Source organism: Vibrio paracholerae (assembly GCF_037672085.1).
Lineage (GTDB): Bacteria > Pseudomonadota > Gammaproteobacteria > Enterobacterales > Vibrionaceae > Vibrio > Vibrio cholerae.
Genome location: NZ_JBBHLM010000001.1, coordinates 458,485 through 516,155 on the forward strand (window position 1 = coordinate 458,485; position 57,671 = coordinate 516,155).

The window sequence follows — 57,671 nt, forward strand, 5'->3', positions numbered from 1 at the left end:
TAAATAGGTGCAGCCGGGATCCAGCTCTACCTCTTCCGTTGATGATCCTCGAGCGGTTTTCATCGGATTGGATAAGCTTGGGAAAACCATGGAAGAGTGCACTTCATCAATCACCCAAACTTCAACTCGGTCCAGCAGTGGACGAAAACCAAAATAGCCATCAAACGCTTGCAAAACCAAACGTTTTTCATCGTTTAGAACCACTTTGTAGGGCCCCGTCCCCACTGGCATTAAATCAAAATCGGGATTGCGATCGGACTCCGCTGGGAGGATTTTGGCACAGGCTTCGGCAAGCAATAGCGGTAAGCGGGTATCGGGCTTTTGCAGATACACATCGACCGCCCAAGGGTAAGGTGAGTCAACTCGGTCAATATGGGCAAAAAGATTAAGCAACCGTAGCTGCCAAAGATTTTGCACAATCAGTTCGGTGGAGAGGAGATTACCATTATGAAAGCGCACTCCGGGGCGTAAGTAAAACCGCCAGTGAGTATCTGATAGCGCCTGCCAAGCGTGTGCTAAATCAGGCTGTAATTGCTCTTCTTCATCAAGACGCGTAAGTCCGCTAAACACCTGTCGCGCAATATGCTGTTCAGAGCGGCGCATCGGCTTTTGTGGGTTCAACATCGATAGCTGACGATAGTACGGCAACCTGACAACTTGTAGACCTTCTTGATGCTGTACGCCAAGATAGCTTTCGATCACTTGAGTTAATTTTGCGGCGTCCTGATCAAGCACGGCAAACGCTTGGCCTATCTTTCCTTCATTGAGATAACGGCGCGCAAGGTTCTCACTGACATCCGCGCGACTGCGTTTAAAGATCAGTTGCGAGAGTTTGCCGCGCCCAGCCGCAGGATGCCACTCAATCCAACCTTCTTCTTCCATTTTATTGAGAACAATACGCGCATTACGTCGAGTGCAAAAAAGAATATCGGTGACATCTTCCAGTTGGGTTTCAACGTCTTGACCTTGAAAATGCTCAAAGAGTGTTTCGAACTGTACACGTAAACGCGGGCTGCTCATAAAGAGGAAATCTCATCTAACTTCTAATTCTAGACAGTTTCCTTATTTTGTCAGCTTTAGCAAGCCCACCGCAAAAACTTTTAAAGCAAGTCACAACCTAACGTTTGAGCAATGGCGCTCAGTTGCTCTTCATTATCGAGCTTCACTGACCATTTGCTTTCACTGCCATTGGCGATCATCACATTTGCCCCCTTTCCTATTAGCGTGATGGCCTCCGCTTGGGCTTGCAAGGTGACGCGATTTTCGTGTCCGAGCCGTACGACAACTTCATGGGGGGTTACAATGATTTTGCCACCGCTAAATTGAATCACCATTTAAACCTCGGCTACTGGCTTGAGTTGCTTTGGGCGTGAACGTTTCACCGCGACCGTCAAACGGCTAATGCAAACCAGTCGTCCTTGTTCATCTTTGATCTCAATTTGCCACACTTGAGTCGATACCCCGATGTGCAACGGTACTGCAGTACCTGTCACTGAACCTTCACGCATTGCACGGACATGGTTAGCATTGATATCTAAGCCCACACAGTAAGCGTCTTCACCCACACTGAAATTTGCCGCTACCGAGCCTAAGGTTTCCGCGAGCACCACCGAAGCGCCACCATGCAACATGCCAAGTGGCTGGTGTGTGAAATGGCACACCGGCATAGTGGCGGAAATGCTATTTTCTGTCACTTCGGTGTAAATGATATTTAAGTGTTCAATTAACGTATTTTTCGATGTGGCATTAAGTGTTTCTAAACTGATGGGTTTATTCCAAATCGACATCGCTTAAGTCCTGAACGAGTAAAAGTGGCTCATTGTAACGACTCCATTCTGTGAACACAAAGTTGTGAACCAACTCTGCGACAGTAAATACGAGGGGATAACATTATGAATATATGGTGCTAATATAAGCGCCATTCATCGATCGCCACAGAAATAAGGACTATAAGATGAAAAAGACGCAACTGGCGCTCACTTTATTAATGACTCTTGGCTTAGCGGCATGCAGCGCTTCACCGACAGGCCGAAATCAACTGCTACTGTTTTCTGACAACGACATGAGTCAGCTTGGCGCGAAGTCTTTCACGCAGATGAAACAGGAAATTCCCATCAGTAAAGATGCAAAAACCAACGCGTATGTGCAGTGTGTGACCAAAGCGATTACCGCTCAAGTACCCAAGCAAAGCAGTTTTGAGCAATGGGAAGTGGTCGTGTTTGAGAGTGACCAAGTGAACGCGTTTGCCCTGCCGGGTGGGAAAATTGGGGTATACACGGGCCTACTGAAGGTTGCGGTGAATCAGGACCAGTTAGCGACCGTTATTGGCCATGAAATCGCTCATGTGCTGTCAAACCACAGTAATGAACGTTTGTCGCAGTCGCAATTAGCGAACGCGGGCTTACAACTGACGGATATCGCAATTGGGGCATCTGAATATGCGCAATATCGTAATCTGACCATGTCCGCGCTCGGCGTTGGTGTGCAGTACGGGGTGATTTTGCCCTATGGTCGCAACCAAGAGTCAGAAGCCGATATATTAGGATTGGCCTTGATGGCAAGAGCAGGCTTTGACCCTTATCAGAGCATTGAGCTTTGGAAAAATATGGCCAAAGCGTCTGGAGGAAAACAGCCGCCTGAGCTGCTTTCGACTCACCCATCACACAGCACCCGTATCAGCGATTTGAGTGCAACGATCAGTACACTGCCACCACATCAAGGTTCTAAAGCTCAGTGTGCTCTCTAGTTTCTGGGTTTTAATAACGCCTTGGTTTTCAGGTGCTCTCGTCTGCTCAATACTGTTTTTATAAAAACGACGAGATTTCAAAAATATAGCGCCTTCATAAAACAAACATCACTAGACTGAGCTCTTCAGTCTAGTGAAATTCGTCACAACGTCACGTCAAAAGAATCGGATAGCACTGCGCCCTGATGGGGATTTGCTGTCGCTTTGTGGTGATTTTTTATCGTTCTTGGTTTTTTTTTGTCCAGATGCGGGTTTGTTGTTTTTTGATGGCTTGGATTTGGCCGAAGTGTTGGCTGAAGACTTCTTCTGCGTTTTTGTCGGCTTGTGCGATGATGCTAGCTCAGGTTGAATATCGAGTGACTCTGGCTCTGTCACTGGTGCATCACAAATCACCAAATAAAACTCTTGGTTAAATTCAATCAGATCGCCATCAAACACTTTGCAGCGTTTGCGAGTTTCTACATCGCCATTAACAAACACATAGCCTTCACTGATCACGTGTTTTGCTTCACCACCTCCACTTACGGCATTGGCAATTTTTAACACTTTGTACAGCTCAATCGGCTGGCAAGAGACCTCAACACCAATCGCTTCTATTTCGATTTCTTCATCTTGCGGGTTGAATTGCTCGTCGGTCATGACACTACTCTCAAAAAATTTTTACGCAGTTTAGCCTTTTCAAAGTTTTTTACCAACGTCAATCCCAATAGCCACTAAACTAAAGTTAATTACCACTCCTTCAAACAAGGCGACTATGCGCATTGGGTTACTTTTTGCTTCACTTTGCTTGATGTCGACAAACCTCCATGCCAAGCCGCAAAGGGTGACCATTTTTGCGGATGATGCTTATCCGCCATACAGTTATGCTGAAAATGGCCGTGCCGTTGGTATCTATCCTGAAATACTTCGTGCCGCCGATGTTTTGATGACAGAATTTGAGATTGATTTACAACCCATCCCTTGGCGACGTGGGCTCAAACTACTCGAAGCAGGAAGAATTTTTGCTTTGCTTCCACCCTATTATTATCCGCAGCACCGACCTTACATTCATCCTTACTCAGACCCTATCCTAGATGAAGAGGTGGTGATCTATTGTCAAAACGCATGGCTAAGCAAACGCAAGTCCACCGAATGGCCTCGGGACTTTTACGGTTTAACCATAGGAATGAACGATGGATTCAGCCTAGGCGGGCAAGCGTTTTGGAAAGCCGTCGAAGAAAAGCAGATTAAGGTGAAATACGCCAACGGCAATCGCGTCAATCTACTAAAGTTACGCGGTGACAGAATAGATTGCTATGTCAACGACCGTATCTCGATTTTATGGGAACTCACACGATTAAAGCGTGAAGGCATTGTCGATACCGTTAACTTCTCCATGGCCGCCAAAATCAGTTTAGAGCAAGGCTACATCGGATTTACCAACCAAAACCTTGAGCAATACCCTTACCAGAGCCAGTTTGTAGCTGCATTCAACAGTGCGCTTGCTGAGCTAAAAAGCAGCGGTCAACTCGATAAGATTGTTGGCCGCTATATTGAGTAATGCGGATCCCTTACGACTTCAAGCTACAGCGGTGTGAATGCGCTGTAACGCGAGCCGTTTGGGGAACCATCAAATGCCGTGATCTTTAGCGTGTTACCATATTACGGATCTGTTTAGCTCGCTCATCATCACTGACGTTACTCGGAGGTGGTACGGTTAACCCTTTCACTACGGCAGGACGCGCAGCGATCTCGTTCATCCAACGCTGTAAATGAGTCAGACCATCAATCGAGATCCCACTCCATTCATAGATTCGAACCCATGGAAAGGTCGCGATATCGGCAATCGTGTATTCATCACCAGCCAAATACGGGTTTTGGGCTAGCTGGCCATCCATCACTTCAAACAAACGGCGTCCCTCTTTTTGATAACGATCGATAGCTGGTTGGATTTTCTCTGGGAAATAGCGATAAAACACGTTGGCCTGCCCCATCATTGGCCCAACGCCGCCCATTTGAAACATCAACCACTGGATTACTTTGGAGCGCGCTTTGCTTTCTTGGGGTAAAAACTTTCCGGTTTTCTCTGCGAGATAGAGCAAAATCGCACCCGACTCAAACACCGCAAAATCTTCATTATCACGGTCAACAATCGCCGGAATACGCCCATTCGGGTTAATCGCGGTAAATGCGGGCTGTTTTTGGTCGTTGTTCGAAAGGTTGAGCGCGTGGGTGGTGTATTCCAAGCCCATCTCTTCCAATGCGATGGCAATTTTGTGGCCATTCGGTGTTGCTGCAGTATAAAAATCAATCATAGAAAAATCCTTTATTGAAAGGCTGGTCGTTGCGAGAGTTGCTCAAACCAGCGAGTGATGTGCGGATAGTGTTCAAACACAAGAATTTCTAGCGCTTTTTGGACGAAACCAATAAAAATGTAGGCGGTAATATCAACAATGGTGAAACGATCTGTGGCAATAAATCGCGACTGTGCCAATCGCTGCTCAAGTTGTGGCAAAAAGGCGGCCACGCGTGCTTTGCTCTCTTCCCCCCACGCGTAAACGCAGTGTTCACGATCTTTATAGATACCACTTAGATTTCGAAACGCCTGAAATCCAGCATACAACCCTTGAAACTCAACCACTCGATGCCACATCTCAACTTGAGCTTGTTCTAATGCTGAATCACCGAACAACTTGTGCGTATTGGGATAGGTAAGATCGAAATAACGACAAATCGCCACACTTTCACACAGTGTTGTACCTTCATCCAGTTCAAGCAGAGGCACTTTGCCGTTCAGACTTTTGCTTTTAAAGGTATCCGATAAGTTTTCACCACCACGAACGTCCACCTGAACACGCTCAACATCTATGCCTAATTCTTTAAGAAAAATCGAGACTCTGCGACAGCTTGGCGTCATCGCGGTTTCATATAATTTCATGTTGTTATCCTTAATTTCTTTTTCTGAACGATCGTTCTGGATATACTCTACGCAGTTTCTGAACGTTCAGTCAAGAATAGATTTAAGCAACCGAGTTTCCAATGGCAAGAAAATGCAACTTTGATCGCGAAGAGAAATTACACCAAGCAATGACGCTGTTTTGGCAAAAAGGGTATGCCAATACTGCGATATCCGATTTGGTCGATCACTTACAAATTAATCGCTTTAGCCTTTACAACGCGTTTGGTGATAAGCAAAAGCTCTATTACGAAGCGCTGGATCGTTATCTGAATTTGGTCAGTTCCCCTGCCCTCAAAGATCTCGAGCTCGAAAACGCGGCGTGGCCAGAATTGAAAGCGTTTTTGCAACATTTTGCCGCGCTCCAACGGGAGGGAAACCGTGGTTGTTTTATGCAAAATGCCTTGGTTGAGCATGCAGACACGGACAATGAAGTCTTAAGCAAAGGTCACGCATTATTTGATCATCTGCTGCGTCTGATCGCCCGTGCGCTCAACAATGCGATGCAACAAGGTCAAATTGCGGCTCATCTTTGTGCAGACTCTTTGGCGCCATTAGTTTTGACCCAGATGCAAGGTATGCGCGTGCTTGGCAAAGCGCAGCGCCATGCCAATCTTGAGCAGGGATTAGAAGCCTTGATCCGTTTGATAGAGGGCGATTTTATAGAGGCCAAAGCATGATCCATTTGATTGCCCTGCGCTTAACTCGAGGAATGGATTTAAAGCAGCAGATTGTACAGCTCGTTCAACAACATCGAATCCATGCAGGCTCTATTGCGTCATGCGTGGGATGCTTATCGACGTTGCATATTCGCCTTGCCGATAGTGTTTCGACCCTGCAAGTGAGTGCTCCGTTTGAAATTCTGTCACTCTCCGGTACTTTAACGTACCAACATTGCCATTTGCATATCGCGGTTGCTGATGCACAGGGGCGTGTTTGGGGTGGGCATTTGCTCGAGGGTAACCTTATCAATACCACGGCAGAATTGATGATCCATCACTATCCGCAGCACCACTTTACACGAGAGTTTGACCCCAACACTGGCTATAGCGAGCTTGTGGTCTCATAGTGAATCCTTCTTACTTGAAGCGGCAGCAGTGTTGGCTGCAACTCCAAGTAAGAAGAGAAGGCAATTACTCGCCCGATTACAGCAGCGAAAGACGCACTAGCTGCTGCGTATACGGGTGACTTGGATTCTCAAATAGGTTTTGAGTTTCGCCATGTTCGACAATCTCCCCCGCTTTCATCACTATGGTGTGGTGACATAAAGCGCGGATCACCGCGAGATCATGGCTAATGAACAGATAGGTTAATTGGTATTTCTGCTGCAAATCTTTCAGCAAATCGAGTACTTGCGCTTGCACGGTTCGGTCTAACGACGAGGTTGGTTCATCAAGCAATATGAATTCAGGCTTGAGCACCAACGCACGTGCAATCGCGATACGCTGCCGTTGACCACCAGAAAATTCATTGGGATAGCGATGCCGAGTGTCCACATCTAGGCCGACCTCCTGCATCACCGCGCAAATCGCGTGATCAATCTCGTCATCATTAAGCTGGCTATGCACACGTAAACCCTCGCCTATCACTTGCGCCACCGACATTCGAGGATTAAGCGCAGAATATGGGTCTTGAAACACCACCTGCATTTTACTGCGATACGGCAGCATTTCACGGCGTTTGAGAGCTTGCAGATCTTGCCCTGCAAAACGGATAGCTCCTTGTGAGGCGAGAAGCTTGAGAATCGCCATGCCCGTGGTCGATTTCCCTGAACCGCTTTCCCCCACCAAACCCAACGATTGCCCTTTGGCCAAGGTGAAACTCATATCTGTAACCGCTTTAATATAGGCTTGGGTGCGGCGAAAAAAACCGCCTTTGATTGGAAACCACACCCGTAACTTTTCCGCTTGCAGCAGCGTCGGAGCATCCATCGCCATAGGGACGGGCACACCACGCGGATCGGCATTGATCAACTGCTGGGTATAGGGATGTGCAGGCGCAGCAAACAAGGTGTGGCTCGCGTTAGTTTCGACCAATTGGCCACTTTGCATCACCGCCACTCGGTCAGCAATTCGGCGCACTATGCTCAGATCATGGGTAATGAACAACATCGCCATGCCCAATTCTTGTTGCAGAGATTTAAGTAAATCCAAAATCTGCGCTTGTACCGAAACATCTAATGCCGTGGTAGGTTCATCGGCAATCAGTAGCTCGGGTTCATTGATTAGTGCCATGGCAATCATCACACGTTGCCGCTCACCACCGGAGAGTTCATGCGGATAGGCATTGATCTTGATTTCAGGATGACGAATCCCCACCTTGCCAAGCCATTCAATCGCTTTTTGCTCTGCTGCCGTTGCACGTAACCCTCGATGGATCGCTAAGGTTTCCACCAACTGTTTTCCAATTTTGTGCAGAGGATTAAGCGAGACCATCGGCTCTTGAAAAATCATCCCTATGCGTCCCCCGCGGATGCCGCGCAGCGCGCGCTCTGAACAGCGCAGGGTATCAACATCGCCAAAATGAATGCTGCCACTTAAATAGTGCGCCGATCCTTTGGGCAACAAGCGCAAAATCGCGTTGGCTGTCACGGATTTTCCAGAGCCACTTTCTCCCACCAAAGCCAACGTTTCACCACGCGCAATGGTTAAGCTTACCCCTTCCGTCACAGGGCGTGCCTGCCCCGCGATACCAAAACCCACCGACAGGTTATCTATTTTCAAGACCCAATCGTTCATACACGGCTCCGTTGTAAATGAGGGTCAAAGGCATCACGTACCGCTTCACCGATAAAGACCAGTAAAGTCAGCATGACCGACAGCACCACAAACGCTGAAATACCAAGCCAAGGCGCTTGTAAGTTGGCTTTGCCCTGTGCGAGCAGCTCGCCCAATGACGGTGAACCGGCTGGCAAGCCAAAGCCAAGAAAATCCAATGAGGTGAGTGTGGTGACTGAGCCAGAAAGAATAAACGGCATCATGGTTAACGAGGCGACCATAGCGTTTGGCAACATATGGCGCAGAATAATGCGCATGTCACTGACTCCCATCGCTTGTGCAGCGCGCACATAATCAAAATTCCGACAACGTAAAAACTCGGCACGCACGACGCCCACCAAGCTCATCCAACTAAACAGCACCATGATGCCGAGTAACCACCAGAAATTCGGCTCAACAAAGCTCGATAAGATGATCAAAAGGAACAAGGTTGGCATGCCAGACCACACTTCAATAAAGCGCTGCCCAAACAGATCAAGCCAGCCGCCGTAATAGCCTTGCGTAGCACCGATTAAAACGCCAATCAGTGACGAAATCACCGTGAGAATAAAACCAAACAACACCGAGATTCGAAAACCGTAAATAATCCGAGCTAACACGTCGCGCCCTTTATCATCAGTACCCAGCCAGTTCACTGAATCCGGCGCAGAAGGCACACTGCCGGTGATATCAAAGTTGATGGTGCCATAATGAAAACGGATCGGCGGCCAGATGATCTGCCCTTTCTCTTTAATCAACTCAACAACATAGGGATCGGTGTAATCCGCTTCAGTATCAAATTCTCCACCAAATTGGGTTTCGCTATAGCGCTGTACAATCGGCATGTACCACGCTCCGTCATACTGAATGAGGAGTGGCTTGTCGTTAGCGATAAACTCAGCAAATAAGCTCACTACAAACAGCAATAAGAAAATCCACAGTGACCAAAAACCACGCCGATTGGTTTTAAATCGCGCCCAACGCGCCTCAGTCAACGGATTTGGCGTACGCTTGCTAGCTTTTGTCATCTCCATCAACGAGCCTCAAAATCAATGCGTGGGTCAACCCACATGTAAGTTAAATCTGAAATGATACTGAGCAATAACCCGAGCAAAGTCATGATATACAACGAACTAAATACCAAAGGATAATCACGTTGGATAGTGGCTTCAAAGCCAAGTAGACCAATACCTTCCAGCGAGAACATCACTTCAATCAACATCGAACCCGTGAAGAAGATGCTGATAAATGCGCTCGGAAATCCGGCAATGATGATCAACATGGCATTACGAAACACATGTTTGTAGAGAATGTGCTGTTCATCCAACCCCTTCGCGCGCGCGGTGACCACATATTGCTTGTTAATCTCATCTAAAAACGAGTTTTTGGTGAGCATGCTTAACGTCGCAAAACCGCCAATCACCATAGCTAATGTCGGTAAGGTAAGGTGCCAAAAGTAATCCAGCACTTGTTGATACCAAGGCAAGCTGGCGAAGTTATCGGAAACTAAACCGCGCAGCGGAAACCAACTCAAATAGTTGCCGCTGGCAAAGAGGATAATCAAGATGATCGCAAACAGAAATCCAGGGATAGCGTAGCCAATGATCACCACCGCACTCGACCAAACATCAAAACGCGAGCCGTGATGAATCGCTTTGCTGATCCCCAAAGGAATCGAAATCAGATAGATCAGCAGCGTGCTCCACAATCCAAGGGAAATGGAAACCGGTAAACGTTGTACGATCAAGTCAACCACATCGCCGCCACGAAATAAGCTTTCGCCAAAATTAAACGTGGCGTAATCCTTAAGCATCTGGAAATAGCGTTCATGGATGGGCTTATCAAAGCCAAAACGACGGGTGATCTCTTCGACCACTTGCGGATCAAGCCCACGTGAACCTTTATAACCAGAAACCGAATAACCAGAAACCGGCGCATCCGTCGGCGCCGCGACTTCTTGCCCGCCCCCCGTAAAACGCTCCATGACGCCGGAGGTGTTACCTTCCAACTGAGCAATAGCCTGCTCTACTGGGCCCCCTGGCGCAATCTGAATAATAAAAAAGTTAATGGTGATGATGGCCCACAATGTGGGCACCACCAGTAACAAACGGCGCAGAATATAACTGAGCATTGCGCCTCCTAACGCCGTTTTTCAGGTAGCCGCGCGGCTTTCTCTTGATCTATCCACCAAGTGTCTAAACCAAGGGAATATTTCGGTAGCACACTTGGGCGGCTGAATTTATCCCACATCGCCACACGGTACATACTCAAATGCCATTGCGGAATGAGGTAGAAATTCCATTGCAACACGCGATCGAGTGCTGAACCCAGTGCGCGAAGTTTTTCGGTATCTTGCTGGCTTTTGGCTATTTGTTCGGTCAGGGCATCAATCACCGGATGATTGGCCCCCGCTGAGTTGTAGCTCGAATCCATATAATTGGAATTCCAGGCAATCATTAGATTTGGGCTCGGGTAAGAATTCGCACTAAAGCCGTGCGATATCATGTCAAAATCACGATCACGCAGACGTTTGGTGTATTGCGTGGTGTCGACCGTGCGGATCTTCATCTCAATCCCCATGAGCTGCAGATTTTTTTGCAGAGGAATCGCAATTCGCTCCGTTGTTGGACTGTAAATCAACAGTTCAAAACGGAGTGGCTCACCAGTCTTGACGTTGGTCATCACCTTATTTTTCAGCTCCCATCCCGCTTCTTTCAGCAAGGCAAATGCTTCGCGCATTTGGGTGCGAATTCGTCCGCTGCCATCAGTCACGGAAGGCTGATAAGTTTCCGTAAATACCCGAGCGGGCAGTTGTTCTTTGTAAGGGGTGAGCACAGCAAGTTCTGCGGCATTCGGCAGACCTTGAGCCTCGTATTCGGTGTTTTGGAAATAGCTGCGGGTTCGCTTGTATTGATCGTAGAACAGGTTTTTGTTCATCCATTCAAAGTCCAAAGCGTAGTTGAGTGCCTCACGGACTCGAACATCTTGGAACACAGGACGCTGTGTATTGAAAATAAATCCCTGAGTAGAGGCTGGTGCTTGGTGAGCAATTTCCTCTTTCTTAATCAAACCTTGGTCAAAATTACGCCCAGTGTAAGAAGTCGCCCAGAACTTGGCTTGGTTCTCTTCACGTAAATCAAACTCACCCGCTTTGAACGCCTCCAGCATCACGGTGTCATCGCGATAGTAGTCGTACTGGATCTGGGCGAAGTTGTTGCGCCCAACGTTGACAGGCAAATCTTTTGCCCAATAGTCCGGATTCAGTTTATAGGTCACACTCTGACCGGGCTTGAAAGCGACAATTTGATAAGCCCCACTCCCAACGGGAGGCTCATTGAGCGGCTCGGCTAAATTCTTATCTTGCCAGTAATGTTTGGGTAAGACTCGGGTTGATTGCGCCAAGCTAAATAACTGTTCACGGTTTGGCTGCTTCATTTCAATGCGTACTGTCCGCTCAGCAATGGCTTTCACGGATTTTACCTCTTGATAATACACCCGATATTGCGGGACGCCTTCGGCCATAAACTTCTCAAAAGAGAATTCAACATCCTGCGCAGTGATCGGTTTGCCATCATGGAAACGCGCCTTCGGATTGAGATCAATTTCCAGCCAAGTGAAATCATCGGAATAGCGAATTTTACTGGCAATCAACGGATAGTAAGAGTCAATTTCATCGGCAGGAGAAAACATGAGAGGATCATACAGCTCTGCGGTATTGGCCGCTGCCACGCCACGTGAAGCAAAACGGTTAAAGTTGTCGTATGTGCCCAACTGACCGAAGGTCACTTTGCCGAATTTGGGAGCTTGTGGGTTGACATAATCAAAGTGCGTAAAGTTTTCTGGATATTTAGCTTCCCCAAACCCAACCAGCCGAGTGGTTTCTATCACGGCCGCCCAACTGAATTGGCTCGATAACGCGAGCGTCACTCCTAAAGCAATCGGCTTCCAACTGCGCATGGCTTTCTCCCTCAACACGACGTAAATAGATAATCAATACCTTCCCATTTGAAGCTGCAGCCAAGTTAGCGGCATTCGACGTCAAATCGTTTGGGTATAAGACATTTGAAATTATTAAGAATTCAGTTACTTGGATAGTATAGTCACAAACTACTTGAAGTGGCAGGTCGGCGGCAAGTGAGTTCAGGGGAAATTCTTCCCCTGAAAATGTGATCAATGAAGGGTTTTAGCAATTAACCGTAAAAGATAGGTTTCACGCTCAATGCTCATGCCTTTGCGTGAATCATTGAGCAGGGTTTGCTCGTTATGAGCAATCGCTTCGTGGATGTTCACCCACATAGGTTTCATGCCATTACGTTGCTCGTAGTTTTCAAGCTGGGTTTGACCCAGTTTTTCATCCACCTCACAGCAATAACAATAAGACACCATATGAATTACATCCGCTTCTTGCTGTTTGTGCCAAGGGCGAAATTCTTGGTACAAGCCAAAGGGTTGGATGTTGCGGACATTTTGCGCCCCGGTCTCTTCTTGCAGCTCGCGGATCATGCCCATCAATACATCTTCATTGCTTTCTAATCCACCACCGGGCAAAGAATAATCGTGGTAACGCTCCGTGTAGAGCAGCAAAATGCGCTCACCGCGCATAGCAATCGCGCGAGCGGCTTTACGTTGCATAATTCGCTGCTGGTTCAACGGTTTAATATCAGGGTGTACAGCGACATATAGAGGTTTCATCGGCTCTCCTTTTCCAACGGTTTTGAGCGATGCTAACACATCAAAAAGTCGAAGACCCTGATAAATCAGGGTCTATTTGCGCTGAATCAAATTTAACCATCGGCATTGATCTGGGTGATCAAGGCTTTTTCGACGCGATCCGCATCTTCAATCGCGATCTGGCAGGTACCTGCGGCAGCGTGTCCACCCCCACCATATTTGAGCATCAATTCACCGATGTTGGTTTTCGAGCTGCGATCAAAAATTGATTTTCCGGTGGCGAAAACCATGTTCTGTTTCTGGAATCCCCACATTTTATGAATAGAAATATTGCACTGCGGATAAAGGGCATAAATGATGAAACGGTTCCCCGCATAGATGGTTTCTTCTTCTGTAAGATCAAGCAACACCAGATTTTGGTAAACCTTACCACAGCGCTGGATCTGCTCTTTGAACAAGGTTTCATGTTTACGGTACAGCTCTACCCGTTCTTTCACATCTGGCAGTTGCAGGATTTCGTCAATCGATGCGTGAGTGCAGTGATCAATCAGCGCCATCATTAAGTTGTAATTGGAGATCCGGAAATTATGGAAGCGTCCAAGACCGGTCCGTGCATCCATCAAAAAATTCAGTAAATTCCAGCCCGTAGAATCTAAGACTTCATCGCGGGTAAATTGCGCCGAGTCCCCTTTATCTACCGCCTCCATCATTTCAACCCATTCAAATGGAAAGGTTTTGGTTCCGCCGTAGTGCTCCCATACCACACGAGCGGCCGAAGGCGCATTCGGGTTAATAATGTGATTCGGTCTATCGCCTTTATTTCTGAGAGTCTCTGAGTGGTGATGATCAAACACCAAATGAGCATTGGCGACATAAGGTAAATTCGTGATGATGTCTCGCTCCGTAATTGGGACTTTACCATCTTGCATATCTTTCGGATGGACAAACTGGATGTCATCAATCAGCTCGATACTTTTGAGCAAAACAGCACATACCAAACCATCAAAATCACTGCGTGTCACTAATCGATACTTGGGTGATGACATGTTATTTCCTCTTCAAAGACTGAGATCCCTGTTGATCGAAAAACGCCAAATTGCGCTAGACACATTGACGCATTCACAACCTATCATCGGATACCAAACCTAAAATGAAACAAAAATGTTGTTTATTTGAGCTTTTATTAATTGTAGACAGCATCAATCTTTTGACAAATCCGACATATAGCAAAAAATTAATTTTGTAGAATACTGATATGCAACCCGTAACAAGAAAAATGGAGAAAGCATGAATAAAACCGCCCTATTACTCACTGTTGTTGGTGCCGTTCTGCTCACTGGCTGTGCGCGCCAAGAGAATGAGTACACCGTTAAGGAATACACTTCTATGGCAAACCCAGCTTCCGTTTACTGTGTGGAGCAAAGAGGTCAGTTGGAGATGGTGACGGAGAATGAGCAACGCGTCACTTATTGCGTGACCAAGGATGGTGAGAAAATTGAGCAGTGGGAATATTTTCGTCAAAACCATGCCCAACAATAGTCATCATGAGTTGAGATAGACGAGGCAGCCTAGCTGCCTTTTTGGTTTTTATTGGCGCACTTTCGGTTAGCGCTTCCACCAACGTCCTGAACGTTCGAGCTCGGGATCGCATAAACGGTTCAATAACGTCAGTTCAGTATCCAAGATAGCCAACGCTTCACAAAACACCTGCTGATCTGTCTGACTGTCCATAGTGGGATTATTTACCGCTAGGCTATGGTTAGCTTGGTCATGGTTAATTTGATTATGGTTAACTTGACCATGCTGAATCTGGTAAACCGTGGACTCCACGACGGTTTCAATCACATCGAGCAATGAAAGCAATCTGGGCTCTTCACTCATGGTGTGGCGAAGTTCGGCAATCGCTTTTTGCGCAATCCAATAAGGCTGTTGCTGAACTTGCATGAGCTGCCTTTGGAAAGCGTTTGCCACGACGCCTTCAAGAAAAACACGATAAGTCGTCAGTTCATCGACCCACAAAAAACGTAAGCCTTGCGGGTTTTGGTGAGGATACGGCACGCAAAGATGAGCCTTAAGATCGCGCGCTATCTCTAACCGGACGCCAGACTGCGCACAGCGATCAACCAACTTACGTAACAAGCCTTGTTCATCCATCAGTTGCTGGATTTCAAAAATTCGTTTGAGGTGATAGTCATTGGATACCAAGGTCAAGGCAAGTGTTTCACCTCGCTGCACAACACCACTTTCCAATAATACCTGCGCCACATGCTCAATATTTTCCACTGTGCTGGTGGATTCTTGCTCAAGCAGTACATCGATTTGTGGGAATGACAGCCCTAATTGTTGGCGACGTTGCTCAAAATACTCATGCATTCGGTTTGCTTCAGACACCGTCTGGCCGAGAGTAATGCCTCCGCAAAATGCCACTCGTGCTGCCGTATTTTCATGACACTGTAACGCAGAAATCAATCCATCGACGCGGCTTTTGCCTTCTAATGTCAGTTGGTTAGCATTGAGACGTTTACCGAGCACAACATAAATCGGGCACACAGCTGACATTCAATCTTGCCTCTTACGTTCAGTATTTGAAAAAAACGGTATCTGCCAAAATTGCACCCTTATTTTTATTAGATGCTGATGTAAAGACTAAGTTTAGAGATATACACCAGCTTAATGCAAAGAAACAGACCGATATGTGGAATAGACTCAAATGGCCTGCAGGCCATTTCTTTTATCCAGTATTTCTCATCTAGCGAACGCGACAACTAGCCCTGCCACAATCGCGCTAACGCCGAGTAAACGAGTCACGTACCAACGCTCTCCAAGAAATGCGATCCCCATAAACAGTCCAAACACGATACTGGTTTGACGCAGTGCGACAATAAAACTGACGTTTTCGGTTAACGTCATGGCATAGAGAACCAAGCTATAGGTTGCACCCATCATCAACCCCGCGAAGGTCGCGGTATAACGAATGCGCCATGCTTCAACAAACGGAGCTCGTTGGCCAGTGAGCAAATACCAGATCGCCAGAGGCAAACACATCGCCCAAAATTGAATCCCCAAATAAAGCACGGCAGAGTAACTGGCAGGCATTTGTAAGCCTACGGTCTGTTCTATGATCGCCAGCGCTTCTTTATCGATAATCGAATATCCCGCCGTGCCTAGCGCCGCGACCAAAGCCCACACAATCCCGATGTTGGTATAATCGGCGAAACGGAACTGACGAAATTTTTGTAGCGGGATCATCACGCAGCCGAGCGTGATCAACCCAAATCCCAACCACTGATTAAGCTGTAAGTCATAGCCCAGCATCACAGTGCCTGCCCCAACCAACAACACGGGCAATCCGCGCGCTAAAGGATAAGCAATGCCGATATCCACTTTGCTGTAAGCAAAAGCCAGCCCCAGCATGTACACCATCTGGCTCAGCCCACTTACAACCAAGAGTAACCAAAATTGTGTCGGCAGCGTTGACCAACCAATCTTAGTGAAATACCACACAATATAAGGCGTGAGCAGCAGTGAGGTCGCTGAAGTGGCACCAAGGAAGAAAGAAGGACCAGAGCTTTGGTAACGCTTGCCGATGATATTCCAACCAGCATGCAACAAAGCAGAAAACAGCACTAAAATGATGGGCACAAAAGACATACGACAACCTTGTCAAAAAGCCCTGTCATCGACAGGGAAAGTGATTTGCGCTTTCGCGAAACGAATTAACGCTTTAATTCTGCGATGGATTCAATGGTAATCGCATCGTGACGCCAGTATTCAATATCACAATCAATCAACTCACCTTTCTGGTTATAGTTGACCCGCTCCACCACCATTGCCGGTGTACCTGACGTTGCGCGCAGGGCTTGAGCCATTTCGCCCAGTAACGAGCTGGTAGAAATACGGTAGTGAATCGTCTGGTATTGTGTCGCATAGTGTTCACGATACAGATCCGTCAGCGACTGCGACAGATCAAAAGCGAGCAGATTCGGAAACAGCTCTGGACGAATGTAGTTGGTGACATACACCACAGGTCGGTTATCCAAATAACGCACTCGGTCTACGCGATACACATCCGAAAACGGTTTAAGTTTTAAAAGACGAGTCGCCTGCTTGTTGGCGATCACCGCTTTGGCAGACACCAACTCCGTTTTCGGCTGGCGATTTTGCGCCAACGCCATATTAGTAAAGTTGAGCGTTTGAGTGGGGTCATAGCATAAAGGCGCGGGCGAAATAAACCAACCGCGGCGATCTTCACGGTAAATCTTTCCTTCAGCTTCGAGCAGGGAAAGCGCCTCACGCAAGGTGACTCGCGTGGTATCAAATGATTCGGCTAACTTGCGCTCAGCGGGGAGCTTTTGGCGCGGCATCAGCATGCCGGCATCAATCTGCTCTACGATGGCATCTTTAATTTTTACGTATTGCACTTGCGATCCTATTGCCTCTTTCCACTAACGCTTGCGCCAAGCTTGCAGGCGGCCAAACAATCCAAACTCTAATCCCACATGCAGCAATTTGGCTAACGCAGCCGAGAGCATAATCATCACCGCCATGGCAGCGGCGGCGCCCGTCTGCCCGGCATCATCCATATTCAGTACCGCAACCGATGCGGGTACGGTGTCGGTTGAATAGAGGAATACTACCGCAGAAGTGGTGGTTAATGCATTAATAAACAAATAGCTAGCAATGTCCAATACCGCAGGCAAGGAGACAGGTAACGTCACTTTCCACAGTAAGCGGTATTGCGGCAGCTTGATGGAGGCCGCCGTCGCCTCCAATTCAGGTGGCAACTGTTTAAGCGCGGTAACCGCCGTCATATGCCCCACCGTGTAGTAATGCACCACGGTATTGATCACCAAAAGCAGCATTCCACCGTACAAGCCATTGAGCGGATTAGACGCGTGATTGAAAAAGAAGATGTAACCCAAGCCTAGCACTAAACCGGGAACCGCCATCGGTACCATACTCAGCATCTGCATCGCCTGACGCAGCGGCGCGAACACTCGCCCTTTTTCAATACTGTAAGCGCCGAGAAAAATGATCACCGTCCCACACAGTGCGGTTAAGCTGGCTAGGGTGAGTGAGTTAAAATACGGGCTCCAACCATAGGCACTGGTTTCGGCAAATTGGTAATGTTTGAGTGTCAGCGCTGTATTCCACGGCCAAAACGTCACCAGTGAGCCGTACACCGCCGTGGCTAATACCGCCACAATCGCCACGCAAATCAGCACACAATAGAGCAGACATAAACCATCACGCAGCCGATGTGGTGCTGGTTGATAAGCCACAGAACGGGTATCAAATAGGCTTTGCTGTTTTTTCTGCACCCAGAGATCGGCAATAAACGCAAACACGGCGGGTAGCAACAGAACAATACTGGTCACCGCGCCCATCGCGAAATTTTGCTGCCCCACTACTTGCTTGAAAATGTCCGTTGCAAGCACGTTATAGCTGCCACCAATCACTTTCGGTACGCCGAAATCACACACCACCAAGGTAAACACAACGATCAAGGCGCTGATCAGCCCATACTTGGCTGCCGGTAGCGTGACAATAAAAAACGTTTTGATGGGGGATGTTTTCAGCGCCCTCGCCGCTTCATACAGACGAGCATCCGATGTGCTGAGCGAGGTGGTCAGAATCATCAACGCATGCGGAAATGTCCAGAAAATCAACCCGAGCGTAATACCTAAGCCACCATAAATGGATTCACCGCCGAGCCAACTCTTGAGCATGCCTTGATTACCAAATAAGAAAATCAGACTGATCGCGGGCAGTAATGAAGGCGCGAGAATCGGCGCACTACCTAACACTCGAAACAGATGTTTTCCCGGCATGCACGAGCGCGTTAACGCATAGGCGTAGCCAAACGCGAGGATGCCGACAATCGCCGTCACACTGATACCAAGCACTAAGGTGTTGCGCAAGGATTGCCAGAGTGGGGCCGAGGAAAAGTACTGGGCGAAGTAAGCGAGCCCGACAAATTCACCCTGCCCATTTTGCACGCTTTTCACCAACATAGCGGCCAGCGGCGCGACAATAAACAACAGCATCAGTGATAGCAGGATCAATAAGGTGATCGATAAAATCAGGCTATCGCGGCTCCAATGCGGCAATATCCGCACCGAAAAAGTACGAGCGACATTCAACATACTCTTCTCCTTAAGCCGCATAAGCACAGCTGGCTGTAGCTGCTGGCGTTGTCGACATGACCTTACGACGGTACGCGCGCAGCTGCCCTGCTCTCAATGCCAAATATCGAACATCGCCCGCTTTTAAATGCATAGTTTGTACCTGTGTGATCGGTAAATCGACATACACGGGCGGAGCCAAACGCTCACCTTGAAACACACATTCGACTCGATAAAACGCGCCAAGAAACTCCAAATGGCGAATGACGACTGGAATGGCTTCGTTGTAGCGCGTAACCAGTTCTAGATTTTCAGGGCGCACAGCCAAATCAAATTGCTCACCTTGGCAAGGCGTATAATTTTCGATTTTGGGCAAAGCAATAAGGGATTCAGCAATACGCAGTTGCTGGGAACTCGCCATGGAAACGGGAATAAAATTCATCGTGCCAACAAACTCAGCCACAAAACGGCTGGCGGGCTTTTGGTAGATCTCTTGCGGCGTACCAACTTGCTCAATCACCCCGTGGTTCATCACCACAATGCGATCCGCCATGGTTAACGCTTCTTCTTGATCATGCGTGACCATGATGGTGGTAATGCCCAATTTACGTTGCAGTTGGCAAATTTCTTCGCGCAAATGCGTTCTTACCTTGGCATCGAGAGCGGAAAGCGGTTCATCAAGCAGTAATAACCCCGGCGATAATGCCAAAGCACGCGCTAACGCCACCCGCTGCTGCTGACCGCCAGAGAGCTGGCTTGGGTATTTTTGTGCCGATGTGGCGAGCCCGATCATCTCCAACCACTGCTCCACTTTCTCTAACGCATCACGGACTGACATGCCTTGATTACGCAAACCGATGGCGATGTTTTCTTCCACCGTTAAATTGGGAAATAGAGCATAAGATTGGAACACTATGCCGAAATCACGCTGCTCGGGGGGTAAAAAAGTAATCGCTTGCTGGTTTTGGTGAATGCTGCCTGAAGTAGGGAGATCTAATCCAGCGATGGCGCGCAACAAGGTGGTTTTGCCACAGCCAGAAGGGCCAAGAAAGCAGACAAACTCGCCTTTTTCAATCGATAAACTGATCTCTTTCAACGCGGTAAATGAGCCAAACTGTTTTACCACATGACGAATATCGAGGTAGCTTCTGCTGATCGCTTGAGGTCGATTATCTTGTGGTCGCTCGCCTTGTGGTCGATCGTGCTGCTGTAAATTAGGATGATGCATGGTCATAAAAGTCACCTTTAATTTGGTATAGTCCAAAATTAACAAGGTTTTATTGCAATGCGGTGACAGTTTTATCGCTGATACGTGACCATCTGATGACAGTTAGGTAAAAAGGAGGCTTTCGCCTCCTTTGGTGAACAAGTTAAGATTTGGGTTCCGATTTAGCATCAAACTTTTCAGACCAGGTTTGCAGCACGCGGGCACGATCACTTCCCATTTGCGTGAAGTCCATCTTCGCCATCACTTTTTCAACATTCGGATAATTCGGCACTTGCTTGCTGACGTCCTGATGGCCAACGATAGGATAGTTCTCAATATACAGCTCATTTGCCGCTTTCGAGACAGACCAATCGACCACACGTTTTGCCGCATCGCTTTCTTTGACGAGCCCTACCGCTTCGGATTCCCAGCCAATGCCGTTTGGTACAATCACATCCAAGGGTGCACCTTGGGTTTTAAGTTTAGCACCACGCGTTGCCATTGATATGCCGATCGCCACTTCCCCCATCCCCGCTTGAACACAAGGTTTTGAGCCAGAATGCGTGTAATGAGCAATATTTTGATCAAGGCGTTGCATGTAATCCCACGCTTTATCTTCGCCCATGTTTTGCAGCCATGCGGAAACTTGCATGTACCCCGTGCCGGAAGATGCGGGGTTAGGCATCGCAATGTGGCCTTTGTAGACAGGGTTGGTCAAATCTTCCCAACTCTGTGGCTTAGGTAAATTCAGCTGTTTTGCCACCGCTTCGTTAAAGCATACTGCATTGAAAAATGCATCGTTACCATACCAAGCTTGCTGCGCTTGCGGATCGTTCAAATTAGCTCGTAGCTCGTTCGCTCCTTTGGGAGTGTAAGGTTTTAGAACTCCTTGATCTTTGAGGAGAGCCATTGACGAGCTGGCCAATCCCCACACTACTTCGGCACGAGGGTTGTCTTTTTCAGCCAGCAGTTTGGCCGTCATGATCCCGGTCGAATCGCGCACCCACTTAATCTCAATATCTGGGTTCTCTTTTTCAAAAGCGCTTTTGTATTTCGCCAGTAGATCGGTTTCAAATGCGGTATACACCGTGACTTCTTGTCCCGCAAACGCATGAGCAGACATAAGTGCTGCGATCGTCGTTAAGGTTCCTTTCAATATACGCTTGTTCATCATCCTCTCCAATTGATTAAACTTGGTATGTACCAGAATTGTTATTTACCCTACCCAGTCTATGTGACGATTCGATGAAGAAAAAATTGGCAGTTTCACGACTTTTTAGGCTCTTTTTATGCCATTTTTCCTGCATTTGCGGTTATGAAACTTTTATGAAATTCGCCTTCGAAGGGTTTACCGCGTGCATTTCTCGTTGTTAGATAGCGTTAAATTTATTGGTATAGTCCAAAAAGGAATAAACATGAAGAATGCTTATCTACTGCTGACACCGGGACCGCTTTCAACCTCAGAATCCGTGCGTGAAGCCATGCTTAAAGACTGGTGTACTTGGGATGATGATTACAACTTAGAGATTGTTGAAGTGATCCGCCGCAAACTCGTCACACTGGCCACCACACAATCCGGTTACACCTCCGTGTTAATGCAAGGCAGTGGCACCGCTTCGGTAGAAGCCACCATTGGAAGCGTGATGTTACCCACCGATAAGCTGCTCGTGATTGATAACGGTGCTTATGGCGCACGCATCGCGCAAATCGCTCAGTACCTGAATATCGCATGTAGTGTTATTGCTCCCGGAGAAACGGCGCAGCCTAATCTTGATGAGATTGCCGATGTGCTGACCCATGATCCGGCAATTACGCATGTGGCGATTGTGCACTGCGAAACCACCACCGGCATGCTGAACCCGATTGCTGAGGTGGCTAAGATCGCTAAACAGCATGGCAAGCGTGTGATTCTCGATGCGATGTCGAGCTTTGGCGGTATTCCGATGGATATTGGTGCTCTGGGTATCGATTTTATGATCAGCTCAGCCAACAAATGCATTCAAGGGGTGCCGGGATTTGGTTTTGTGATTGCCAAACGCAGCGAGCTTGAACAGTGCCAAGGCCGCGCACGCTCACTCACTTTAGATTTGTTCGACCAATGGCAATGTATGGAGAAAAATCACGGCAAGTGGCGTTTTACCTCTCCCACTCATACGGTTCGTGCGTTCTATCAAGCGTTACTTGAGTTGGAAAACGAAGGTGGTATCGCGGCGCGCTATCAGCGTTATCAGACCAATCAGACCCAATTGGTGAAAGGCATGCGTGAACTGGGTTTTGTCCCGTTACTCCCAGAAAAGCTGCATTCCCCCATCATCACCTCTTTCTATTCACCTGAACATTCGGATTACCAGTTTGCGGAGTTTTATCAGCGCTTAAAACAGCAAGGCTTTGTGATTTATCCCGGCAAAGTCAGTCACGCCGACTGTTTTCGGATTGGCAATATTGGTGAGGTGTATCCGCAAGATATTGAGCGCCTACTGAGCGCCATGCGGGACGCTATGTATTGGCAACAAGCGTAAACGGTTAGGAAAATCCGATGAAAACATCCGATCCCCTCTCGCCACATAGCGCAACTCACTGGCGTAGCGAAGGCGATATCAATACCACCGCCGCACGTCGCGACTGGCTAACACAGGTGAATGATGAAACAACTCAGAATTTGTTACAACGTGATGCGAATGTGTTTCTGCATCAAGCCATGTCCACACCTTGCCTCGCTGCATTGGCCAGTGCAGCGGGCTGCTATTTGTATGATGTATCAGGGAAAAGTTATCTCGATTTTCATGGCAATAATGTGCATCAACTCGGTCATGGTCATCCGCAGGTGATCGAAAAAATCACCGAACAGATGCAAACCTTACCTTTCGCACCGCGCCGTTTTACCCATGAAACCGCGATTCGCTGCGCAGAAAAGCTCACGGAGATTGCTGGCGGTGAGCTAAACCGAGTGCTGTTTGCTCCCGGCGGTACTTCGGTGATTGGTATGGCGCTCAAATTAGCGCGTCATGTCACGCAGAATTTTAAAGTGGTCAGTTTGTGGGATGCTTTTCATGGCGCGTCGCTGGATGCGATCTCCGTTGGCGGCGAAGCTTGTTTCCGCCAAGGCATGGGGCCATTGATGGCAGGCGTGGAGCGTATTCCTCCAGCCATTACTTATCGAGGTGCATTTCCCCGAGAAGACGGCAGCGATGTGCACTACGCCGATTACTTGGAATACGTGATTGAAAAAGAAGGCGGCATTGGCTCATTCATCGCCGAAGCGGTACGCAATACCGATGTACAAGTCCCTAGCCGCGCCTATTGGCAACGCGTAAGGGAAATTTGCGATAAACACAATGTGCTGTTGATTATTGATGACATTCCCAACGGCATGGGGCGCAGCGGCGAGTGGTTTACTCACCAGGCGTTCGGCATCGAACCCGATATTTTGTGTATCGGCAAAGGTTTGGGGGCTGGACTTATCCCCATCGCGGCCCTCCTCACCAAAGAAAAATACAACACCGCCGCGCAGGTTTCTTTGGGTCACTACACCCATGAAAAAAGCCCGCTGGGCTGCGCTGCAGCATTAGCCACGATTGAAGTGATTGAGCAGCACAACTTACTTGCCAAAGTTCAAGCGGATAGCGTTTATATGCGCCAACGTCTCAATCAAATGCAGCAACAATTTTCACTGATTGGGGATGTGCGCGGTATTGGTTTGCTTTGGGGCATCGAACTGGTGACCGATCGCGAGACCAAACAGCGTGCTCACGATGAAGCCGAAGCCGTACTTTATCACTGCTTACGTCATGGGATGAGCTTTAAAGTTTCACAAGGTAATGTGCTGCAACTTAGCCCGCCATTGATCATTTCACGCCAAGAGCTGGATAAAGCTCTCGATATTCTCTATTCCGCTTTGCTCGCTGTTAGCCAGCAAATGGGTTATTTACGTTAAGGAAAAATAATGAACTCTCCGATTCAAGCCGTTATTTTCGATTGGGCTGGCACCATTGTGGATTTTGGATCCTTTGCGCCGACCTCGATTTTTGTTGAAGCTTTCAAGCAAGGCTTTGATTTTGAGATTAGCCTTGCCGAGGCTCGCGAGCCGATGGGACTGGGCAAATGGCAACACATTGAAGCTGTAGGAAAACTCCCCAGTGTTGCGCAGCGCTGGCAAAACCAATTTGCACGCCCGATGCAAGCCAGCGATATTGATGCGATTTACGCCGCCTTTATGCCGCTGCAAATCGCCAAAGTCGCCGATCACGCAGCACCGATCCCACACTCACTTGAAGTGGTTGAACAGATCCGATCGCGCGGGATCAAAATCGGATCTTGCTCTGGTTATCCACGCCAAGTGATGGATGTGTTGATCGCAGCGGCTGCCGATTACGGTTATCGCCCGGATTATGTGGTCGCCACCGATGATTTACCGCAAGGTGGCCGCCCCGCCCCTTTTATGGCACTCAAAAATGTGATTGAGCTTGGCGTGACCGATGTTCGTGCTTGCGTGAAAGTCGATGATGCGCTGCCCGGCATCGAGGAAGGTCATAATGCGGGGATGTGGACAGTCGGTTTACTGCTGTCAGGCAACGAAGCAGGCTTAACCCTTGAAGAATATCAATATGCTGATGCCCAAATGCTACAGGTGGCGCGCGAGCGCGCACAAGCTAAACTGCAACAGGCAAAACCGCATTATTTGATTGATACGGTTGCAGACTTACCTGCCGTGCTCGCGCAAATTGAGCAAAGATTATTAGTCGGTGAACGCCCTTAACGGGTTGGTTCGTTTACTCCATTTCTCGCTCCCCTTCTAAAAAACTGGTTACCTATTGGGGGCTTGAAATCTTCTGCTATGCGAGCTATGGTTAGTCCGACAACTTAACAAGACTGATTGATACCGCCCTGTTTTCAGGGCGGTATTTATTTGGGAGGAATAAAATGTCTCAACTTAATACTATCGTGGTGTCCACTCGCGATATGGACAGAATCAGCCAGTTGATGGATAACCTAGCCACTTTGTCGCCAGAGCTAGAGAGACTGGAAGAAGAATTGGATCGCGCCACCGTGCTCGAACCTGCAGAGATGCCAGAGAATGTCGTCACTATGAATTCTACGGTGCGCTTTAAATTTTTGGGCAGCGATGAAGTGATGGAAAAAACCTTGGTGTATCCAAACGATGTGAAAAGCAGCGCGGATGTTTCGATTTTCGCCCCTGTGGGAAGTGCATTGCTTGGTTTGGCAGTCGGTCAACAACTGGCTTGGCCAATGCCGGGCGGTACAGTCAAAACCCTCGAAATCATCGACATCGTCTATCAACCTGAACGCGCTGGCGAATTCCACCGCTAATCAGGTATCCGGTGCAAAGTGGTTCACTTTGCACCAAAAGCGCCTCGCTTATCTATAAATAAAAAAATCCGATCATCATAATGACCGGACTTATATTCTCAGCGTCATTCAACGCTGTTTTCGGTTAGAAAGAACCTTGGCTGGCACTGCTACTGCTATGGAGTTGGTTATTTGCGCCTGATTGCCAAACCACATTCAATGCAGGATTGGTCTCATTACGTTTTAAACACTTCCACTCAATGCTTTGTGTGGCCGGCACGCGAATAGTTGCACTCCACGTTGGATACTGCGTCGGAGCAAGCTTCACCGCATCTGCCGCCATCCAATTGCCGAGTTGAGTGACACTGCCTACAGCATAAACACTTTGACCAAGATTGGTGTAACCGTTGTAGCAAGTGAACGTTACGCTTTTCAACGTTGGATCAACGCTACCACTTCCTACAGCATGCAATACCACCGCTTGGTTTTGTGCTAAATGGAACGTCGCTTGTCCACCAGCAACGTTAACGCTGTCATCGCCAATCAAACTGGTGTGGTTGCCGTCTTTCATGGCTAAGTTGCTCACCGTCACCGAGGTTGCAGGCCCACGGTTAAGCGCCACGGTCACTACATCGTCACCTTCTTTACGCTCGTACACCAAGACATCGTCATTCACCCAGCGCTGAATATAGCTGCCACGTTGGATCGCTAAACTATTTTGGCGTAATTCACTTAACGCTTGGATGATTTTAAACGCTTGCGTATCTTGGCTAAAGCTTGGCATTTTTTCACGGTTGTAAGGGTCACTACCCACTTGACCAAACGCATTTTGGGTAAAGTTTGCCGAGTAGTGTTCCGTACCGTAATAAATCGCTGGAATACCACGCACGGTCATGGTCGCGACCAAACCTAAATTAACGCGCTGCTGAGCAAATGCTTCACTCTGGTTGCCACCCGCTTCGTTGTTACCTGGGCCAAACGTCAAGGCACTAGAACGCAGCGCAGTCGAGATCCGCGCCATATCATGGTTATCCATAAACACCACTTGCCAATCATCACTGGTGAAAACAGATTTACGTGTTTCCAAATAGTTGTTCAACGTTTTCATGCTATTACCTGAACGATTGGCTAATACACGTTCTAACGTATCGCGAAAACCGAAATCAAGTAACGCTGAGCCAGAAGTGTTGGCGTAGTCAATCGCGTAGCCATCAATGCCTGTGGTGGTATTGGCGCTAGCACCAAACCATTCGCCGAAGAAGTAGAAACCTTCGCGCCCCAGCGTTTTGCTGTAGTTATAGATGTCCGTCGTCCACTGTTGGATAAAGGATTTATCCATGTGTTTGATGGCATCGATACGAATCGCATCCACCCCTGCATCTATCCAGAACTTTGCGCCATCTAACAAATACTGATAAACATTGGCATCGGATTGATTGAAGTCAGAAAGGTTAAATAAGTTGAAGTTACGGACTTGATACCAATCGTTCCAGTTGGTCACACCACCGTTGTGGTGATACCAATTGGTGCCTGCTGCAACATCACTGTTGTAATCGGTAATGAACTGCCCATCACGATACAACGCGCCATATTCATTTTCATCGTTGCCATTCGAATGGTTAGGCGCATAGTCAAGAACCAACTTCATGTTGTATTCGGAACTGTGCATTAAGGCGGTCAGCTCTTTGAAATCCTCTAATGTGCCGAAATGCTCATCGACGCGAAAGAAATCTCGTCCCCAGTAACCATGATAGCCCGCCCCACCATGAGCATCTAGGTTATCGGCGTTGTCCACTGGTGGCGTGATCCAAATCGCCGTAACACCCAGTGATTTTAAGTACGGGAGTTTGTTAATTAAGCCACGAAGGTCTCCGCCAACATACTTTTTCAAGTTGTTCGGATCGTAAGTTGCTGGGTTGCGGCCTGTGTTGTTACTCACATCGCCATCGCTAAAACGATCAAGAAAAACGAAGTAGATCGTTTCTTTGCGAAAATCGAGAAAAGTGCCACTTTCCGTCTGCGCACTGGTCGCAGCATAAAGTGTTGGGCTAAACATCAGTCCATTTGCAGCAATAGCTGCCAGCAGCGCACTGCAAAGCAAAGTGCGTTTTTTCATTGGAGATCCCCCGTGGTTTGCGAAAATGAACCGGGAACTATTCCCGGTTGTTGGTTAAATTCTTTTCACTGTAGAAATCGAAGATGTGACAGAAAGCGGTATTGAGGTTGAAGCGGATTGGCTTACCAATGTCGGCGGTAGTGATCGTTTGATCGTTCACACGAGCAATAAGCTCTTTTCCTCCAACTTTGAAATAGAGGTACTTTTCATTCCCCATGTTTTCAACCACAGTCAAAATGCCTTCGAAAGCGTTAATCGTGTCACCCGGTTCAGCAACACGAATGTGTTCAGGACGAATACCAAAACAGACGGGTTTGTTGATGTATTCACGCAATGCCTTCTGTTTTTCTACTGGAATGAACATGCGAATACCGTTACTAATTTCAATATAGAGCGGTCCGTTGTCTTCACGGATCACGGTGTCAATCAAGTTCATTGCGGGTGAGCCAATGAAACTCGCTACAAATTTGTTAGCGGGATAGTTGTACAAATTCGCTGGGGTATCGACTTGCATAATCTTGCCAAGATTGAGCACGCAAATACGATCACCTAAAGTCAATGCTTCGGTCTGATCATGGGTTACATAGATCATGGTTGCCGGATTGCCTTCTTCTTTCAGCGATTGATGTAATTGAGCAATTTTGACTCGCATCGACACACGCAGTTTTGCGTCAAGGTTGGATAAGGGTTCATCAAATAGGAAAACATCAGGCTTACGCACAATCGCACGTCCAACGGCAACACGCTGGCGCTGACCACCAGACATCTCTTTCGGTTTACGATACAAAAGGTCAGTGATTTCCAGCTTTTCAGCCGCCTCTTCCACGCGACGCTTAATCTCCTCTTTAGGCCGCTTTTGCATTTTCAAACCAAAGGCCATGTTATCGAACACGGTTTTGTGCGGGTAAAGCGCATAGTTTTGAAATACCATTGCGATGCCACGATCTTTCGGCGGTAAGTCGTTCACGACTTTATTACCAATGCGGATCTCACCGCCGGAGATGCTTTCCAAACCTGCAATCATGCGTAGGGTGGTCGATTTTGCGCAGCCTGATGGCCCCACAAACACCATAAATTCGCCTTCGCGAATATCCAGATCTATGCCATGGACAGCTTTAAAACCGTTCTCATATTTTTTTTCTACTTTACGTAAGCTAACCGTCGCCATGAATCTCTCCACTTACCAAAAGGTATAAAATTGGTTTTCAACTTACCGAGATAGACTGGCTCACAATCTGCCTCGGTAAGTGAGGTAACTGAACCGAAATTCAGTTACCAACCCTGCATTATCAATATCACTGACACTCAGAAATCATGGCTAGCAATGGGGTTTTGTCCGCTGCAATTTGAATAGTCCAAACGTACTTGCCATCTTTGGGTATATTCACCACTGTATTTTTTGCAAAGCCGCCACGTTTAAGCTCGTTAAGCTGGCCTACCGTCATTGCCATGCCGGAAGCAGTAAACTGCGGTGTCCAACTCATAGTGGCAAATTGCAAGCTCACGTTACCTGCTTTTTCATCCACGACCACTTGATAGATACCATCACCCTTGTAACCCATTTTGTGGTTATCTAGGTGAATCCACTGGCCTTCAGGAAAGGTACCAACGACAAATAATGACGGGCGAATTGGCCCACGGTCATCAGCTAGCGTTGGCAAAGTACAATCTGTAAAACGCGCATCAACATTGGTTGCTGCTGGAGCAGTTTGTTCAGTCGTGCTGGCACAACCTGCCAGTAACGCGGTGGCGGTCGCTGCAATAAGAAGTGTATGCTTCATAACAAATCCTTGATTATTGGGTTCTTGTTACCGTGTCGTAGAGTTCGATTTACTCTACGCTTTCCTTTATTAAGCTGATTTTTTTTCAAACAGGCGCGCAAACCAACGCTTTTGCTCCGGTTGCGATTTTTTTAACTGCTCATAGTGCTGGGTAAGTTTGTTCAAGACCGCAAGATTACGGTAATAGGCTTTCGATTCTTTGGCTGGATAACCAAACAAATCACTGCCCGGAGGGCAAGAGTGGCTCACCCCCGATTTGGCTTTGATCACCGAATGACTGCCAATATGAATGTGTCCAGCGGTACCCACTTGACCATGTACGACAACATGATCACCCAATACGGTATGCCCGGCGAAGCCACACTGAGAGATAATCAAACAGTGTTTACCAATGCGGCAGTCGTGGCCAATCTGCACTTGATTGTCGATTTTGCTGCCTTTGCCAATCACAGTGTCGCCGAATGTGCCGCGATCTATGGTGTTATTACAGCCGATCTCCACATCGTCCTCGATAATGACGCGTCCAATACTTTCCACGCGCTGATAGCTACCATCTTTGCCAGACATGTATTCAAAGCTGTAGTTACCAATCGAATTATTGGAATCGATGGTGACGTTGTTACCGATCACCGTCCCCTCTTTGATCACCGTATTCGCGTGAATCGCCACGTTGTTACCGATGGTCACGCCATTCATAATGCGGACGCCGGGCATAAAATGGCATCCTTCTCCTATTTGGCAATGTTTACCAATATATACACCGTCAATAGTGGATGTATTACCCTGATCAAATAGTTGATATTTATGGACTTTGTAATAACGCAGTAGTTGATTGATTTTTTCAACATCCAAATGTTCAATCACAATGTGTGCTTTAACTGGGCTTTGTAAAATTGCCGCGGGGCCAATCAGTACGTCAGCTGAGGTTTCAGAAAGCTGTTTAAGATCCGAGCGTGCAAAGACAATAGCAAGGCCACCATGGATGTCGCTGACCACTGGGCGTATGGTGTCCACTACCAATGAGGCATCCCCCTCGACTAGTCCCGATAAACTTTGCGCAATTTCTGAAACACTCAGCATGTTGACCCCTTAACTTGAGTTAGAAACGATATAAAGCTTGGAAATAAACGGTGTGCTGTTTTAGCTCGCTTTCATTCTTAGCTTCCCAGCCAGCCAGTTTACTTTTTTCTTCTACTTCATTGGCATACTCATACTCGCCTTTTAGTAACCAGCTATCACCTACGGCTTGTTCGTAACCTAAAGTCGCTTTGCGAATGTCTTTGAAGTAATCGACGTTAGCATTACCCCCACCACTGTTGGCGGCATTATTGGTTTCGTTTTTACCGACGCGAACACGAGCGTACAATACGCCAGCATCGTCAAAGCTATATTGCACAATGGGTTCAATATATTTTTCGTTGAAGTCACTGATTTCATTGATACCGCCATTAGCTTGGCGATCTTCATTGTCTTTAATTTGGTAATACAGCTCGACACCCAATTCCCAATTACCAAAGCGCTTATAAGGTTTAAACAGTAAGCTATATCCATCTTCAATACGCTCACCCCAGTCACTCTTATCTTCCTTGCTGTAGAGATATTCCAGATTCGAGTAAAAACCCCAGTTATGTTGATTGTTAAAATAGGTGAGATAAGGGCGGAAGCTGTGCTCTGCGAGCTCTTTGCGTAAACCACTCACATAAGGGGAAAAGACTTTACTATTGGTGTATTCGAGTTCATAGATAGCGCCCGTTGCCCAGCCGTTACCTAAATCAAAACCTTTGTTGAGTGAAAAAAGATGTTTAATTCCGTCTTCATTTTCGAAGTAGCTTGTCTCTCTTTGCTCACGGTTTTCCAATTTCAACCCATATAAGGCACTGAGATTCCAGCGAGCATTGTTGTAGTAAACGCCAAACACTTCATGAGTTGTCGTTCTCTCTTTTTTCTTGTTGCCATTGAAGCCGTCAGTCACTTTATCCTCATATTCGAGTGATGTGCCGACATGCCCACCAAATTGCACCGCTTGGTCTAGAAAACCTGCGTCTGCATCCATGCCATGCTCACTGGCTGCAAAGGTAGGAAATGAGAGAGCAAGCGCTGCCGCTACGGAGACGGAAATTAACGTTCTTTTCACGATAGGTCCTTATCAACCACTTGGTTGTAAATCGTTGGTATAATCAAGATGAATGTTTAGTAGTTCACTGTGAACGCCTATATATTCTTCTGCATGTTAATTTGTTTTTCTTCTTCCCTTTTCTGCAAATGAGATACCCATCACTCTCAACACAACAAACAAGTGACAAACATCACAAATGACAGCTAATCACCCGATCATGAGTCGAAACTGTGTGCGCTTTTTGCTGATAAAAATATCGAGACAAGGAAATACTGTGAAAAGTGCTTCAGGCATAGTAATAACTGGATTTTATTGATGGTCATCACACTTAAAATTAAAGTTATGCTGAGGGTGGTTGACTTAAAATACCGCACACTTAACCTAGTAGTATATTATGAACTACTACAAGGTCGTCACAATGAAAAAGACATGGATAACAACAGCGCTACTTGCCACGTTTGTGAGTCTGCCAACGGCTATCTACGCTCAAGACATCCAGCCAGAATCTGATTCCAATCTGTTGATCTGGACAGACACTACAACTCTGGATTTCATGAAGTCTGCGGCGGAATCGTTTAACCAAGATTTTGGTTACAAGGTGAAATTTTCATTTCGTGGATTAGCCCCGATTGATGCCGCCTCTCGCATGATTCAAGACGGCGGTTCTGCGCGAGTCGCTGACATTTCCGAAATCGAACACGATTTGCTTGGCAAACTGGTGGTCGCAGGCGGCGCAATGGAAAACCTGATATCCGCAGAGCATATTCAATCTACTTTTTTACCCAACGCCACCGTAGCCGCTCAATATGCTGGAAACCATTACGGCTTCCCAGTGAGCTATGCGACTTTAGCGCTGTTTTACAACAAAGATTTGCTCCCTAAAGCCCCGACCACCTTTGAAGAGATCATGGAGTTTGGGAAAGGTTTTAATAACGCCAAAGAAAATAAATACGCGCTACTGTGGGATATCCAGAACTACTATGAATCGCGTATGTTCTTAACTCTGTATGGTGCGTATGAATTTGGTAAAGGCGGTACTGATGCAAAAGATCTCTGTATCGATTCATCTCTAGCACAACAGGGGATGAGTGCGATGAAAACGCTGAAAAGCGCGAATAACTCGAATCCCGTTGATATGCGTAACCCACAGGTACGCCGTGGTCTATTTGGAGAAGGAAAAGTGGCCGCGATTATTGACGGCCCTTGGGCAATTCAAGGTTATGACACTAGTGGCGTTAACTATGGTGTTGTTCCTATCCCAACGTTTGAAGGTAAACAACCCCGTACATTCTCGACAGTGCGCCTCGCGGTGGTTTCCTCATACAGTGAATACCCAAAAGCCGCTCAACTATTTGCGAATTATCTCTCTTCAGAAAAGATGCTGATGAAACGCTATCAAATGACCAAATCAATTCCACCAGTACAGAGCTTGATGGAAAAAATCATTGTTAATGCGGATGAAGCTACCTACGCAATTATCGCTCAAGGTTTCCATTCTGACGCTATGCCATCGATTCCTGAGATGGGCTACTTGTGGTCACCGATGGCGAGTGCCATCACAGCAATGTGGGTCAATGATCAAACGCCAAAACAGGTTCTTGATCGTGCCAAAGCGATCATTGAAGAGCAGATCGCGTTTCAGGAGTAACTATGTTGTTGTCGCAAACCTCCAAAGCACCCAATGTGTCGGCATCCTGGATTATCATGGGATCCACACAATTGGCGCATAAACATTGGATTACTGGCGGAGTTTTCTTCGCCATTCAATGTCTGTTTATTTTCTATCTGTCCGATTTAACTACCGCACTCAAAGGCTTGATATCACTAGGTGATGTAGCCCAGACTCGTCAAGGTTTTAAAGTGATCCAAGGGGATAACTCCATCTTTATGTTGGTGGAAGGGGTTATTGCCCTACTGTTCCTCTTCTTGGTTATCATCGCTTACGTGATGAACGTTCGTCATGCGCAAGCATGTGAGCCATGCCGATTAACCGTAGGTCAACAACTTAAAGCAATCTACGATGAAAAATTCGCTTTTATTGTTTTATCGCCAGCGTTCATTGCCAGCATCGCTTTCATCATTATGCCGATTGCGATCACCGTGTTGGTCTCATTCACCAACTACTCAGCGCCGCACCATATTCCACCGAAAAATCTGGTCGATTGGGTCGGTTTTAAAAACTTTCTGACCCTATTTGAACTAAAGATCTGGTCGAGCACTTTTATCGGTGTGGCGACTTGGACGGTTATCTGGGCGATTGCCGCGACCATTTGTACTTGTGGTTTTGGCTTTATCCTTGCGTTGGCGCTGGAAAATCGCAACATCAAAGCAAAGAAGCTTTGGCGTTTTGTGTTTATCTTGCCTTATGCCATTCCCGCGTTTGTTACGCTACTGATGTTTCGTTTACTGCTCAACGGTATTGGGCCTGTGAACGCGACGCTCAATGCATGGGGATTTGAGTCCGTTGCTTTCCTCTCTGATCCGCACTTAGCCAAGTTAACGGTGATTGCGGTCAGTGTCTGGGTTGGTGCGCCCTACTTTATGCTATTGATTTCTGGTGCATTAACCAATATTCCCCGCGATTTGTACGAAGCAAGCGAAGTTGATGGTGCCAGTAAATTTCAACAATTTCGTGAAATCACGCTGCCGATGGTCTTGCATCAAGTCGCCCCATCGCTAGTGATGACCTTTGCCCACAACTTCAATAATTTCGGTGCGATATTTTTGCTCACCGAAGGCGGCCCAATCAATCCAGAATACCGATTTGCAGGTCATACCGACATTCTGATCACTTGGATTTATAAATTAACCTTGGACTTCCAGCAGTACCAAATCGCCTCTGTGATTTCGATTGTGATCTTTTTGTTTTTGTCGGTAATCGCTATCTGGCAATTCCGCCGCATGAAATCCTTTAAAGACGATGTAGGAATGTAACCATGGATAAACTACTGACTAAACTCGCGACTGCTATCGTCTATTTGTTTCTCACCATCAATGCCATCCTCGTTTTAGGACCCGTGTTGTGGACGGTTTTAGCCTCCTTTAAGCCGGGCAATAACCTCTTCAGCTCCTCATTTGGTGAGTTCGCTTTTACGCTCGACCATTACAAAGCTCTGTTTACCGATACACCGTATTTAGAGTGGTACAAAAACACCTTCTTGCTTGCTACCGCAAACATGTTGATCTCACTGGTAGTGGTTACCATGACAGCCTTTGTCTTCTCACGTTATCGCTTTCAAGGGAAACGCAACGTATTGATGAGCATTTTGGTGTTGCAAATGTTTCCCGCTTTTTTATCGATGACGGCGATTTACATTCTGTTGTCAAAAATGGGCTTAATCGATACCTATATAGGCTTGCTATTCGTTTATGTCACAGGCTCCCTGCCATTTATGACTTGGCTAGTGAAAGGTTATTTTGATGCCATACCTACCTCTCTAGATGAAGCGGCCAAAATCGATGGCGCAGGGCACATGACCATTTTCCTTGAGATTATTTTGCCGTTGGCTAAACCAATTTTAGTGTTTGTCGCTTTGGTCTCTTTTACCGGGCCTTGGATGGATTTTATTTTGCCAACGCTGATTTTACGCAGCGAAGAGAAGATGACTCTCGCTATCGGCATCTTCAGTTGGATCACATCCAACTCAGCGGAAAACTTCACTCTCTTTGCCGCAGGCTCGCTACTGGTCGCGGTACCGATCACCCTACTGTTTGTTATCACACAAAAACACATCACCACTGGCTTAGTCAGTGGCGCAGTAAAAGAATAATTATCAGGAACTATTATGATTACAAGAAGCTCATTAACTCACTTGGCAAAAAGCGCAGACAGCTATGCTTACGACAACAATACACTGCATATTCGCTTTCGCAGTGCTAAAGGCGAAGTCGACCGCGTAACGTTATGGATTGGCGATCCCTACATCTGGGCGAAAGGCGGATTAGACGGCGGCAATTTAGGAGGAAGTGACGCCCACGGCTGGATTGGTGGCACCGAAGTACCCATGTATTTAGAAGGCCAAAGTGAACATCATGACCATTGGTTTGCTTCCTTTGTTCCACCGAAAAAGCGTAGCCGTTACGGTTTTATCCTGCATGGTAAAGAGGGGGAAAAACTGCTGTTTGGTGAAAAACGCTGTGTGGATATTCAGGACAAGCGACAAGCAGATATTGAGCTGAGCAATTTAAGCAACTTTTTTTGTTTTCCTTACATCAACCCAAAAGACGTTTTAAAAACGCCAGAATGGGTACGCAGCACCATCTGGTACCAAATTTTCCCTGAACGTTTTCACAATGGACGGCCAGAGATTTCACCACCGCAAGTTGAGCCTTGGGGAAGCACACCAACCCGTCACAATTTTATGGGCGGTGATCTGTGGGGCGTTATTGAAAAATTGAATTACTTACAAGATCTTGGTGTCAACGGACTCTATTTTTGCCCCATTTTTACGGCTAATGCTAACCATAAATATGACACGATTGATTACTACAACGTCGATCCACATTTTGGCGGTAATGAGGCGTTTCGCGCTTTGGTGCAAGAGGCTCATCGTCGCGGTATGAAAGTGATGTTAGATGCGGTATTCAACCATATTGGCCACCAGTCACCACTATGGTTGGACGTGGTAGAAAAAGGGGCTAAGTCTCGCTACGCCGACTGGTTCTGGATCAAACAATTCCCTGTGTATCCGGATAAACCTAAGTCTGAGTGGGACTTTAGTAACCTCAATTATGAAACGTTTGCCAACGTAGCAGAAATGCCCAAGTTAAATACCGAAAATCCTGAATGTCGCGCTTACCTTTTGGATGTAGCACGCCACTGGATTGAAGAGTTTGATATCGATGGATGGCGACTGGACGTGGCGAATGAAGTTGATCACGACTTTTGGCGCGATTTCCGCCGTTTAGTCAAAGGCATAAAACCTGATTGCTACATCTTGGGCGAAATATGGCATGAAGGCATGCCTTGGTTGCGTGGAGATCAATACGACTCGCTGATGAATTACCCGCTCACACAAGCGATCACAGACTTTTTTGCGCTGGGTACCGATGATAAAACACGCTTTATTCACTCAGTGACCCACTCTTACCTTGCTTATCCGCGCAATGTAAACGAAGCGATGTTTAATCTGCTGGAAAGTCACGACACCACGCGTCTGATTAGTTTGTGTGGCGGTGATAAACGCAAAGCGAAACTGGCTTATCTGTTCATGTTCACGCAAGTCGGATCACCCTGTATTTACTATGGTGGCGAAATCGGCATGGATGGACAAAAAGGTATCGGCTTAGAACTTAACCGAAAATGCATGGTTTGGGATGAGGAGCAGCAAGATATTGAATTTAAATCTTTTATACAAAAGCTTATCCAGCTTCGCCAAGCCTATCCGGAATGTAACCACCCCTATCTAGAATGGATTGATGTAGCACATCCTCATGTCGTTGCCTTCCGCAAAGGCTCACTACAAGTGGTGATCAACAATAGCGATAGAGAAGCAGTGTGCACCGTGAATGGCAGCGAACTCACTCTTCCTGCATTTGGCTTTGAATTGCGGGATCTTCAGACGTTACAAGTGCTATGAAATTAGGGTTTTCTGTTGATTCCAAGTGGATATGGAGCATGCTCATCGATAACGGTGGGCAGCCTCTCTATCAAGGCCAGCTGATAGCCCCCACCAACGTACAGCAAGCCGCTGAACTTATGGTTAACATCGCTCTTAACATGCAACGCATGTTTGGATCCTTAACGCTAATTGGTATTAATTTGATGCCTGACAGCTGGCAAGGTGCATCACCTAAGGCTAAAGAAACGCTGTCTCAGTGGTTATCTACGCACCTTACCGTTCCCTATCAAATCTTAAATCCGGCTGTGATTGCACTAGCGCAAATACAGCCGCTACCTGAAGGCAATACCTTAAGTGCCGTATTAGACGATGGCTGCGAGTTGTACGTAACTGATCAATTCAATCCAAACGATCCTTATCGCCACGTGCTCGATTTAAGCTGGGCACATAAGCCACTAAAAGGATATCAAAGCTTAATTGATGGGCTGACGCCCCTTTGTACTTGCGGTAGTGATGAATGCATTCGTCAATACTTATCGCGCAAAGGGCTGGAGCGCCAATATCATCAGCTCTCTTTACAACATTGCACCGCGAGCGAAATTATTCAAAATGTTGATCAAAACCAAGCATGGTCAACCCGTATCTATCGCATCTGGATTGATCAGCTCGCTCGCGCTCTATCCGATGCGATCATTCACTTCAAACCCAAGCTGCTCATCTTAAGTGGCCGTTTAATCCAACACCCTGATTTAGGCTTAACTCTCAGAAGCGCCTTAAGTCGCTACTGTCTATCGGACGCTCTACCAAAAATCGTGTGTCTGAATAGTGAGGGATACGATTTTGCCAAAGGCTCAGTCTCGATGTACACCGTAAATTGTGCACAACTCCCTACATTCACCTCATGATGAGTGGTAACCTTGACAGGAAAATTCGTGTGAATCATTACCGAGGAACCCCCGTGACCGAGCTGGTAACAAAACTGATGGACTTTGGCTTTACCAAAACCGATGCCTTGGTTTATATCAATTTACTCAAAAATGGCCGCGCCAGTGGTTATAAAATTGCCAAAGATATTTCACTTTCTCGCTCATCTGTCTATTCGTCGATTGATAACTTGTACAAGAATGGCTGCATTTTTATGTCTGATGGTGAGACAAAAGAATACGAAGCGAAATCACCCGATTTGATTTTTAGCCAGATTGAGAAAAAAACCATAGAAAACATTCAGATCCTGAAAAAAGAACTCTCACGGATGATGCTTCAGGAAGAGAAAGAATTTATCTACAACGTGTCAGGGTTTGAAAACCTGTTGCAAAAAGCACGAGAAATGCTCAACTTGGCGCAAATCGAGGTCTACCTCAATACCGATTTTCACCTTGATCTTATCGCCGATGAAATGTGCCAAGCCATTGAACGCGGAGTGCGAGTGATTGTTTTCTCTTTCAATCGGTTAAGTCTGCCTCATCCGAAAATCGAGCACTACTCTCGCTCCGACAATGAGGAACAACGCTACCCTTCACACCGTTTTATGTTGGTGGTGGATATGAAACAAGCCATGATGTTCTCTAACCGAGAAGAGACACAAGGGCTTTTTTCTAACAATCACTTAATGGTGAAAATGATGGCGGAACACATTCATAGTGACATCTACCTCACCGAGTATGAAAAACTCGCGCCAGAGAAGCGCTGTCGTATTGCCACAGTGCATGAGTTAGAAAACAGCATGGTGATTGATGACCGCTTAAGCTTACAAGCTCAAATAAAAGCATAAGTGGAAAAACTGAGGCGGGATAGAATCCCGCCTTTTTTATCGATACAAGAGATTGACCTGCAAAAACGAAGTCATCTGGCCATCTTACGCCAATAAAATCTCTCTCAGCTCATGCAGTGAAGTCACTTCATAATGTGGTGTAATGCCTTCTGGTTTCGGGTGCTGATGTACGTTTAACCAGCAAGTTTCGATGCCAAAATTCAAGCCACCTAAAATGTCAGAATGTGGATTATCCCCGACCATCAGTACTCGGCTTTTAGCTGGATTCCCCATACGCTCTAGCGCGTGGGCAAAAATGCCAGCATCAGGTTTAGCAATCCCGACTTCTTCAGAAATCACAATCTGATCAAAAAAATCAGTCATGCCGGTTTTAGCCAGCCGAACATCTTGTAGCTCGGTAAAACCGTTGGTAATAATGCCCAAACGCGCTTTACCTTGTAGCGCCTGCATCAACTCCTTCGCGCCCGGTAGCAAGGTGCAAATATCCGCCATGGCTTGCAAAAATGCGCTATTGAGCTCAGCTGTGGTGGTATTAAGCTTTTCAGCCCAGCCAGCAAAACGGGTATGTTTGAGCTGCGCGGCAGTAATATCGCCGTTTTGGTAATCCACCCACAGCGGTTTATTCACTTCTTGGTATTGGTGAAAATCTTGTTCGGTAAATTCCACGCCTTTGCGCGCGAACATCAGCTGCATCCCTTTAAAAGCATCGAAATGAAACAAGGTCTCGTCAGCGTCAAATAAGATCCAATCGTACTTCATGATGATCTCCTTAAAATCAGGCCGACAGTGTAGTGTTTTTCGTGGCGAATGAACATGGTTATCATTTTGTTAAACCGCCAGCAAATATGTAATTTATTTCCGTCAACCGATAGATTCGGTGACTTAGCGCAAAAAGTAGCCCGACATTTCTTTTTATAAAGAGCCGTGAAGCGATACATTGAACGGTAGAAGGAGTGGTTATGAAGCGTTTTTTCCCGTCAGCAGTGATGTTGATCCCGTTTGTGGTCAAACATTACCCCGAGCAGGAAGAGTATTCAGCGGCAGAAGATGGCGCGGAGCATGAGACTCCTTCCTCGATGGCTACAGACCATCTCACCGACACGTCTAAGGCGCATAAGCAATCTATAGAGGATTAATGTCATGAAAAAAGTTGCGGTTATTCTCAGTGGCTGTGGAGTTTTCGATGGAGCAGAGATCCACGAATCGGTGCTTGCGCTGCATGCCATCGAGAAACAAGGAGCCAGTTGGCACTGCTTTGCGCCGAATGTGCAGCAGATGCATGTCATTAACCACCTCACGAGTGAAGAGATGCCAGAAACACGCAATGTGTTGGTGGAATCTGCCCGCATTGCGCGCGGAAAAATCCAAGATGTAGCCACACTCAATGTGAATGAATTTGATGCACTTTTGCTACCGGGCGGGTTTGGAGCCGCGAAAAATCTCACCGACTTTGCGGTGAAAGGCGCACAGTGCAGTATCAACCCGGATGTAGCTGCCGCTTGCCTTGCTTTTGCGGATGCGCAAAAACCTGCGGGTTATATCTGTATTGCCCCAACCATCATCCCGATGATTTATGGCGAAGCCGCTCAAGGCACGATTGGCAATGATCACGGCACCGCAGCCGCATTTAATCAGTTGGGGGGGCAACATGTGGATTGCCCAGTGGAAGGCATCGTATTTGATGAAAGACATAAAGTACTTTCCACCCCTGCCTACATGCTGGCAGAGAATATTTCCCAAGCCGCTTGCGGTATCGAAAAATTGGTTGAGCGCCTACTGCAACTGGCTTAGTGTTTCACAAACTCAATCGATAACAATGCCCACTTTACGTGGGCATTGGTTTTTGCCCTCAGACCAACACAGAGTCGTCATTTGTTGCACAAATGAAACGGCCGCATGAATAATGCTAGGTATATAAAATTTCTGGATGACGAGATTGCGCACAACCAAACAGCGCTATACCCTTGGTAACGTAATCGGTAGCAGAAAAACGTTGGCTTCTCCTGATACCGCAGTCACCTTCAATTCAATAATTTATTCAGTTTGGAGAAAACCCAATGAGCTTACTTAAAGAGTTCAAGGCTTTTGCATCTCGTGGCAATGTAATCGACATGGCAGTCGGTATCATCATTGGTGCGGCTTTTGGCAAAATAGTGTCGTCATTTGTAGCCGATATCATTATGCCGCCAATCGGCATTATTTTAGGCGGTGTGAATTTCAGCGATCTGAGTTTCGTGTTACTTGCCGCGCAAGGTGATGCCCCTGCTGTAGTGATTGCCTACGGCAAATTTATCCAAACCGTGGTCGATTTTACGATTATCGCGTTCGCCATTTTCATGGGTTTAAAAGCAATCAATAGCTTGAAGCGTAAGGAAGAAGAAGCGCCTAAAGCCCCTGCAGCGCCAACCAAAGATCAAGAACTGCTTTCTGAAATTCGTGATTTGTTAAAAGCACAGCAAGATAAATAACTCTGGATGATTCCCCCTCTAAGGCGCTCACTTGAGCGCTTTTTTCCATTTTAGCGCGCCGAATAAGAGTAAAAATCTCGTGCTTCAATTGATCAAAATCAGCAATCCGCTAAAATCCCAATCGCTCGCAGAATTCACTCCATAAGAATCTTTACAAGCCACAATTTATCGCTATGATTTGCGCGCAAACGTTTTCCTCACCATTTTTAGCGCTCTAGATGAGGGTTTTATGCTGCCAGATATTGAAATTTGCCGCGCTACACCATTAGCGTCTATCGACACCATTGCTCAAAAAGCGGGATTGCTCGCGAATGAGTACGAAAGCCACGGCCTGCATAAAGCCAAAGTGTCACTGCATTGTCTAGAGCGATTGGCCAGCAAACCTAAAGGCAAATTCATTCTGGTCACTGCGATTACCCCAACACCACTGGGTGAAGGCAAAACCGTTACCACGATTGGTTTAGCACAAGGGTTGGCCAAACTTAATCATTCGGTCATGGCGTGCATTCGCCAGCCCTCTATGGGGCCAATTTTTGGTGTGAAAGGCGGCGCTGCAGGTGGTGGTTATTCACAGGTCGCACCAATGGAAGAACTCAACCTGCATTTAACTGGTGATATTCATGCCGTCACTGCGGCGCATAACCTTGCGGCAGCTGCGATTGATGCGCGAATTTATCACGAGCAGCGCCTCGGCTATGCAGATTTTGAGCGCCGCACCGGCATGTCAGCGCTGCGCATTGACCCCAAACAGGTCGTATGGAAACGCGTGATGGATCATAACGATCGCGCGCTGCGCATGGTGATGGTCGGCCGCAATGAACCGGGAAAAAATATTAATGGTTATGAGCGCGAAGATGGTTTCGATATCTCTGCCGCCTCCGAATTGATGGCGATTCTGGCTCTCGCCTCGGATCTACGTGATTTGCGTCGCCGCATCGGTAATGTGGTGCTAGCTTATGATTTGGACGGTAATCCGGTCACCACCGAAGATCTGAAAGTGGCTGGTGCAATGGCAGTCAGTATGAAAGAAGCCATTGAGCCGACCTTGATGCAAACTTTAGAAGGCGTCCCAACACTGATCCACGCCGGCCCATTTGCCAATATCGCGCACGGTAACTCCTCGATCATTGCCGATGAAATTGCCACTCGTTTGGCAGACTACACAGTAACCGAAGGTGGTTTTGGCTCCGATATGGGGTTTGAAAAAGCGTGCAACATCAAAGCCAAAGCATCCGGTAAAACCCCTGATTGTGCGGTGATTGTCGCCACCTTACGCGGCTTAAAAGCCAACTCAGGCCTGTATGATTTACGCCCCGGCCAAGCGGTACCGGATGCCCTATTCGCGCCAGACAGCGCCGCTTTGCAAGCCGGTTTTGCAAACTTGAAATGGCATATTGATAACGTTAACCAGTATGGTGTGCCTGCCGTGGTAGCGATTAACCGCTTCCCACAAGATTGTGCCGAAGAACTGGAACAACTGGTTAAGCTGATAGAAGCCCTACCCAACCGTGTATCGGTAGCCATTTCAGAAGGCTTTGCCAAAGGTGGTGAAGGTACCAAGCTGCTTGCCGAAAAAGTGGTTGAGCAGTGTCAACATCCAGCGAAATTCACTCACCTCTACCATTCAGGCATGCCATTGGATGAAAAACTCAAAGCGGTCGCGGTAAAAGGTTATGGCGCTGCCGAGATTGCACTGAGTGATAAAGCCGCGCAGCAATTAGCCAAACTGCAAGCCCAAGGCTTTGATCATCTTGCGGTTTGCTTGGCCAAAACACCGCTGTCGATTTCTACCGATCCCGCAATCAAAGGCGCTCCACGTGATTTTACCGTGCCGATCCGCGAGCTGCGTTTATGTGCAGGCGCCGAATTTGTTTACGCCCTGTGTGGCAGTGTGATGACCATGCCCGGCTTACCGGAAAAACCTTCCTTTATGGCGCTCGATATCGATCAGCACGGCAATATTGTCGGCCTAAGTTAATTCTCTTCCAACTTACTCCCGTGCTTCTCTTAGTAGCAGCACGGTGATTCTTTCCTAAAAACGTTTCCTCTAACACAAAGTTATCTCTGGCAAAAAGTTATCTCCAAGGCTGAAATTTCTGATCCGGTTTGCCGTTCTTTTTCTATAACTTTGTAAAGAACCAAAAGGAAATGCTCATGAAACGACTCTTTACTTGGGGAGCGCCACTTTTCGCCTTGCTGGCACTCACCCTTTCTCTGTTTAGCCAAGCTGACACCAAACCAAGTACCATCGCCTCAGCTTCAGCCAATTACCAGAAAGCGACATTGGCTGGTGGCTGCTTCTGGTGTACAGAATCGGATATGGAGAAACTTCCCGGTGTCGTGGATGTGATTTCAGGTTATGCCGGTGGAGATGTCGATGACCCGACTTATAAGCAAGTCTCATCGGGTAAAACGGGACACATCGAGGTCATTCAAGTGACGTTTGACCCGAAGATCGTCACTTATGAACAAGTGCTGGATCAGTTTTTCCGTCATATTGACCCAACCGATGACCAAGGCTCGTTTGTGGATAGAGGTGAACAATATCGCCCGGCGATTTTCTATCACAACGCCGAGCAACTTGAAGTGGCAAAACGTTTTATGATGGAGATTGACCAACTCGGCATATTCAAAAAGCCACTCAAAACCGAGTTGATTGAGTTTAAAAAGTTCTGGCCAGCAGAAGATTACCATCAGGACTACTACAAGAAGAGTAAAGTCCGTTACAACTACTATCGCTATGCTTCCGGACGCGATCAGTATTTGGATGAGATCTTCGGCGCTGACCGTAACACGCATCCGAAAACCCTTCGCCAGTGGATTGATGAGAAAAATGGGCAAGCGAACGTCAAAGCTTATGTCCGCCCATCGGATGATCAGATCCGCGCCAAACTGACTAGCTTGCAATACAAGGTGACTCAACGCGACGGTACAGAGCGCCCATTTGATAACGAGTATTGGGATAACAAAGAAGAAGGAATTTATGTCGATATCGTCTCGGGTGAACCGCTGTTCTCTTCCACCGACAAGTACGATTCCAAAACTGGTTGGCCGAGTTTCACCAAGCCGATAGATTCAAGTTACATTGTCACCAAAGACGACCGTAGCCTGTTCTACACGCGTACCGAAGTGCGTAGCCGCTTTGCCGATTCACACCTCGGCCATGTGTTTAACGATGGCCCTGCTCCAACCGGTTTACGCTATTGCATGAACTCCGCCGCGATGCGTTTCATCCCCAAACAAGAGATGGCAGCAGAAGGCTACGGTGAATATTTAGCTCTATTCAAATAACTAGCTATACCAACCCTGAAAAGCAATCAGCCCTCAATTTGAGGGCTGATTCATATTCACTTTTAAGAAAAGGAATTAACTAAGAAAATGAATTAACGCAAACCGTGTAGGAATTCCGCACGCGTTGCAGGGTTAGATTTAAAAATCCCCCCCAAAGCGGTCGTTGTGGTGACGCTGGTTGCGTCCATCACGCCGCGAGATTTCACGCAATAGTGAGTCGCATCGATGGTGACTGCCACATCATCCGACTCAAGCAACGTTTGCAGCGCAACTAAGATCTGCTGCGTCATACGCTCTTGCACCTGCGGACGCTGGGCAAAAAAGCGCACAATACGGTTAATTTTCGATAAGCCGATAATTTTGCCGCGCGGGATGTACGCCACCGCTGCCGTGCCATCGATGGTGACTAAGTGGTGTTCACAGGTACTGGTCAGCGTGATGTCTTTCACTTTAACCATCTCACTCACTTTCATCTTATTTTCGATAACGGTGATCTTGGGGAAGTTGGCATAATCCAACCCTGAGAAAATCTCATCCACATACATCTTAGCGATGCGTTGTGGGGTTTCTTCCAAACTGTCATCCGTTAAGTCCAGTCCGAGCAGGTTGAGGATCTCACGCATATGCTGTTCGATTTTTTCCTTTTTCTCTGCTGGTGTCGCCAAGTTGGGCTGCATTGGTGTTTCCAACCCTCGGCGCTCTAGCGCATCTTTCACCAACTTCGCGGATTCGCTAAGACCTGACATTCCTCTACCTCTTAAATACCCCTTTCGGATGGCTGACAAGAATACTCGGATTTAGCGACAATTACACCCCAAAATTCACGTGGATTCTGCATCGTAGAAGGATTCTGTGCTACAGTTTGCCGCAAAAGAACAACAACATAGGACATTCCCGATGGGCTGTTGCGATGCTCCCGGCTTAATGCCGATTGAAGATGCACTTGAGAAAATGCTGTCACGTATTCAACCCGTGCAAACCACTTTACGTTTGCCTCTGCCTGAGGCGCTCGGCTATGTGCTCGCCGAGGCGATCTTATCGCCCATTCATGTGCCACCGTTTGATAACTCAGCGATGGATGGTTATGCCGTCCGTCGCGCTGAACTTGCGCAGCAAAAGCCGTTGCCCGTTGCAGGAAAATCGTTTGCTGGTCAACCCTTTACAGAAGAATGGCCGCCAATGACCTGCGTGCGCATTATGACGGGTGCACAAATCCCTGCCGGTTGTGATGCGGTGATCATGCAAGAGCAAGCAACCATCACCGAAGAAGGTGTCGTGTTCTGCCAGCATGAGGTCAAACTCAATGACAACATTCGCCCAACCGGTGATGACATTCGCCAAAACGATGTGGTGCTGGAACGCGGTGCACGCTTAACCGCACGTGATATCCCGATGATTGCGACTCTCGGCATTAGCCATGTCACCGTCTATCGCAAACCGAAAGTCGCGTTTTTCTCCACCGGAGATGAGCTCAAGCCACTCGGTGAACCGCTGCAAGCCGGACAAATTTACGACAGCAATCGCTACGGCATTAAACCCTTGATTGAAAACTTCGGCTGCGAAGCGATTGATCTCGGCATAGTGCCAGATTGCCCTGCCACTCTGAAAGCCACGTTTGAACAAGCGCAAAGCTTGGCGGATGTGGTGGTCACCTCCGGTGGCGTCAGCGTGGGTGAAGCCGATTACACCAAAGATATTTTGGAAGAGCTGGGTGAAATCGGTTTTTGGAAACTGGCGATAAAACCAGGTAAACCTTTTGCATTTGGCGCGCTGCAAAATGCATGGTTCTGCGGTCTGCCGGGCAATCCGGTTTCCGCGGTGCTGACCATGTACGTGCTCGTACAACCTATGGTTGCCAAATTGGCAGGACACAGCGCTTGGCAAGCCCCGGAATCGATCCCGGCGATCACGCGTAGCCCCTTTAAAAAAGCACCGGGACGGACGGATTTCCAACGCGGCATTTACCGCATTGAAAATGGTCAATTCGTGGTGGAAAGCACAGGCAACCAAAGCTCTGGCGCGTTCCGATCAATGAGCTTGGCTAACTGCTTTGTGGTGCTTGAGCGTGAACGTGGCCGCGTGGAAGTCGGCGAAACGGTTCAAATCCAACTGTTTAACCCAACCCTGTACTAGGAGTGATGGTGGATATTCTCAGCGATGCAGAAATGCTGCGTTACAACCGACAGATCATTCTCAAAGCGTTTGATTTTGAAGGACAAGAGAAACTAAAGCAGAGCTCAGTGCTGATCCTCGGTGCAGGTGGTTTGGGCTGCGCGAGTGGCCAATACCTAGCGACCGCGGGGATCGGTCACATCACATTGATTGATGATGATGTGGTTGAACTCTCTAACCTCCAGCGTCAAGTGCTACACCATGATGCGGATATTGGCCGCGCGAAAGTCGATTCAGCGGCTGATTCGCTGCGTCTGCTCAATCCGCATCTTCAGGTTGAGACGATCCAAGCACGTTTGAGTGATGACGAATTGGACGCGCTGATTGCACGCCACGATCTGGTGCTGGATGCTTGCGATAATGTGGGCACACGTAACCAGCTCAATCGCCTCTGCTTTAAACATAAAACACCGCTGGTTTCCGGTGCGGCGATTCGTATGGAAGGCCAAGTGAGCGTGTTTAAGTATCAAGATCCCGCGCAGCCTTGCTATCAATGCTTAAGCGCCCTATTCGGCTCATCGGCACTCAGTTGTGTTGAAGCGGGCATAATGGCTCCAGTGGTAGGCATTATTGGTGCTGTTCAGGCGATGGAAGCGATTAAGGTGTTGACCGGTTTGGGGACACCTAAGCAAGGTAAGATCTTGATTCTTGACGCGATGAGCATGTCATGGCGTGAAATGAACCTGATGCAGCTACCTCAGTGTCCAGTTTGCCACCCGCAAAGCTAACGTCTGCTGTATTAACGTCACAATTTTGCGACGCTGACACGGTCTGGCTACCCATTCTGTGCCAGATGGCGAAGTTAAATCCTCTAAAGCCGACTAAAGTTATACCCACATGACTTGGAGTTGCAGCTAATACCCTGCAGCTTCAAGCATGGTGGGAATAAGATCAAATAGAGGAGCTGAGCCATGTCCAATCTCAACGTTTTGGAAATTAAATCTTTCGTTCCCGCTCAGGACTTCACCACGTCCAAACAGTTTTACTTATCCCTCGGTTTTGAACTGATTACAGAATTTGGCGATGTGGCTTATTTGCGTTTAGGCCAATGCGCCTTTTTGCTGCAAAACACCCATCAGCGCCCCCATCAAGGCAACACCATGATGCATCTGTTAGTGGAAGATGCGCAAAGCTGGTTCGATCACGTCAAAACGTTGCAATTGGAAGAACGTTTTGAAAGCAAAGTGACTGATCTCATCACTCAACCTTGGGGCATGTTGGAGTTTTGTTTGGTTGACCCGAGTGATGTTCTGTGGCGTATTGGTCAACGTATTGGGTAATCACAAAAATAAGGAATAACAATGACCTCCCCACTCGTCACGGCGCAATGGCTGCAACAACATCTGCACGACCCCAATTTGGTGATCCTCGATAGCAGCATCGAGTTTCAAATTCCAACCGAGTCTGAAAAAGATTGGGTCAACAAGATCCCTAATGCGCAGCGCTTTGATTACGACAAAGTCTTTTGCGACCCTGATTCGCCCTTGCCGCACATGATGCCTTCTGAGGAGCGTTTTAACACTCTCGCTCGCGAACTGGGTATCAACCAAGATTCCTTTATTGTGGTGTACGACAACAGCGGCACGTTTGCCTCTCCCCGAGCATGGTGGATGTTCAAGGCCATGGGACATCACAAGGTGTATATCCTCAATGGCGGATTAACCGAATGGAAGGTTCAGGGTTACAACGTCACTCAAAACTATCGTGAACCCACACCAAAAGGGAACTTTGACGGCAAACTCAACCCACAAGCCTTTGTTGATGCGAGTTATGTTCTCAAACAGATCGATAATCCACATAGCCAAACCATTGATGCACGTGGATTAGCGCGCTTTTTCGGTGAAGTGCCAGAACCTCGCCCCGGCGTGCGCAGTGGGCATATTCCCGGCTCATCCTGCTTGCCTTTTGCAGAGCTCATCACTGGTCACAAGCTAAAAGAGCAAGCCGAGTTACCCCCGCTACTGACTCATATGTTGCCCGACACCGCCCAAGAGTATCTGTTTAGCTGTGGCTCAGGCGTGACCGCATGTATTGTGCTGCTCGCGGCGTATGTGTGCGGCTATCAAAACCTCTCGGTTTACGATGGTTCGTGGACAGAATGGGGACAACGGCAAGATCTGCCGATTGAGTAATGTCTAAGTCGTTAGAGTGCAGCGGAGCTCGCTGCACTTCTTTTCTACAGAAATTGGCCTACAAAATATCCATTAAATAGCGATTTAAGACGCAGATAATGCCGTTTGCATCTGTTCATCTAAGTTGAGTACGGTCAAAGCGTTACTCACGCTAGTCGCAATCACATCAATCGCGCCGGTGCGCAGTGCGCCCAAAAGAGCAAGCGGTTTACTGTTTTCTGCGGCAATTGCGATCACTTCAGCAATTGGGCGGAACTCGTCAATCCCCAAGCCAATCACGCGGTCATTCATCACGGTATTGGCGATGCGCCCGTGCACATCAAAAAAATCATGCCCGGCGAAATCCCCGACCACACCTTGGTTCAGGCGTGATTGCACCACCTCTTCCGGCGTAAACCAGCCAAGGTCAACCATGTAGCTGTTTTCACTCATATCACCAATTCCGACCAGTGCGATATCCGCTTTACGAGCAAGGTCGAGGGTTTGCTTCACCGTACTGTTTTGCATGAATACCCGTTTCTGCTCCGGGTTTTCTGCGTAAGCTGGCGCGTACAAGGTTTCCGAGCTGCCGCCGTATTTTTTTGCGAGTTGGCGACAAATGTGGTCAGCGTTAAACATACCGCCACGTGGGTGAATGCCGCCGATGCTGCACACAAATTTGCAATCTCGCGGCGTGATCACCCCAACATGATGTGCTACGGCCGACACATTACGCCCCTGCCCAACCGTCACCACCATGCCGTTTTTTAGCGTGCTGGTGAGATAGTTGGATACCAAGCCAGCGACTTGTTGGCGCTGTGCTTCATCATTGGGTTGATCAAGGGCAATCAAGGCGCGGCGCACGCCAAAACGCTCAATCAAGCGCTGCTCGATTTTGGCGCTGAACACCGGATGGTATTTCACAGTAATTTCAACAATCCCCTCATCACGGGCTTGCTTGAGCAACCGCCCCACTTTGGCGCGTGAAATGGTGTATTTTTTGGAAATCTCTTCCTGTGTTGCACCATCTTGATAATAAGAGACGGCGATTTCAGTCAGCAGATCGGTACTTTCAACCGAAATCTCTGGAATTTGGCTCATGGGCTATCCTTCTATGGCAGCGGCCTTGCATGCCGCAGCACTCAACATTGCGCTCAACATTCAGCTCAACATCAGTATGCGCGCTATGTTACTCGCCTTTTTGGAGTGAGCAAATGATCTTAGTCATAACATTTTCTCAGTGTGGTTTTCTCACCTTTGATGGATAGCCCATGGTGAGGCCAAATTTGAGCAAACGATTTAATGTCAACAAGGGCTGCGAAGGCGAAAAAAAACTCCGCTCAACGCGTCATAAACCGGGTTGTTGAATTGACTTTCCCTACAGATAGGATAAATATGGCTCCATCATTTACTCAGCGAACGAGCAAATGTTCAGAGCAAAAGTTCGGGCGCTGAAAATTTTGCATTTACTGGCTCGCACTCTCTAAATCAACCCAAACTACTTGGAGGTGCAGGTAGGCGGCAAGTGAGTTCATCCCCATGAGCATAGATGCACTATGTGATTGGGGTGAACGAACGTAGCCAACACCGCTGCAGTTTCAAATAGGAAGGGTATAAAGTGATTGAGTCATTCAACTGCTTGCCCTATCTGACCCTCATCGGCAGATAAGCCCAACGAAATAGGACGATCGAAATGAGCAATAAATTAGCGCAACTTCGTAAACTGACCACAGTCGTGGCCGACACTGGTGAAATTGATGCGATCAAAAAATACCAGCCAGAAGACGCAACCACTAACCCTTCTCTGATTCTAAAAGCTGCGCAGATTGCTGAATACGCACCTCTGATTGATCAAGCTATCGCCTACGCAAAAACTCAAAGCAACGACAAAGCACAACAAGTACAAGACACTTGTGACATGCTGGCGGTCAACATCGGTAAAGAAATCCTAAAAACCATTCCGGGTCGTATTTCGACTGAAGTTGACGCGCGTCTTTCTTACGACACCGAGCGCAGCGTAGCGAAAGCACGTCAGCTAGTAAAAATGTACAACGATGCGGGCATCAGCAACGATCGTATCCTGATCAAACTGGCTTCTACTTGGGAAGGTATCCGCGCGGCGGAAATTCTTGAGAAAGAAGGCATCAACTGTAACCTGACTCTGCTGTTCTCTTTCGCACAAGCGCGTGCGTGTGCTGAAGCAGGTGTGTTCCTGATCTCTCCATTCGTTGGCCGTATCATGGACTGGTACAAAGCTAAAGAAGGTCGTGATTTCGCGGCAAGCGAAGATCCAGGCGTACTGTCAGTGACCAAGATCTACAACTACTACAAAGAGCACGGCTACAAAACTGTCGTGATGGGCGCAAGCTTCCGTAACATTGGCGAGATCCTAGAACTGGCTGGCTGTGACCGCCTGACTATCGCACCTTCGCTACTCGCTGAGCTTGAAGCGGCTGAAGGCGAATTGGTTGCAAAACTGGTTGACTCAAAAGGCTCTAAAGCTCGCCCTGCTCCAATGACGCACAGCGAATTCCTGTGGGAACACAACCTAGACGCTATGGCCGTTGAGAAACTGGCTGAAGGCATCCGTAACTTCGCGGTTGACCAAGGCAAACTGGAAGCGATGATCGCGGCTAAGCTGTAATCCTGATTTTGAAGCGAGCTCCGGCTCGCTTCTTTCTGCTTTTTATTTTTGTTGAACGCACTCCGTTCAACCTCCTTTATTGAAATGAGTAACACTATGAATCGCAAACAACTTGCCAATGCTATCCGCGCCCTGAGCATGGACGGCGTCCAAAAAGCTAACTCTGGCCACCCGGGAGCCCCAATGGGCATGGCGGACATCGCCGAAGTGCTGTGGCGTTCACACTTAAACCACAACCCACAAAACCCAAATTGGGCTGACCGCGACCGTTTCGTACTGTCTAACGGCCACGGCTCTATGCTGATTTACTCGCTGCTGCACCTGAGCGGCTACGAGCTGTCGATTGACGATTTGAAAAACTTCCGTCAACTGCACTCAAAAACACCGGGTCACCCAGAATATGGTTACGCACCGGGCATCGAAACCACTACTGGCCCACTAGGCCAAGGCATCACCAATGCCGTAGGTATGGCGATTGCTGAAAAAGCTCTGGCAGCGCAGTTCAACAAACCGGGTCACGACATCGTTGACCACTTCACTTATGTGTTCATGGGTGACGGCTGTTTGATGGAAGGTATCTCGCACGAAGCGTGTTCACTGGCGGGTACACTTGGCCTTGGCAAACTGATTGCATTCTGGGATGACAACGGTATTTCTATTGATGGTCACGTGGAAGGCTGGTTCTCAGACGACACACCAAAACGTTTTGAAGCCTACGGCTGGCATGTGATCCCTGCGGTTGATGGCCACGATGCAGATGCGATTAACGCTGCGATTGAAGCGGCGAAAGCAGAAACCTCTCGCCCAACGCTGATTTGTACCAAAACCATCATCGGTTTCGGCTCTCCAAATAAAGCGGGCTCACACGACTGTCACGGTGCGCCTCTGGGCAACGATGAAATCAAAGCCGCCCGTGAATTCTTGGGTTGGGAATACGCTCCATTTGAAATCCCAGCGGACATCTACGCAGCGTGGGATGCAAAACCAGCAGGCGCAAGTAAAGAAGCCGCTTGGGATGAGAAATTCGCGGCTTACGCGAAAGCTTACCCAGCCGAAGCTGCTGAATATAAACGCCGCGTAGCAGGCGAGCTGCCAGCGAATTGGGAAGCGGCAACCAGCGAAATTATCGCTAACCTGCAAGCTAACCCTGCCAATATCGCATCGCGTAAAGCATCACAAAACGCGTTGGAAGCGTTCGGCAAACTGCTGCCAGAATTTATGGGCGGCTCAGCTGACTTGGCGCCTTCTAACCTCACCATGTGGTCTGGCTCTAAGTCTCTCACAGCAGAAGATTTCTCCGGCAACTACATCCACTACGGTGTGCGTGAGTTTGGTATGACGGCCATCATCAACGGTATCGCGCTGCACGGTGGCTTTGTGCCTTATGGTGCAACCTTCCTGATGTTTATGGAATACGCGCGTAACGCGATGCGTATGGCGGCACTGATGAAAGTGCAAAACATCCAAGTGTACACCCACGACTCTATCGGTCTGGGTGAAGATGGTCCAACCCACCAACCGGTTGAGCAAATCGCTTCCCTGCGTATGACACCAAACATGAGCACATGGCGTCCATGTGACCAAGTGGAATCGGCAATGGCTTGGAAACTGGCGATTGAGCGTAAAGATGCGCCATCTGCGCTGATTTTCTCGCGTCAAAACCTCGCGCAGCAACCACGCAGCGCTGAGCAAGTCGCGAACATCGCTAAGGGTGGTTACATCCTGAAAGAGTGTGCAGGCCAACCTGAGCTTATCCTGATTGCGACTGGCTCTGAAGTGGAACTGGCGGTTGCCGCTTACGAGCAACTGAGCGCCGAAGGCAAAGCGGTTCGCGTGGTCTCTATGCCATCGACCGACGCATTTGATAAGCAAGATGCAGCCTACCGTGAAGCGGTACTGCCAGCGGCAGTCACCAAGCGTATCGCGATTGAAGCCGGTATTGCCGACTTCTGGTACAAGTATGTTGGCTTTGGTGGTCGCATCATCGGTATGACCAGCTTTGGTGAATCCGCACCTGCGGGTGAGCTGTTCAAACTGTTTGGTTTCACGACTGAAAACGTAGTGAAACAAGCCAAAGAACTGCTGGCGTAATTAAAAGCGATTTATTTCAAAGTTACGCAAAGAAAGTTACGCAAAGAAAAATCGATGATAAAAAATCCCGCTGCGGCGGGATTTTTGTTTTATAGCACGAGACTTAAACGATTCGCTTAATAAGAGATTTCAAATCCGAGCGTAATGGTTCGCCCCGGATCCGGCATGCTGACCACAGACCCCGGACGCACTTGATAACGATCGGTCACGTTGTTGACCGCAAAGAACAGCTGGGTGTTGGCATTCAACTCGTACTGTGAATAGAGATCAATCGTGTAATCGGACGGAATTTCAAGGATCGGATTGGCCGCCGTGCCCGCCAACCAATCACTAGGGTTTGATTTGCCTGAGTGATAAGAAACTTTCACCCCAGAATCGAGCGTATCGTTAAAGAATTTCGTACCCACATTCAGGTACAAATTCTGTTTTGGCGGAATACGCGTTGGGGTTAATCCCCATGCAAATCCGAGCGAATTACAGGTATCACTCTCCGCGTATTGCGCTTGTTGAACGGAACAAATCTTTGTCTCGCTGTACAAGGTCGCCGCGAAGTGGGTGTACAACCAAGCATATTGGTAATGAGCCCCCAACTCCCAACCAGAGAGTTGCAACTTATCATAATTGGTGAAGGTAAAGTTCGCCTGCCATTCAGACATACCCGGGGTTTTCGCCAATCGTCCACCTGAAATGAAGTCTTTAATACTGTTGCGGAAATAGGACACCGACAGATTCAAACGATCATCCTGCAGCACACTGTCCGACGCCATAAATTGCACGCCAACCTCATTGTTCCACGCTTGTTCCGGTTTGATCGGGTTGTATGGGTTATAGCTGAACACCTCATTTGATAGCGTTGTTTCATACAAGCTCGGCATACGATAAGTGCGTGAGGATTTCAAAAACAGCTGAGTGCTAGGTGTTAAGGCGTAGGTGAACTCACTGAGCAGATCGAGCTTCTCCTTGTAGTCTAACTGCTGCTTGGTTTGATAATCGGTTGACTTGGCATTGTGCAGATTGAGGCCAAGCTGAACTCTCAACGGCGAGTAATCGATATCCGCATTTGCAAACAGGTTCTGCGCCGTGCGTTTTCCGTGGCGGGAAGTCACCGTCTTGGTAAAGCGGGTTTGCCCATCTTCTTCGGGAGATAAACGCTCATTCTGCTGAGCCAAACCATAATTCAGCCTGACTGGCCACTGAGTCAGTAAGGTTTCATTGGTCAGACTCAAACCAGAGCGATCATTGTGATATGCATGAAAATATTGCTCCGCGTTGGTTCCTAGCGCCCAAAGCCCATTGTATTGCGCCAGATCAGCCTCGGTGTACCAAAAGTTAGCATTCAAATTGAGCCAAGGATGATCCGGTTGGTAATAGTAATTGGCGCTGTAGGTATTCACTTTGGCGGTTCCTAGCCCCCACTGCGGCATTCTGTCTTTGCCATCGGGGTATGGGTTCCCTTCCCAATCTTCTGAAGATTTGTACCAATACGCCATCAGCACTTCACCCGCTTTTTGCGCATGGTGACGGTAATTAAAATCGGCATTGTGTGCCGTGCCAGTGTCGCTCGCGAGTTTGAACAGCCAAGAGTCACTCTCAAAACTGGTATTGACGACTTCTTGCCCTTGCCCAACAACAGGCTCTTGATACTCCTCATAACCTTTCTTGCCAGCGAAGTGATTGCCTTTTGAACGCTTACTGTACGCCAGTACCGTATTGAATGATTCGGCCTGATAGCCCAATCCAAGCATAAGTGAACCGTGTTTAAATGCAGAATGCTCACCTCGCTCATCAAGCGCGTATTGGCCTTGTTCCGAGTAATCACTCGAAACATCAGGCGTCCGATTGTGGTTATTGGCGCGTGCTTTCAGTACCACACCGAAGGCTTGATCATCTTTGATGATGTCTTTGATACCCAAGGTCGTGGCATTCACCACACCGCCCACCGCGCCACTGGCATAAGGTGAACTCTCAATCGTTGCCCCTTTATTGACGGTCAATGAACTGAGCAAATCGGTATCAATATAAGTGCGATCACTCACCCCTTGATAGCCACGAGAGGTATGAGTGGACTGCAAACTCCCATCAATAAAGATCGGCACACGCCCCTCGCCCTGCACACCACGGATGCCAATATCCAATGCCCCCGCTTCATTGTGCATGTTATTACTCTGCACACTCGTGATGCCGGAAAAAATATCCGCGTTGGCAATACTGCGCACTTTATCTAAATCAGAACGAGTACGTTGATCGGTGGGAATCGATTGACCATGAACCGTAACGGTTTCATCGACGGCTTGCTCGGTATTCTCTTGTGCTTGAACGACACTACTCAAAACGACAGGAAGAAGAGTGAACAAAGGTTTCAACTGCATAATTTGATCCTTGTCAAAAATAAAGCACGAATACTGATGCAATTGATAACCATTATCAACAATTTGTAATAATGATTTTAGTGACCTTGCTCCCACAAATATTCATACGATCAATCGTTTGCGCACGATTTACTCTGATTGAGCCATTTATCGCCACCGAACAAAAGCAAAATTAGCAATCGATTGCTTAATGAATTCTCCTGAGTCAATGCTCAGATGGAGCGATCAACTGGCTTTTCTCTCGTGTTAGAGCGACAATCGCGCCACTCGTGAGCCAAGCTCAAATCAAAGCAACACAGAAGTAGAACCACCGCAATGATCACCTCTTCCACCGTAATTATTGGATTGCACAACCCGAAAAGCCCAACCAACGTCGGCGCAGTAATGCGTGCCGCTGGCTGCTACAACGCCACTCAAGTGCGTTACAACGGTACGCGTTATGCTCGCGCCGTGAAATTTCAGACCGACACTCAAAATAGCCATGAACGTATTGGATTGGTCGAGATGGACGATCTCACTGCGGGATTGGATAGTGAAGTCAAAATCGTCTGTGTCGAGCTGGCGGTAGGTGCAACTGCGCTGCCTCACTTTACCCATCCAGAACAAGCGATTTATCTGTTTGGCCCCGAAGATGGTTCGCTGCCGCAAGAGGTGGTTGATCAAGCGCATCATGTGGTTTACGTGCCCACCCACGGCTGTATGAACCTCGCCGCCACCGTCAATGTTGTGCTGTATGACCGTTTAGCCAAAAGCCTCGGTGAGATTGACGATCAAGCACAAGTGATCGCCAATCGAGATAATAAAAATCGGTTGAAGGTGAAAAGCTAAACCGCGTTCACTTTTTACGTTTAACGATAACAAAAATGCTTTATGCCCCTCCCCCTTCTAGGGGGAGGATGGGAGGGGGTATTCCACGCCAGCCTTACGCCCGCCTAAGGGGCTGGCAACGCATTAACACAAAACTCAATCACAACAACCGAAACCACCGCGGCTCATTGGGACTGGAAACGCTACGCGTTGACAGTCCCTCTTGAGGCGTTTGTTGTGCCGCTAACCAAAGCGTGAAGCCAGTTTTTTATAGACAGCATCTTTGTCACGTTTACCGACAGCAAGGACATAGACAACTATCTCGTCGTCAATAACCTCATAAGCTAAACGATAGCCCGCCGTACGAAGTTTAATCTTGTAAACAGCGTCGTATCCTCGAAGCTTAGCCGAAGGGACATGCGGATTTTCTAACCGTTCCTTTAACTTCTTCTTGAACTGACTCTGAATTGTCGGAGCTAACTTACTCCATTCCTTTTGCGCAGCCGGCAGAAACTTTAACTTATAGGTCATCAATATTTACTTCCACAGCTTGTGATAAGTCCGCTCGGCGGCTATCGACAATTTGGGAAAGCTCATAATCATCGAGCATATCGATGAGATACTCA

56 protein-coding genes (2 of these 56 only partly in view) are annotated in these 57,671 nt (G+C 47.7%); 27 read left to right on the forward strand and 29 right to left on the reverse strand.

Features of this window, described 5'->3' with window-relative positions; all coding sequences use genetic code 11:
* The 3 genes from R4537_RS02145 to R4537_RS02155 form a co-directional block, all read right to left on the reverse strand.
* Positions 1-1,020 carry the 5' portion of an SgrR family transcriptional regulator gene (locus R4537_RS02145; RefSeq protein WP_071178085.1) on the reverse strand. Its footprint begins 678 nt before the window's first position, so 1,020 of the gene's 1,698 nt are visible here — the first part of the coding sequence; it begins with the start codon at positions 1,018-1,020; its stop codon lies off the left edge, out of view.
* Between the two features lie 80 nt (positions 1,021-1,100).
* A complete protein-coding gene (locus tag R4537_RS02150) occupies positions 1,101-1,304 on the reverse strand; it encodes a DUF3389 domain-containing protein (RefSeq protein ID WP_235859087.1) in 204 nt (67 codons plus the stop codon).
* 30 nt (positions 1,305-1,334) lie between these two features.
* Complete coding sequence (locus tag R4537_RS02155; protein WP_071178087.1) at positions 1,335-1,787, reverse strand: hotdog fold thioesterase; 453 nt, start codon at positions 1,785-1,787, stop codon at positions 1,335-1,337.
* A gap of 167 nt (positions 1,788-1,954) precedes the next feature.
* Between R4537_RS02155 and R4537_RS02160 the strand changes: the two genes are divergently transcribed.
* Positions 1,955-2,746, forward strand: coding sequence for a M48 family metallopeptidase (locus R4537_RS02160; RefSeq protein WP_071178088.1), 792 nt, complete (start codon positions 1,955-1,957; stop codon positions 2,744-2,746).
* A 156-nt stretch (positions 2,747-2,902) separates the two neighbouring features.
* On the opposite strand, the gene R4537_RS02165 is transcribed toward R4537_RS02160, so the two are convergent.
* Positions 2,903-3,385, reverse strand: coding sequence for an RNA-binding S4 domain-containing protein (locus R4537_RS02165; protein ID WP_071178089.1), 483 nt, complete (start codon positions 3,383-3,385; stop codon positions 2,903-2,905).
* A gap of 151 nt (positions 3,386-3,536) precedes the next feature.
* On the opposite strand from R4537_RS02165, the gene R4537_RS02170 reads away from it, so the two are divergent.
* Positions 3,537-4,286, forward strand: a complete 750-nt coding sequence (locus tag R4537_RS02170) for a substrate-binding periplasmic protein (RefSeq protein WP_071178120.1) — start codon at positions 3,537-3,539, stop codon at positions 4,284-4,286.
* Between the two features lie 85 nt (positions 4,287-4,371).
* On the opposite strand, the gene R4537_RS02175 is transcribed toward R4537_RS02170, so the two are convergent.
* Together R4537_RS02175 and R4537_RS02180 are read right to left on the reverse strand one after the other, a co-directional pair.
* Positions 4,372-5,040: a glutathione S-transferase family protein gene (locus R4537_RS02175; RefSeq protein WP_071178090.1), complete on the reverse strand. Its 669-nt coding sequence runs from the start codon at positions 5,038-5,040 to the stop codon at positions 4,372-4,374.
* An 11-nt stretch (positions 5,041-5,051) separates the two neighbouring features.
* A complete protein-coding gene (locus R4537_RS02180) occupies positions 5,052-5,663 on the reverse strand; it encodes a glutathione S-transferase (RefSeq protein ID WP_071178091.1) in 612 nt (203 codons plus the stop codon).
* Positions 5,664-5,764: 101 nt separating this feature from the next.
* Here R4537_RS02180 and R4537_RS02185 point away from each other — a divergent pair, with 101 nt between their 5' ends.
* Together R4537_RS02185 and R4537_RS02190 are read left to right on the forward strand one after the other, a co-directional pair.
* Entirely contained in the window at positions 5,765-6,361 is a 597-nt protein-coding gene (locus tag R4537_RS02185) for a TetR/AcrR family transcriptional regulator (protein WP_071178092.1), read from the forward strand.
* Positions 6,358-6,750, forward strand: a complete 393-nt coding sequence (locus tag R4537_RS02190) for a PPC domain-containing DNA-binding protein (protein WP_000581517.1) — start codon at positions 6,358-6,360, stop codon at positions 6,748-6,750. Before R4537_RS02185 ends, R4537_RS02190 begins: the two co-directional genes overlap by 4 nt.
* Positions 6,751-6,826: 76 nt before the next feature.
* Here the strand turns inward: R4537_RS02190 and R4537_RS02195 are convergent, their stop codons facing one another.
* The 6 genes from R4537_RS02195 to R4537_RS02220 form a co-directional block, all read right to left on the reverse strand.
* Complete coding sequence (locus R4537_RS02195) at positions 6,827-8,419, reverse strand: ABC transporter ATP-binding protein (RefSeq protein WP_071178093.1); 1,593 nt, start codon at positions 8,417-8,419, stop codon at positions 6,827-6,829.
* Positions 8,416-9,471, reverse strand: a complete 1,056-nt coding sequence (locus tag R4537_RS02200; RefSeq protein ID WP_071178094.1) for an ABC transporter permease — start codon at positions 9,469-9,471, stop codon at positions 8,416-8,418. The genes R4537_RS02195 and R4537_RS02200 overlap by 4 nt, the downstream gene beginning before the upstream one ends.
* Positions 9,471-10,568, reverse strand: a complete 1,098-nt coding sequence (locus R4537_RS02205; protein WP_071178095.1) for a microcin C ABC transporter permease YejB — start codon at positions 10,566-10,568, stop codon at positions 9,471-9,473. The genes R4537_RS02200 and R4537_RS02205 overlap by 1 nt, the downstream gene beginning before the upstream one ends.
* 8 nt (positions 10,569-10,576) lie before the next feature.
* Complete coding sequence (locus R4537_RS02210; RefSeq protein ID WP_071178096.1) at positions 10,577-12,394, reverse strand: extracellular solute-binding protein; 1,818 nt, start codon at positions 12,392-12,394, stop codon at positions 10,577-10,579.
* A 213-nt stretch (positions 12,395-12,607) separates the two neighbouring features.
* On the reverse strand, positions 12,608-13,129 hold the full coding sequence (locus R4537_RS02215) for an NUDIX hydrolase (protein WP_019829005.1): 522 nt from the start codon (positions 13,127-13,129) through the stop codon (positions 12,608-12,610).
* A gap of 92 nt (positions 13,130-13,221) precedes the next feature.
* Positions 13,222-14,154: an exopolyphosphatase gene (locus tag R4537_RS02220; RefSeq protein ID WP_000097977.1), complete on the reverse strand. Its 933-nt coding sequence runs from the start codon at positions 14,152-14,154 to the stop codon at positions 13,222-13,224.
* A gap of 241 nt (positions 14,155-14,395) precedes the next feature.
* On the opposite strand from R4537_RS02220, the gene R4537_RS02225 reads away from it, so the two are divergent.
* Positions 14,396-14,647 (forward strand): putative hemolysin, encoded by a 252-nt coding sequence (locus tag R4537_RS02225; protein ID WP_071178097.1) that lies wholly within the window; start codon positions 14,396-14,398, stop codon positions 14,645-14,647.
* A 66-nt stretch (positions 14,648-14,713) separates the two neighbouring features.
* On the opposite strand, the gene R4537_RS02230 is transcribed toward R4537_RS02225, so the two are convergent.
* From R4537_RS02230 to R4537_RS02255, 6 genes are all read right to left on the reverse strand, one after another.
* The gene (locus R4537_RS02230; RefSeq protein ID WP_071178098.1) at positions 14,714-15,667 is read right to left on the reverse strand and encodes a YdcF family protein; all 954 of its coding nucleotides are present in this window, start codon (positions 15,665-15,667) and stop codon (positions 14,714-14,716) included.
* 186 nt (positions 15,668-15,853) lie between these two features.
* Positions 15,854-16,759, reverse strand: coding sequence for a DMT family transporter (locus R4537_RS02235; RefSeq protein ID WP_071178099.1), 906 nt, complete (start codon positions 16,757-16,759; stop codon positions 15,854-15,856).
* 65 nt (positions 16,760-16,824) lie between these two features.
* Positions 16,825-17,529 carry a phosphonate utilization transcriptional regulator PhnR gene (phnR, locus tag R4537_RS02240; protein ID WP_071178100.1) on the reverse strand — a complete coding sequence of 235 codons (705 nt, stop codon included), beginning with the start codon at positions 17,527-17,529 and terminating at the stop codon, positions 16,825-16,827.
* Positions 17,530-17,553: 24 nt separating this feature from the next.
* Complete coding sequence (locus tag R4537_RS02245; RefSeq protein WP_071178101.1) at positions 17,554-19,254, reverse strand: putative 2-aminoethylphosphonate ABC transporter permease subunit; 1,701 nt, start codon at positions 19,252-19,254, stop codon at positions 17,554-17,556.
* A gap of 10 nt (positions 19,255-19,264) precedes the next feature.
* Positions 19,265-20,467: a putative 2-aminoethylphosphonate ABC transporter ATP-binding protein gene (locus R4537_RS02250; protein WP_032472702.1), complete on the reverse strand. Its 1,203-nt coding sequence runs from the start codon at positions 20,465-20,467 to the stop codon at positions 19,265-19,267.
* A gap of 136 nt (positions 20,468-20,603) precedes the next feature.
* Positions 20,604-21,614 (reverse strand): putative 2-aminoethylphosphonate ABC transporter substrate-binding protein, encoded by a 1,011-nt coding sequence (locus tag R4537_RS02255; protein WP_175463828.1) that lies wholly within the window; start codon positions 21,612-21,614, stop codon positions 20,604-20,606.
* A gap of 241 nt (positions 21,615-21,855) precedes the next feature.
* Here R4537_RS02255 and phnW point away from each other — a divergent pair, with 241 nt between their 5' ends.
* From phnW to rnk, 4 genes are all read left to right on the forward strand, one after another.
* The gene (gene phnW, locus R4537_RS02260) at positions 21,856-22,959 is read left to right on the forward strand and encodes a 2-aminoethylphosphonate--pyruvate transaminase (protein WP_071178103.1); all 1,104 of its coding nucleotides are present in this window, start codon (positions 21,856-21,858) and stop codon (positions 22,957-22,959) included.
* A 17-nt stretch (positions 22,960-22,976) separates the two neighbouring features.
* On the forward strand, positions 22,977-24,374 hold the full coding sequence (locus R4537_RS02265) for an aspartate aminotransferase family protein (protein WP_071178104.1): 1,398 nt from the start codon (positions 22,977-22,979) through the stop codon (positions 24,372-24,374).
* Between the two features lie 6 nt (positions 24,375-24,380).
* A complete protein-coding gene (gene phnX, locus R4537_RS02270; RefSeq protein ID WP_080483267.1) occupies positions 24,381-25,196 on the forward strand; it encodes a phosphonoacetaldehyde hydrolase in 816 nt (271 codons plus the stop codon).
* A gap of 164 nt (positions 25,197-25,360) precedes the next feature.
* Positions 25,361-25,768, forward strand: coding sequence for a nucleoside diphosphate kinase regulator (gene rnk / locus R4537_RS02275; protein WP_000080752.1), 408 nt, complete (start codon positions 25,361-25,363; stop codon positions 25,766-25,768).
* Between the two features lie 124 nt (positions 25,769-25,892).
* On the opposite strand, the gene R4537_RS02280 is transcribed toward rnk, so the two are convergent.
* The 5 genes from R4537_RS02280 to R4537_RS02300 form a co-directional block, all read right to left on the reverse strand.
* A complete protein-coding gene (locus R4537_RS02280; RefSeq protein WP_071178106.1) occupies positions 25,893-27,863 on the reverse strand; it encodes an alpha-amylase family glycosyl hydrolase in 1,971 nt (656 codons plus the stop codon).
* Positions 27,864-27,900: 37 nt separating this feature from the next.
* Positions 27,901-29,031 (reverse strand): ABC transporter ATP-binding protein, encoded by a 1,131-nt coding sequence (locus R4537_RS02285; protein WP_000246876.1) that lies wholly within the window; start codon positions 29,029-29,031, stop codon positions 27,901-27,903.
* 127 nt (positions 29,032-29,158) lie between these two features.
* Positions 29,159-29,644, reverse strand: a complete 486-nt coding sequence (locus R4537_RS02290; protein WP_000683288.1) for an early set domain-containing protein — start codon at positions 29,642-29,644, stop codon at positions 29,159-29,161.
* A gap of 69 nt (positions 29,645-29,713) precedes the next feature.
* Positions 29,714-30,724, reverse strand: coding sequence for a UDP-3-O-(3-hydroxymyristoyl)glucosamine N-acyltransferase (gene lpxD / locus R4537_RS02295; protein ID WP_071178107.1), 1,011 nt, complete (start codon positions 30,722-30,724; stop codon positions 29,714-29,716).
* Between the two features lie 19 nt (positions 30,725-30,743).
* A complete protein-coding gene (locus R4537_RS02300; protein ID WP_071178108.1) occupies positions 30,744-31,778 on the reverse strand; it encodes a porin in 1,035 nt (344 codons plus the stop codon).
* 400 nt (positions 31,779-32,178) lie between these two features.
* On the opposite strand from R4537_RS02300, the gene R4537_RS02305 reads away from it, so the two are divergent.
* Genes R4537_RS02305 through R4537_RS02330 form a run of 6 tightly spaced genes read left to right on the forward strand, consistent with a single transcriptional unit; the run spans position 32,179 to position 39,092 of the window.
* On the forward strand, positions 32,179-33,408 hold the full coding sequence (locus R4537_RS02305) for a sugar ABC transporter substrate-binding protein (RefSeq protein WP_071178109.1): 1,230 nt from the start codon (positions 32,179-32,181) through the stop codon (positions 33,406-33,408).
* 2 nt (positions 33,409-33,410) lie between these two features.
* Complete coding sequence (locus R4537_RS02310) at positions 33,411-34,694, forward strand: carbohydrate ABC transporter permease (protein ID WP_071178110.1); 1,284 nt, start codon at positions 33,411-33,413, stop codon at positions 34,692-34,694.
* 2 nt (positions 34,695-34,696) lie between these two features.
* Positions 34,697-35,530, forward strand: a complete 834-nt coding sequence (locus R4537_RS02315) for a sugar ABC transporter permease (RefSeq protein WP_000359543.1) — start codon at positions 34,697-34,699, stop codon at positions 35,528-35,530.
* Between the two features lie 15 nt (positions 35,531-35,545).
* On the forward strand, positions 35,546-37,339 hold the full coding sequence (locus R4537_RS02320) for a glycoside hydrolase family 13 protein (RefSeq protein ID WP_071178111.1): 1,794 nt from the start codon (positions 35,546-35,548) through the stop codon (positions 37,337-37,339).
* A gap of 38 nt (positions 37,340-37,377) precedes the next feature.
* Positions 37,378-38,226, forward strand: a complete 849-nt coding sequence (locus R4537_RS02325) for an ROK family protein (protein ID WP_071178112.1) — start codon at positions 37,378-37,380, stop codon at positions 38,224-38,226.
* Positions 38,227-38,279: 53 nt separating this feature from the next.
* Complete coding sequence (locus tag R4537_RS02330; RefSeq protein WP_000138029.1) at positions 38,280-39,092, forward strand: TrmB family transcriptional regulator; 813 nt, start codon at positions 38,280-38,282, stop codon at positions 39,090-39,092.
* A gap of 84 nt (positions 39,093-39,176) precedes the next feature.
* Here the strand turns inward: R4537_RS02330 and yjjG are convergent, their stop codons facing one another.
* Positions 39,177-39,851: a pyrimidine 5'-nucleotidase gene (gene yjjG, locus R4537_RS02335; RefSeq protein ID WP_071178113.1), complete on the reverse strand. Its 675-nt coding sequence runs from the start codon at positions 39,849-39,851 to the stop codon at positions 39,177-39,179.
* 200 nt (positions 39,852-40,051) lie between these two features.
* Between yjjG and R4537_RS02340 the strand changes: the two genes are divergently transcribed.
* From R4537_RS02340 to msrB, 5 genes are all read left to right on the forward strand, one after another.
* Complete coding sequence (locus R4537_RS02340) at positions 40,052-40,228, forward strand: hypothetical protein (protein WP_071178114.1); 177 nt, start codon at positions 40,052-40,054, stop codon at positions 40,226-40,228.
* 4 nt (positions 40,229-40,232) lie between these two features.
* Positions 40,233-40,883: an isoprenoid biosynthesis glyoxalase ElbB gene (gene elbB, locus R4537_RS02345; RefSeq protein WP_071178115.1), complete on the forward strand. Its 651-nt coding sequence runs from the start codon at positions 40,233-40,235 to the stop codon at positions 40,881-40,883.
* Positions 40,884-41,149: 266 nt separating this feature from the next.
* A complete protein-coding gene (gene mscL, locus R4537_RS02350; protein WP_000054762.1) occupies positions 41,150-41,560 on the forward strand; it encodes a large-conductance mechanosensitive channel protein MscL in 411 nt (136 codons plus the stop codon).
* 229 nt (positions 41,561-41,789) lie between these two features.
* Positions 41,790-43,538, forward strand: a complete 1,749-nt coding sequence (locus R4537_RS02355) for a formate--tetrahydrofolate ligase (protein WP_071178116.1) — start codon at positions 41,790-41,792, stop codon at positions 43,536-43,538.
* A 176-nt stretch (positions 43,539-43,714) separates the two neighbouring features.
* Positions 43,715-44,851: a peptide-methionine (R)-S-oxide reductase MsrB gene (gene msrB, locus R4537_RS02360; protein ID WP_071178117.1), complete on the forward strand. Its 1,137-nt coding sequence runs from the start codon at positions 43,715-43,717 to the stop codon at positions 44,849-44,851.
* A 92-nt stretch (positions 44,852-44,943) separates the two neighbouring features.
* Here the strand turns inward: msrB and folE are convergent, their stop codons facing one another.
* Positions 44,944-45,597 carry a GTP cyclohydrolase I FolE gene (folE, locus tag R4537_RS02365; RefSeq protein ID WP_000016195.1) on the reverse strand — a complete coding sequence of 218 codons (654 nt, stop codon included), beginning with the start codon at positions 45,595-45,597 and terminating at the stop codon, positions 44,944-44,946.
* A gap of 151 nt (positions 45,598-45,748) precedes the next feature.
* Here folE and moeA point away from each other — a divergent pair, with 151 nt between their 5' ends.
* The 4 genes from moeA (at position 45,749) to sseA (ending at position 49,155) form a co-directional block, all read left to right on the forward strand.
* A complete protein-coding gene (moeA, locus tag R4537_RS02370; protein ID WP_071178118.1) occupies positions 45,749-46,984 on the forward strand; it encodes a molybdopterin molybdotransferase MoeA in 1,236 nt (411 codons plus the stop codon).
* An 8-nt stretch (positions 46,985-46,992) separates the two neighbouring features.
* A complete protein-coding gene (gene moeB / locus R4537_RS02375; RefSeq protein WP_071178121.1) occupies positions 46,993-47,751 on the forward strand; it encodes a molybdopterin-synthase adenylyltransferase MoeB in 759 nt (252 codons plus the stop codon).
* A 183-nt stretch (positions 47,752-47,934) separates the two neighbouring features.
* Complete coding sequence (locus tag R4537_RS02380) at positions 47,935-48,303, forward strand: VOC family protein (RefSeq protein ID WP_000067608.1); 369 nt, start codon at positions 47,935-47,937, stop codon at positions 48,301-48,303.
* Between the two features lie 21 nt (positions 48,304-48,324).
* Positions 48,325-49,155 (forward strand): 3-mercaptopyruvate sulfurtransferase, encoded by an 831-nt coding sequence (sseA, locus tag R4537_RS02385; protein ID WP_071178119.1) that lies wholly within the window; start codon positions 48,325-48,327, stop codon positions 49,153-49,155.
* An 84-nt stretch (positions 49,156-49,239) separates the two neighbouring features.
* Here the strand turns inward: sseA and R4537_RS02390 are convergent, their stop codons facing one another.
* Complete coding sequence (locus R4537_RS02390) at positions 49,240-50,235, reverse strand: sugar-binding transcriptional regulator (protein WP_000078373.1); 996 nt, start codon at positions 50,233-50,235, stop codon at positions 49,240-49,242.
* A gap of 592 nt (positions 50,236-50,827) precedes the next feature.
* On the opposite strand from R4537_RS02390, the gene tal reads away from it, so the two are divergent.
* Together tal and tkt are read left to right on the forward strand one after the other, a co-directional pair.
* Positions 50,828-51,778, forward strand: a complete 951-nt coding sequence (gene tal / locus R4537_RS02395) for a transaldolase (RefSeq protein ID WP_000066347.1) — start codon at positions 50,828-50,830, stop codon at positions 51,776-51,778.
* Between the two features lie 96 nt (positions 51,779-51,874).
* A complete protein-coding gene (gene tkt, locus R4537_RS02400; RefSeq protein WP_071178871.1) occupies positions 51,875-53,869 on the forward strand; it encodes a transketolase in 1,995 nt (664 codons plus the stop codon).
* A 116-nt stretch (positions 53,870-53,985) separates the two neighbouring features.
* Here tkt and R4537_RS02405 read toward each other — a convergent pair whose 3' ends face one another.
* Positions 53,986-56,340 (reverse strand): TonB-dependent receptor domain-containing protein, encoded by a 2,355-nt coding sequence (locus R4537_RS02405; protein ID WP_080483412.1) that lies wholly within the window; start codon positions 56,338-56,340, stop codon positions 53,986-53,988.
* A gap of 213 nt (positions 56,341-56,553) precedes the next feature.
* Between R4537_RS02405 and R4537_RS02410 the strand changes: the two genes are divergently transcribed.
* A complete protein-coding gene (locus R4537_RS02410) occupies positions 56,554-57,066 on the forward strand; it encodes an RNA methyltransferase (protein WP_071178873.1) in 513 nt (170 codons plus the stop codon).
* Positions 57,067-57,288: 222 nt separating this feature from the next.
* Here the strand turns inward: R4537_RS02410 and R4537_RS02415 are convergent, their stop codons facing one another.
* Positions 57,289-57,576, reverse strand: a complete 288-nt coding sequence (locus tag R4537_RS02415; RefSeq protein ID WP_000221354.1) for a type II toxin-antitoxin system RelE family toxin — start codon at positions 57,574-57,576, stop codon at positions 57,289-57,291.
* A protein-coding gene (locus R4537_RS02420) for a type II toxin-antitoxin system Phd/YefM family antitoxin (protein WP_001250180.1) crosses the window boundary here: on the reverse strand, positions 57,566-57,671 show its 3' portion. The gene runs 146 nt beyond the window's last position; 106 of the gene's 252 nt are visible here — the last part of the coding sequence; its start codon lies off the right edge, out of view — the gene reads right to left on this strand; the stop codon is at positions 57,566-57,568. The genes R4537_RS02415 and R4537_RS02420 overlap by 11 nt, the downstream gene beginning before the upstream one ends.

Coding starts and splice junctions, on each gene's coding strand:
- R4537_RS02155 (WP_071178087.1), bottom strand. CDS start 1,787: ATGTCGATTTGGAATAAACCCATCAGTTTAGAAACACTTAATGCCACA.
- R4537_RS02160 (WP_071178088.1), top strand. CDS start 1,955: ATGAAAAAGACGCAACTGGCGCTCACTTTATTAATGACTCTTGGCTTA.
- R4537_RS02165 (WP_071178089.1), bottom strand. CDS start 3,385: ATGACCGACGAGCAATTCAACCCGCAAGATGAAGAAATCGAAATAGAA.
- R4537_RS02170 (WP_071178120.1), top strand. CDS start 3,537: ATGTCGACAAACCTCCATGCCAAGCCGCAAAGGGTGACCATTTTTGCG.
- R4537_RS02175 (WP_071178090.1), bottom strand. CDS start 5,040: ATGATTGATTTTTATACTGCAGCAACACCGAATGGCCACAAAATTGCC.
- R4537_RS02180 (WP_071178091.1), bottom strand. CDS start 5,663: ATGAAATTATATGAAACCGCGATGACGCCAAGCTGTCGCAGAGTCTCG.
- R4537_RS02185 (WP_071178092.1), top strand. CDS start 5,765: ATGGCAAGAAAATGCAACTTTGATCGCGAAGAGAAATTACACCAAGCA.
- R4537_RS02190 (WP_000581517.1), top strand. CDS start 6,358: ATGATCCATTTGATTGCCCTGCGCTTAACTCGAGGAATGGATTTAAAG.
- R4537_RS02195 (WP_071178093.1), bottom strand. CDS start 8,419: ATGAACGATTGGGTCTTGAAAATAGATAACCTGTCGGTGGGTTTTGGT.
- R4537_RS02200 (WP_071178094.1), bottom strand. CDS start 9,471: ATGGAGATGACAAAAGCTAGCAAGCGTACGCCAAATCCGTTGACTGAG.
- R4537_RS02205 (WP_071178095.1), bottom strand. CDS start 10,568: ATGCTCAGTTATATTCTGCGCCGTTTGTTACTGGTGGTGCCCACATTG.
- R4537_RS02210 (WP_071178096.1), bottom strand. CDS start 12,394: ATGCGCAGTTGGAAGCCGATTGCTTTAGGAGTGACGCTCGCGTTATCG.
- R4537_RS02215 (WP_019829005.1), bottom strand. CDS start 13,129: ATGAAACCTCTATATGTCGCTGTACACCCTGATATTAAACCGTTGAAC.
- R4537_RS02220 (WP_000097977.1), bottom strand. CDS start 14,154: ATGTCATCACCCAAGTATCGATTAGTGACACGCAGTGATTTTGATGGT.
- R4537_RS02225 (WP_071178097.1), top strand. CDS start 14,396: ATGAATAAAACCGCCCTATTACTCACTGTTGTTGGTGCCGTTCTGCTC.
- R4537_RS02230 (WP_071178098.1), bottom strand. CDS start 15,667: ATGTCAGCTGTGTGCCCGATTTATGTTGTGCTCGGTAAACGTCTCAAT.
- R4537_RS02235 (WP_071178099.1), bottom strand. CDS start 16,759: ATGTCTTTTGTGCCCATCATTTTAGTGCTGTTTTCTGCTTTGTTGCAT.
- R4537_RS02245 (WP_071178101.1), bottom strand. CDS start 19,254: ATGTTGAATGTCGCTCGTACTTTTTCGGTGCGGATATTGCCGCATTGG.
- R4537_RS02250 (WP_032472702.1), bottom strand. CDS start 20,467: ATGACCATGCATCATCCTAATTTACAGCAGCACGATCGACCACAAGGC.
- R4537_RS02255 (WP_175463828.1), bottom strand. CDS start 21,614: ATGATGAACAAGCGTATATTGAAAGGAACCTTAACGACGATCGCAGCA.
- phnW (WP_071178103.1), top strand. CDS start 21,856: ATGAAGAATGCTTATCTACTGCTGACACCGGGACCGCTTTCAACCTCA.
- R4537_RS02265 (WP_071178104.1), top strand. CDS start 22,977: ATGAAAACATCCGATCCCCTCTCGCCACATAGCGCAACTCACTGGCGT.
- rnk (WP_000080752.1), top strand. CDS start 25,361: ATGTCTCAACTTAATACTATCGTGGTGTCCACTCGCGATATGGACAGA.
- R4537_RS02280 (WP_071178106.1), bottom strand. CDS start 27,863: ATGAAAAAACGCACTTTGCTTTGCAGTGCGCTGCTGGCAGCTATTGCT.
- R4537_RS02285 (WP_000246876.1), bottom strand. CDS start 29,031: ATGGCGACGGTTAGCTTACGTAAAGTAGAAAAAAAATATGAGAACGGT.
- R4537_RS02290 (WP_000683288.1), bottom strand. CDS start 29,644: ATGAAGCATACACTTCTTATTGCAGCGACCGCCACCGCGTTACTGGCA.
- lpxD (WP_071178107.1), bottom strand. CDS start 30,724: ATGCTGAGTGTTTCAGAAATTGCGCAAAGTTTATCGGGACTAGTCGAG.
- R4537_RS02305 (WP_071178109.1), top strand. CDS start 32,179: ATGAAAAAGACATGGATAACAACAGCGCTACTTGCCACGTTTGTGAGT.
- R4537_RS02310 (WP_071178110.1), top strand. CDS start 33,411: ATGTTGTTGTCGCAAACCTCCAAAGCACCCAATGTGTCGGCATCCTGG.
- R4537_RS02315 (WP_000359543.1), top strand. CDS start 34,697: ATGGATAAACTACTGACTAAACTCGCGACTGCTATCGTCTATTTGTTT.
- R4537_RS02320 (WP_071178111.1), top strand. CDS start 35,546: ATGATTACAAGAAGCTCATTAACTCACTTGGCAAAAAGCGCAGACAGC.
- R4537_RS02325 (WP_071178112.1), top strand. CDS start 37,378: ATGCTCATCGATAACGGTGGGCAGCCTCTCTATCAAGGCCAGCTGATA.
- yjjG (WP_071178113.1), bottom strand. CDS start 39,851: ATGAAGTACGATTGGATCTTATTTGACGCTGACGAGACCTTGTTTCAT.
- R4537_RS02340 (WP_071178114.1), top strand. CDS start 40,052: ATGAAGCGTTTTTTCCCGTCAGCAGTGATGTTGATCCCGTTTGTGGTC.
- elbB (WP_071178115.1), top strand. CDS start 40,233: ATGAAAAAAGTTGCGGTTATTCTCAGTGGCTGTGGAGTTTTCGATGGA.
- mscL (WP_000054762.1), top strand. CDS start 41,150: ATGAGCTTACTTAAAGAGTTCAAGGCTTTTGCATCTCGTGGCAATGTA.
- R4537_RS02355 (WP_071178116.1), top strand. CDS start 41,790: ATGCTGCCAGATATTGAAATTTGCCGCGCTACACCATTAGCGTCTATC.
- msrB (WP_071178117.1), top strand. CDS start 43,715: ATGAAACGACTCTTTACTTGGGGAGCGCCACTTTTCGCCTTGCTGGCA.
- folE (WP_000016195.1), bottom strand. CDS start 45,597: ATGTCAGGTCTTAGCGAATCCGCGAAGTTGGTGAAAGATGCGCTAGAG.
- moeA (WP_071178118.1), top strand. CDS start 45,749: ATGGGCTGTTGCGATGCTCCCGGCTTAATGCCGATTGAAGATGCACTT.
- R4537_RS02380 (WP_000067608.1), top strand. CDS start 47,935: ATGTCCAATCTCAACGTTTTGGAAATTAAATCTTTCGTTCCCGCTCAG.
- sseA (WP_071178119.1), top strand. CDS start 48,325: ATGACCTCCCCACTCGTCACGGCGCAATGGCTGCAACAACATCTGCAC.
- R4537_RS02390 (WP_000078373.1), bottom strand. CDS start 50,235: ATGAGCCAAATTCCAGAGATTTCGGTTGAAAGTACCGATCTGCTGACT.
- tal (WP_000066347.1), top strand. CDS start 50,828: ATGAGCAATAAATTAGCGCAACTTCGTAAACTGACCACAGTCGTGGCC.
- tkt (WP_071178871.1), top strand. CDS start 51,875: ATGAATCGCAAACAACTTGCCAATGCTATCCGCGCCCTGAGCATGGAC.
- R4537_RS02410 (WP_071178873.1), top strand. CDS start 56,554: ATGATCACCTCTTCCACCGTAATTATTGGATTGCACAACCCGAAAAGC.
- R4537_RS02415 (WP_000221354.1), bottom strand. CDS start 57,576: ATGACCTATAAGTTAAAGTTTCTGCCGGCTGCGCAAAAGGAATGGAGT.